The following is a 57,671-nucleotide window of genomic DNA, read 5'->3' as shown; positions in this document are numbered from 1 at the left end:
AAGGTCTGCCGGACGGACAAGGTCATCTCTTTCTTCTAAAACGGCCTGGTGAGAAGAACCTGAATCAAACCATACATCCATGATGTCCTGCTCTTTTGTGAATTCACCGTTCGGGCTTCCTGGATGTGTAAAGCCTTCTGGCAATAGTTCTTTCGCTTCTTTTTCAAACCAAATATTAGAGCCATGTTCTCTAAATAATTGAGAGACATGCTGAATCGTTTCATCTGTGATGATCGGCTCGCCATTTTCCGCATAAAAGACCGGAATTGGAACGCCCCATACACGCTGTCTTGAAATGCACCAGTCGCCTCTGTCTCGCACCATGTTGAATAGGCGTGTTTCGCCCCATGCTGGAACCCATTTCGTTTCTTTAATATTGTCTAATAGCGCTTCTCTGAAGTCTTTAATCGATGCAAACCACTGAGCTGTCGCACGATAAATGGTTGGTTTTTTCGTTCTCCAGTCATGCGGGTAAGAGTGCGTGATAAAGTCGAGCTTTTTCAGTGCGCCTTTTGCTTCAAGCTGTTCTGTGATCGCTTTATTGGCATCCTCGTAGAATAATCCTTCAAAACCAGGCGCTTCTTCTGTCATCACACCTTTTTCGTCTACTGGACATAGCACATCAAGACCGTATTTCATACTGACAATAAAGTCATCTTCCCCGTGACCTGGTGCTGTATGAACACAGCCTGTTCCTGCATCCGTTGTCACGTGGTCGCCAAGCATCACAAGAGAGTCTCTACCATAGATCGGATGCTCTGCAACGATGGTATCTAATTCTTTTCCTTTTAATGTTTTCACGACTTCATACTCTTCAAAGCCAAGTGTTTTTGCCACTTGTTCAACTAACTCAGATGCGACAACATATCGCTCAGCACCCACTTGAAGAACGCTGTACTCTAGGTTTGGATGAACACAAATCCCAAGGTTTGCAGGAAGTGTCCAAGGGGTTGTTGTCCAGATGATGAATTGTTCGCCGTTTTCAAGTACGCCTTTGCCATCTTTCACTTTAAATGAAACGTAAATGGATGGTGAACGTTTGTCCTTATATTCAATTTCCGCTTCAGCAAGTGCTGACTCACTTGAAGGAGACCAGTTAACAGGCTTTAGCCCTTTGTAAATATAGCCTCTCTTCGCCATTTCTCCAAAGACAAGAATTTGCTGCGCTTCGTACTCAGGCTTTAACGTGACATATGGATTGTCCCAGTCTGCTCTTACGCCTAATCGCTTAAATTGATTGCGCTGACCCTCGATTTGCTTCCAAGCATACTCTTCACATAATTTACGGAATTCAGCTGTCGACATTTCTTTACGTTTGACTTTTTTATTTTTAGTGAGTGCTGTTTCAATTGGCAAGCCGTGTGTATCCCAGCCCGGTACGTACGGTGCGTGGAACCCATTCATTGATTTAAAACGGACAATAAAATCTTTTAGGATTTTATTGAGTGCGTGCCCCATATGAATGTCACCATTCGCATATGGAGGTCCATCATGCAAAATAAAGGTCGGGCGTCCTTTTGTCCGCTCTAAAACCATTTGATAGATGTCTTTTTCTGCCCACTCCTCTTGGATTTCAGGCTCTTTGTTCGGCAAGTTCCCTCTCATTGGGAATTCTGTTTTCGGCATTAATAAGGTGTCTTTGTAGTTCATACCCATTCCTCCATATGCAAATTCTGATTAAAAAACAATAAAAAAAGCCCTCTCATCCCATAAGGGACGAGAAGGCTTGTCTCGCGGTACCACCCTTTTAGACAGCGCTATGAAACAGCCGCTTATCCACTCTAAAATCGTAACGTGATCAGACGCCTTTTCTTACTCATTCATTTCAGAAAAGGAACTAAAGGGGTGATCTCATTGCAGCGTCTCGTAATGTCAGGCTTCCACCATCCCTGATTCGCTTTATTACGCATATGACAACTGCGAGTGTCCCTTTCAAACGTTTATCTCTTGTTAATTTATGATGGTATTATATGCAACATGTGCACGTCATGTCAAGATGACGCGCTTATTCTTTTTCGTCAAAGACAGCGTCAACTTCATATTCCAGTAAATGATCCCAATCGTCATTTTTTAGAAGATCAAGCTGAGCTTCGATGAGCATTTGGAAACGAGTTCTAAAGACCTTCGACTGTTTCTTCAGCTCTTCGATTTCCATCGCAATCTTTCTTGATTTTGATAGCGCTTCGTTGATAATACGATCTGCATTTTTCTCTGCTTCACGAATAATCAATTTCGCTTCTTTATCAGAATGACGTTTGACGTCTTCTGCTGCTTCCTGCGCCACAAGTATTGATTTGTTTAATGTCTCTTCAATTGTCGCAAAATGACCTAGTCTTTCGTCAAGTTCGTTTACTTTTTCTTCAAGTTCGTTCTTTTTGCGAAGCACGATTTCGTAATCTTTACGTACTTGGCTTAAAAACTCGTTTACTTCATCTTCGTCATATCCGCGAAAGCTTTTTGTGAACGTTTTATTGTGAATATCATTAGGTGTTAATGGCAACCTCGCCACCTCCAGATTCAAGTTCGTTATGTCAGAAGCTCAAATGTTACTTTAAATTTATCTTTTTTGGTCTTCCCATCAATCGTTTTCAAGCTAAATCGGCCAAATCCCCGTACAGAGAGCTGATCGCCTTCGCCGATTGTAAAGGAAGGGTCCTCAGTGACTTTCCAATTAACTTTGACAAGCCCATTTTTGACCAAAAGCTGTGCCTTTTGCCGAGACTGACGGCTGATTGCAGCACATACCGCATCAAGCCGCAGTGAAGAAATAGTATCTTCTTTGATGTCAGTCTTGCTCATAACCGGTTTTAAATCTGCCTGCGTGATTTCCTCTAATGAAACGGAGGCTCTGCCAACATGCGTCAGCTGCGCCCGCACAAAATCAGCGACATCACTTGTACAAATAAACTGCACATCTTCCTCTGAAAATAACAGATCTCCGAATTTTTGACGCTTCAAGCCTGTCCCAATCAGTGAACCGAGAAGCTTCGGGTGTTCTAACGAAATAAACTTTTTCGCATAGTTCACCTGAAAATAAGACAGCTCAACATCCTGAGTAGCCGGTTCTAAATATTCAGGATAAATGAGAGCTCTTTTGCGCTCCGCTCCTTCATACCCGCCAAAAAACATGATCCCAAGCTCATCAGCATGCTGGATGACGGACTCGGTAATAAACTGCTCACGCGGATCAAGAAAGTCTGTTAATTTCATTCGATACTGGTCGAGTGCGATTTTTTTCCAGCCTAACACTTGGTCGACAAATGGCTGTTCGTCTTTTCTAAAATGTTGATAAATATCGCTCATTTTGTTCCCCTCTTATGTAAAAGAGCCTGGCAGCGCCAAGCCCGGCAGCCTGTCTACATGAAGCGTACAATCATATTGTAAAGACCAGTTAGTCCATATGATGATGCAAAACGAATCACAAGCAATGCCACAATTGGCGAGATGTCAATCATGCCAATTGGCGGAATAATTTTACGAAATGGTTCTAAATACGGTTCGCAAATATTTGTCAGAAAACGCCCAATCGATGTTTCTCTTGCAGATGGCACCCATGACATAAAGATGTAAATAATAATCGCGAATGAGTAAATCGTTAATACCGTTCCTAAAATATTAAAAATGAAATTTAGAATCACTATGATTTACCACCTCTGAGGTTCTTCCTCTGTCAAAAGTTCTGATATTGTGCCAGATACATCCACATTATCAGGTGTGCAGAGGAATATATTCGAGCCAATGCGCTGGATGTCTCCACCGATTGCATAAACAGTTCCGCTTAAGAAATCAATGATTCGCTTTGCTTGATCGTGCTGAATGCGCTGCAAATTCACGACGACTGCACGTCTGTTTTTAATATGGTCTGCAATCTCTTGCGCTTCTGCATAAACACGCGGCTCACTTAACACCACTTTAGAGGATTTCTGCAAGCTTTGCAAGCTGACGACATTTTGTTTTCCAGTCTGCGGACGCTCTTGAAATGCCGCTTTGTCCTTTGTTCCTTTTTCTTCTTGGACTGGTTCTCTTTCTTCATCAATATATTCGTACTCATACTCTTCATCGTCGAGAGTGAAAAAGCTTTTAAACTTATTTTTTATGCTCATGTCACGCACCTCCTGTTTCATTTCCAACAAGTGAAGAGCCAATCCGAACGAATGTCGCACCTTCTTCAATTGCGATTTCAAAATCATTTGACATGCCCATCGATAAATGCTGACAAGGTGCATTTACTTGGTTAAGATGTTTTACTTCTTCTTGAAGATTTTTTAATGTTTGAAAGCAGTTTCGTATCACAGTGTGATCATCTGTAAATGGAGCCATCGTCATCAGTCCAGCAATTTCAATCTTTTTGAAATCAGCGAGCTGCTTCACAAATGGAATCACGTCTTCACTTTGTAAGCCGTGTTTTGACTCCTCCAGCGATGTGTTTACCTGTACAAAACAGCGAACCGTGTGATCCGCTCTTTTTTCAATTTCATTCGCAAGAGACATCCTGTCGAGCGAATGTAAGTAGTCAATTGTTTGAATGACAGATTTTACTTTTCGTGTTTGTAAACTGCCGATGAAGTGCCAGCTAATGCTTTCATCGGTTATGGCCGCTTGTTTTTCAAGTAACCCTTGGTCACGATTTTCTCCAAAGTGCAAAATTCCTGCTTCCTTGGCTTCTTGTGCTCGCTCAATCGAGACATACTTTGTGACAGCGACGACCGATACATCCGCTGGGTTCCGGCCGGCTCTTTTACATGCTTCGTTTATTTGTTCATTTATTTGTCTGAGATTCTCTCGTACATTCAATTGCACTTATGCCTCCTTAAACCCGACAAAAGACATCATACGTCCTGTTTTCCCTTGATCACGGCGGTGTGAGAAGAAAAGCTGATCACTGCAGCTTGTGCACATCGAACTGACATGTATGTTTTCTTCTTTCATCCCTGCATGAAGCAATACGTTTTTGTTTAATGTTTTTAAGTCTAATTTATATTGTCCTTGTGAAATCTCGGAATACACATCCTCTGTTGAAAAAGGAAGCTGTTTCACTTGATCCATGACCACGTCATCGACTATGTAGCAGCAGCTGCCAATGGATGGTCCAATGACGACTTGTATTTGATCGGTCTTGGCACCTTCTTGGTTGACCCATAGATCTACCATCTTTGCACCAATTTGCTTGACGGTTCCTTTCCATCCGGCATGGGCTGTTCCGATGAGTCCATTTTGCGGAGCTAGAAAATAAAGCGGAACGCAATCGGCGAAACAAAGAGCGAGCATCATGTTCGGTTCAGACGTATATAAGCCGTCTGTTCCAGGCAGTGCCTCATGATAATGAAGACTTCCTCTTCCTCTTTGCTCCTTGGTGACTTTCTTGATGCGGTCATCGTGTGTTTGGTCTGCAAACACCCAATCAGAGAGCGGCACAGCAGTAGCATCTGCTATGACTTGACGATTCATTTGGACACTAGAAGCATCATCTCCTACATGGAGTCCAGTGTTCAATGATTGATATGGAGAAAGGCTGAAGCCGCCATTTTTTGTCGTAAATCCGGCCAATACCTCTTTACCAGAACATGTCATGTTCGTCCAATCATGAATGGTCATTGCATAAGGTGATTTCTGCTGAAAGGGGTCATATTTGTGTGTCAAAGCTGCCCTCCCACCTTTCATTCATCTCTCTTTATTTCGCTCCTATTTTACCACAAGACATGCGTAGACAGTTAGTGGGATTCATTAAATATTACACTCAAATGTGCCCTTTCTACAGGTTTTTTTTCAAATTGATATGAAAACGTAATCTTTTTACCCGAAAAAGACATTGTTTGCTAAGAATGGAGAGCTTATTTTAAGGATCATTGAATAATTCATTGAGGAGTTATACGAATTTTAAGAAGACAATCGGACAAGTATCACATCTTCGCCAATTTTTACTATATTTCGCCACGGCACAATCATTTCCTCTTCTTTTCCGAAAAATCCCATCATTTTACCTGTGCCGCCGATAATGATCGCTTGTATTTTACCGCTCGTGACATTAATATCAATGTCCCCAATGGTGCCTAGTTTTTTTCCGCTCGACACATCGACGACATCCTTGATTTGGAATTCAGAAATACTGATCATCTGTCCTTCCCCGCCTTTCGTTTTCTACTATAATATGTATGATGGAAAAGCAGGGATACAGACCAATAGTTTCTTTCATCTACAATTTACTTAAGTGAGGACGGCCATTTCTCCACATCACATCTACCGGACATTCAAAGAAGGAAGAAAGCAAATCGCTTGTCATCATCTCTTTTGTTTCTCCTTGATCAAAAACAGTCCCATCTTTTAATAATAAGGTGTGCTGAAAAACAGGCAAAATCTCTTCTGCATGATGGGTCGTATAAAGTAAAGTAGGCGCATCAGGCTTTGAAGCAATGAATGAGATGGTCTCCAGCACCTGTTCTCTTGCTAAAAAATCAAGACCCGTCACAGGCTCATCTAAAATCAAGAGCTTGGGATCATTCATTAAAGCCCTCGCAATCAGGACTTTTTGCTTTTCTCCTTGTGAGAGTGTTTCATATGTCCGGTTCGCATATTTGAATGAACCAAATGCTTTTAATAGATCAATGGCTTTCTCTCTTATCTCATCTGTCGGGGTTTCATAAAGCCCGATCGAAGCAAATGCTCCGCTGAGAACTATTTCAAATGCATTGTCGTCTCTGTGCAGTTTCTTTTCAAGTCCCGCAGAAATGAGGCCAATTTTCTTCCTGAGCTTTTCGCCAAGCGCCTCCTTGCCAAAGACATGTCCCAGCACGGTCATCTCACCTGATGTAGGGAAATAATATGAGCAGAGCATATTTAATAAAGCGGTTTTTCCCGCACCATTTAAACCGTAAAGCACCCAGTGCTCCTCTTTGTTCACCTGCCAGTCAACAGATTGCAGCAGCCATTTCCCATTTCGTTTTAAAGAAACATCCTTCAATTCAAGTGACACCATCATTTCCCCCTGAGTAAAAATTCTGAATAAACAAATAATGAATGTTTACAGCATATCGCAATTGCTCTTTCTGGTAAACCTCACATAAAAAAAGCTGCTCCTTTTACGGAACAGCTTTTCTTTATCGTTACGAAATTTCAATTCGTACGCCTTCTTTTATATCAGGAAACGTGTGCGGGAATGCAAAGACAGCTCCCGGTAATACATCATCAAACGGCTCTTGGAAGTAGATCGAAATATGGCCGAGCTCTTTAAAGTTGTCATTTGCTTTATTGCCGAGGGCTGTGATCGTGTACGTTTGATCGCCCACTTGAATGGTACCGCCCAGCTTCAGCGGCTGTTCTTCTAAATGTTCGAACTCATGAATGACGGACATATCTCTTAATTCCTGCGGCGCTGCGGGTCCAAATAAAACAATCAGCTTATCTTCTTTAAATTGCGGGACTAAGATCCCAATTTCTTTTACGACAGATTGTGTTACCATGTATCTCGATTCCTCCTTTAATACGTTTAATACATACCGAAGCTGGCAACGTATGCGATCACAACAGATAGAACCCCTGTAATGAGACGGCTATACAAAACAGCTGGTACCCCATATTGTACCGTTTCCGGCTTCGCTTCACCAAGTGACAGACCAACTGGAATGAAATCACACCCTACTTGACCGTTGATGGCAAATAGTGCAGGGAGTGCAAATTGAGGCGGGATATTCCCTAGTGCAATTTGACTACCAATGAGAACACCGATGACTTGTGCAATGACTGCTCCAGGTCCTAAGACAGGCGATAGGAACGGCAATGTACAGACCACGACGAGCAGTAAGAGCCCCCATATAGATCCTGCCAGTGGCGATAGAAAATGAGCAATCAAGTCACCGATTTTTGTATAATTGATAATTCCAATTAACATACTGACAAATGCCATGAATGGAATAATGTTTTTCAAAAGCATATCAACGGAATCACGGCCAGCCTGATAGAACGTACCGGTGACTTTCCCGATTCCTCTTGAGAATCTCATGAGGAAATTACCTTTTTCCTGACGCTCGATATTTTCCTCTTTCAGTTTTGAATAGGTTTCTTTGAAATTCTCCTTGTCAATTGGCTCACTGTTTTCCTGACCTTCTACTTTCGACTCACCATCAGATGCTTCCGCAAAGGAAATATCCTTTTCTGTTACGCCTGATACGAAGATATCCTCTGTAATATGTTTTGCAAGCGGTCCAGAAGGAGAGGATGCCAAAACGTCTACAGTTGGAATGCGCTTCATTGGATACAGTCCGATTCGCGCAGTTCCACCGCAGTCAATGACAACACACATCATTTCATCTTCTGGTATCGAGTTTTTAAAGCCGTCACATGCTTCTGTCCCTGTCATTTCTGCAATTTTACGTGCAACTGGGTGAATGCCTCCCCCTGTAATGGAAACAACCTTTCTTCTTTTACCAGTCGGTTCAAGCTCCAAGCCTTTTCCCCATCCGCCAGCACCTTTTGCAACAAATACTTTGTGGTTTGTCATGTCTAACCCTCCCCTATTGTGAATTCGCTTTCATTTTTCCTGCTAAGTATTTTGTAATCCATTCAGTAATAATACCGCGAAGTAAAATGACGACGATCCCGACTAAGAAGTAACGAACAGCAAGTTCTGACATTGAATATCCTGCTTCTTTAATCCCGTTTGCAATCCCTAAGTAGACAAACAGTTCTCCTGCGTTGGCATACGGGAACAGTGATGTCACCGGATGAACAAATGAAACAGCTGAATCATAGAATGCTGGTTTTTGTTTTTCAGGTAAGAAGCGGCCAAACGTATAAGCCATTGGGTTTGTCAAAATAAGAACAGATAAGATCGGCATTAACGTGTAGCGCAAAATCGTATATTTCGCTGCAAACTGGATCGCTCTATTCACTCGCTCTTCTCCAATAAACTTCATGACAGCATAAGTGAAAGTAAGTAACACAACAAGCGTTGGAACGATGCCTGTAACAAGACCCATGAATTGCTTTCCACCGGCTTCAAACATTCCGATAAAGTGCTCTCCAAACCATTGAATCCATTCCATGTTTCATCTCCCCTTTCTTTAGTTCACATTTGTTATATTTTTTTTCGAAATCGAGACAAGTGCTTGTTCAGCCGCCATGGAAAGTGCGTGCATGACAGCTGGCCCCTTTTTGCGTTTTTTCAATGTCTGCTTCATCATATGGTGCTCGTCTAGCACTGCACCAACATGCTTTCCTTCATATGAAGGAACTTCTTTAAATTTAGATAAGATCGACACACCGCCAAGCACATGGCATTTTTGAATGATATAAGATTCATCCACAATGATGAGCGCTATGGCTCCAGGGCCAACTTTGCGCCGTTCCATTCCCGAAAACAAGTGATAGCCTTGCTTCCCTTTGTAGTCATCAATAAGTGAATCCATGCTCTTGCGGTAGTACTTGATTTGAATAAAAGATAACCCATACTGCACAATGAGAATGATACAAAGTACGATTGCTAATTTTTCCATAGCTTCACGTCCTTATGATTGAAATAAATGATCTTGTAATGAACGCAGCTTCCAGACCGTTGTGTTTGAATCAAGTTCTACATCATCATGAGTCAGGAATTGTCCTAATTTGATGTCTTTTTTCGCTACGACTTTTCCGCTGATTAAGCCAATTGGAATGTGGCCGTTCGTTTTCATGTCTTGATGTGTTTCAAGTACACCTCTTACGGAGTACCCGCCAATTCCGTCAAGTGATTCCCCTGCTTTAATCTCTCTTTTCGCAACAGCTACTGTTTCTGACACTGGTACACCAATTGGGTGGATGGATGAATCATGCTGTAAGATCGCTTTTGCGATGGTGACAGGTGTTTCAAGACTCGCTAAATGGAAAGGACGGTAAAGTGTATAGTGCGGACCTTTTCCAACTTTTAAGTAGCGCAGTTCTTCATCCACTGGCTCAAGATCACTCTTGACGATGACAAATACGCCTGGTGCAAGTCCATTTACATATTCAACGACTCCGAAGTTATCCAGCACGCCGCCTTGCTGTTTTTGATTCAATTTATCTGCTACATTCTCTAAATTCGCTTCGACTCCGTGCATACCGACTTTATCAGGCAGAAGCCCTGTCGCATTACTTAATAAGTTCATTTCGGCCATTGTTTTTGTGCCGTCCTGGAATGCAGCCAGCATATGTGCACTCATATGTTTACTATCTGCTTCTGCTTTACACGTATCTGGATTTGCTTCTGGGAAGAATGGGTTGTTCTTTCCTTTCCCGGCAACGAGCACCTCAAGACCCATTGTTTTCGCAAATTCATATAATTCTAGTGTTGCTGCTGGTTCGTCTCCAGCTGATCCTGAGTAAACAAGCCCTGCATTTGTGAATAACTTATGCATGACCAAACCGATAGTAATATCAACTTCTACATTTAAAAGAACGAGATGTTTTTTCGAATTAAGCGCTTCCAAAGAAATGTTTGCTCCGACCTCTGGGACACCTGTTGCATCTACTACAACTTCCACGAAATCTGATTGAATCACTTCTCTGTAATCATTTGTGACAACCATTTGATGCGGCTTCGCATGCTGCTTGTAGAAATTTGCTGCCTTCTCTGCTGCACTAAGGTGAATATCACAAACACCAGCGACAATCATGCCTGGAATTTTAGAAATTTGTGAAATGAGTCCAAAGCCCATTTGGCCTGCTCCAATAATCCCTACTTTGATTGGATCTCCACTGCGTTCTCGAGCTAACAACTGTTGATAGATTGACATCTAAATCATCCTTTCAGGTTTTCTTGCTTCTCAATAGATTGCTAGAAATATAATCTGAAACTTTTAACAAATGTTATAAAAATTAACAAAGATCTGCTTATTGTAACATTTGTTATTTTATTTATCATTTGTTATGAACTTAGTTTATATGATGTGTCAACTTTGTGTCAAGCTAAAATCGATAAAATTTTCAATCTTTTTGAGTCTTTAGACTCAAAAAAAACTACCTAATGATATTAGGTAGTTACAGATTGTCGACAAAAGGCTAAAATGATCTTCATTTTAGCCTTTTGTCTTCTTTTCAGCGTGATAGAAAACCTTTGCAGTCTAGGAAGGACGAGTACCGGAGCGGAGCGAATTTGACATTCGTGAGCACCGGCACGCAGGACTGACACCGAATGCGAGGGTTTGTCTACACGCTGACTACCTAATGATATTAGGTAGTTACTTTAATAAGGCATCTCCTGTTCGTTCATCGGTAATTAATACATGAATTAATCCACCTGCTAATGCCGCCCGGATCGCTTCAATTTTTTCTTCGCCTCCGGCGACACCTATGACCAGCGGAATTTCTTTCAGCTTTTGCGGGCTTATGCCCATCACCCGGTCGTTCCATGGGTGGGGATATACTTCCCCTTGATGATCAATAAAGTTATAGCAAATGTCACCTGCTACACCCTTCGCTTGAAGGATGTCCTCTTCGCCGCTTGTCATATAAGATTTCACCATCGTTGAATGCTGCGGAACACCGCCAATTCCGACAACCGCGATATTTGATGATTCTCCTAGTTCAATCACTTTTTTGATCGACGGCTGTCTAATCAGTACTTCCTTCGCTTCTTTCGTATCAAGCATGACGGGAACATGTAAAAACTCACATTTAGATTTGAGTGCCTCTGTGCATCTCGCAATAATATAGTTGGCGTGGATATCGACGTCTTCATTTCCCACACCTCCGACAAGCGGAACAAATGTCACGGATGGATAGTACTGAACAGACGTAAGCGCTTTCGCCATTTCATGCAGCGTTGTCCCTGAGGAAAAGCCGATAACTTGTCCATCCTTCATCACTTTTAATAAAAAGCCCGCCGCCGCCGCACCGATTCGGCTTTTGGTTGTGTCTTTGCTAAGCGTTTCCACACAGACGACTTCTCGCAGCCCATATTTGCGTTCTATTTTTCTTTCTAACGATCCATACTGTTGATTGACTTCATCATGAATAATGATTTCCACGATTCCTGCTTCACGTGCTTTTGCCAAATATTTCGATATGAGCGAACGGCTAACCCCAACAGCTTCTGCAATGTTAGATTGAGTGGCGCCTTCTTCATAATACATATGCGCAACCTTAATGAGCAGCCTTCTTTCATCATGGAATGTCATAATAACCCTTCTTTCCGCTTAAGTGTTCCCTAACAAATGATATCTAAAATAACATTTGTTAAAAACAGATTAAATGAAAAAAATAACCGAGTCAATACTAGAGGCGTGTTCTCTAACAAGAATGAAAAAAGCCGCACATCAAGCGGCGGCTTTAAAAGATGTTTTTATTCATTTGTTTGATGGCTGCTTTTTCAAGCCTTGAGACTTGTGCTTGAGAAATCCCGATCTCTTCAGCGACTTCCATTTGCGTTTTGCCCTGGAAAAAGCGTTTACGAAGAATCATTTTTTCCCTGTCGTTCAATCTGCGCATGCCCTCTTTTAAGGCCAATTCTTCCACCCATTGTGTGTCTTTGTTCCGTTCATCACTAATTTGATCCATCACATAAATCGGATCTCCTCCGTCATTATAGATCGGTTCAAACAAAGATACAGGATCTTGAATCGCATCTAGGGCAAAGACAATTTCCTCATGAGGCACTTCCAGCACTTTGGCAATGTCTTCTGCTGTTGGCTCCTTGCTTGTCTCACTAATCAGCCTCTCACGGACCTGAAGTGCCTTATAGGCAATATCTCTTAGTGAACGAGACACCCGAATCGGGTTGTTATCACGCAAGTATCGACGGATTTCTCCTATGATCATAGGAACCGCATAAGTTGAAAATCTGACATTGTGGCTTAAATCAAAATTATCAATTGATTTCATTAATCCGATACAGCCTACTTGGAAGAGATCATCGACATACTCGCCTCTGTTGTTAAAACGCTGAATCACACTTAAAACCAACCGTAAATTGCCATTGACTAGCTTTTCTCTTGCTGTATCGTCACCCTCATCTTGCAGCTGTCTGAACAATTTTCTCATCTCGTCGTTTTTCAGAACAGGCAGTTTGGAGGTGTCGACTCCGCAGATTTCCACTTTATTTCTGGACACTTTTTTCCCTCCCTACAGGAGCTGTTGTACAAAGTTCAGTATCTCCTTGGGATGGAAAAATATGCACGAGCGATGACGAGAATCATGTGAAAAAATGGTTATCCCTTTGATAGTAAAGGGATCGAGCTTTCAAAAAATTTTTTTAGACCATTTTATTAAATTCTTTTTGTAATCGTTTAATGATTCTTTTTTCAAGCCTCGAAATATACGACTGGGAAATCCCAAGCATGTCAGCGACATCTTTTTGGGTTTTTTCCTCACCGCCGACCAAGCCAAATCTTAGTTCCATGATCTGCTTTTCGCGGTCATTTAATTGCTCCAGCGCTTTTTTCAGCAGTTTTTTATCTACATTTGCTTCAATATCCCGCGTGATAATATCATCATCTGTTCCAAGTACGTCTGATAAAAGCAGTTCATTTCCGTCCCAATCAATGTTGAGCGGTTCATCAAACGAGACTTCTGAACGGATTTTATTATTTCGCCTCAAGTACATCAGAATCTCATTTTCAATACATCTCGAAGCATATGTTGCCAGCTTGATCTTTTTTTCAGGGTTAAATGTATTGACTGCTTTGATCAGGCCAATGGTTCCGATACTAATTAAATCCTCAATATTAATACCTGTGTTTTCAAATTTCCTTGCGATATAAACGACTAAACGCAAATTTCTTTCGATCAGAATCGCCCTTGCGGTTTGATCACCTTTTGGTAATTTGACAAGCAGTTCCTGCTCTTCATCCTTTGATAATGGAGGCGGCAGCGCTTCACTTCCACCAATATAATAAATTTCATCACTCTTTAGACCTAGCTTCATGAGGAGTTTATACCAGTAGTAAGTGAGTTTAAATTTTAATTTTTTCATCTTCTTCTCCCTTCTAAATGTCAAGTTGACCTCGTAAGATAAAAGACATCACAAAAAACTACGACACCCCCTGGATGATTTTCCCGTCTAACATATCTGGATGAATGATGGATTGAAATTCCTGATCTGCTGATAAACCGCTCAGACTCAACCCTACAAAACACTTGGCCGGCTGAATCATAAGCGTCTTTGAATAAATGAAGACTGTATCTGGTTTTAGGCATAGTAGAAAACCGTGATCATGACCCACTGCTCGATATGGAACAAGTCTTAATCGATCAAGAAGGGGAAATTGATCATCGATCTTTTGCATCACTTCAACAGGATGAGACTGTTTCATGAGCTCTATAAATGGCTCTCCGCAAATGGCCGTTAGCTGATCGGCCTGGACGATCATGACAGGTGTTTTTGTCATAGGATCATACAGCTGATTGCCAGAATCGACGAGTCCATTTAAGCGGATGGTCTCCCCGTGAATGTGTATCTCTACAAGCACTTGTTCATCATATTGTCTTTTTTTCGCACCAACCTCTCCTAATCTTTTCTTTGAAAACAGCCATATCGCAGGAAAGCCGGTTAAAACAAAAAGCCAGCTAATGGGATCACCAAAGCCATCATTTTGTGAAATGAGCAGGCCATCTTGGATCACTGTGTTGGTTTGCAAAAACGAATGAACCCCGATCATGCCTCCTCCCATCAAAAATGTTACAAAGTAAAAAGCAAACAGATTTTGAAAAAAGGAACGAAATCTTTGAAAACCAAAGGTTGCAAGAACGATGAAGACAGAAAAAAATAGTTTGCCTAAAGGGTGTGACACAACCATTGCAAATGGTGTAAAGAGCAAGAGAACAATGCTCGATCCAATGAGAGCTCCTAACATATATCGCCTTTTTTTTACTTGTCGTTTGAGAATAAATGCAGTGAGTAAGAGAAGCAATAGATCAAAACAAAAGTTTAACAGCCAGATCACATCTAAATAAATGACCACCTTCTGCTCCTTTCATCTGAAACAAAGAATCAAAAGCAGTACTTGCACTTGTTTGTACCAGTATAAAACAGTCAAGAGATGGAAGTCTGTCAATTCTTGTTGGGGATGATAGAGAACTTTTGGTGGATTGTTATTGTTTTTGTCGAGGAATGAGAGCGCGGAGCAAGAGAGTGTTCTTCTGGACAAGCTTTCAAACAATTGCTCGAAAAAAAAAGACACGCTCCTGGAAATCGTGTCTTTTGTTTAAGTTACTTTTCATTGATGTTTAATGTGCCTGAAGCCTTTTGTCTTGTGACATTTCCATAATCATCTCGCACAATTACTTCAATGACCGCACCTTTTGCTTTGGCGGTAGAAGTAGCTGTCCAGTAGCCTTCATATGTTCCGCTAGATACTTCGCGAATCGGCAGCTCTGTTGTATTTTGAAGCTTTGATCTCGCGTTTGTCAGCGGCATGTGAATAACAAACGTTGCGTCTAGCTTTTCCCTGCTGTTAAATGAAATTTTAACAGACTCTCCTGATGATAGATGGACATTCTCTGCTGGAGTCAGCTTAGAAATTTCAGGTGCCTCGTATTGGACATCGATATTGACTTTTTTAGTCGTTTTGTTTCCTGCTGCATCTTTCGCTGTTACTTTTATTGTATTTTTCCCGTTCTCAAGCAGTATTCTTGCGGAATATTTTCCATCTTTTACGGTTGCCTTTTTTCCATTTACAGTGACTTGATCAAGATGATCATCTGTGACCTTTCCTTCTACAGTGAGTGATTCTTTATTAGACTTTCCCCCTTTTTTAGGTGTATCTATGGTGAGTGCTGGAGCTGTTTGATCAATGATGACCTTTACTGGTTTTGATCGTTTCGTTGCGCCTTTATCCGTAACAGTCGCAGCTGTGAATACATGCTCTCCACTTGAAGCTGTGACCTTTTCTTTGAAAGCGCCTGACTGATCTGCTTTCACTTTGGCAATCTCTTCATCGTTTTGATAAATCGCTACATCAAGCCCAGGGGAGGCTTTGCCTTCAATCTCCAGTTCACCTTTGTTCGAAATGGTTCCGGCCTTCGGAGATATAATCTCTGGCACATCTGCTTCATAGTCAACAAGCGCCCGAATCATATAATTCCCTTCTTCTTTTGGAGAAGGAGAAAAAGCACCGCTTGTCAGCTGCCAGCTTCTTTCAGCATTTGGACCATCTTCGTCCGTTGCAAGTCCTGGAGACTCCGTATTCTTTTTCGTTTGAATATAGACAAGATAGAAATCTCCATCCACCGTAATGGCTTGATCTTCTAAATCTACTTTTGTCCATTCACCATTACGCAGCGCATTCGCTTTTAGAGGTCCTGCAATTTTCTCCCCTGGAGCTCCATTCTTCCCAGAAGCATCATACACCTCAACCGCAAATTCATTCCCGCCAGGAGCTGGCCACTCTGATGACCAGAAACGGAAAAGCCCCCCTGTGAGTTGCGCTTGTTTCTTCCCCTTTTCTAATGAAAACTTCACAGCCCAGCCATTGCCAGGATCATAGAAGGCTCGCGCATTTTCAGCTGTTCCGTCATCGTAGCCAATTTCACCAGCAAAGCCGATGAATGGCTCCAGCTGAATGGATTTTCCAACCGGCTTTTCTGTCACATCTGCTGTAAAAGAATAACCTTTAAACCCTTTCGCAAATACTTTGACGGTATAGACACCGCTCAATGCCTCTAGAGAAAATTCGCCAGCTTCATCTGTTTTCACCGGCTTAATTTTCGCATCCTCTACAAGATAAACCGTGGCATCCTTTACTTTTTCACCCGTTGCTTCATTGACAATTGTACCGGATATCGTTCGTTTCTTAAGTGGCTGTAAGGCGAAATTTGCCTCAGCCGTTTCATTTGAAGAAATATTGACTGTTTGTTTGCGTGATTCAAACCCGTAAGCTTCCGCTTTCACTGTGAATTCCCCTGCACTGTGAGTAAGCTGATATCTCCCTGTCGCTTCATCTGTGTACGTTGATTTTCCGCTTTCAAGAACACTAATTTCCGCTTTCATAGGAAGAGCTTTGAAGGACGGAGCATCAAGATTTTTTTCCTTTTTCAATTCTTTTGTTTTTGCAGGCTTCTTATGTGGATGTACAGCCTTTTCTTTTTGAGGCAGGGCTTGATCTGTTATTTTCATATCACCTGAATTAACATCTTCGTTTGTCACCTGTCCTTCAATCGTGCCAATTCCATCTGTTAATGCCGTAATCGCCTCTTTTGCATCAACTAAACCTGCCCCATAGCCATTGTTAGGGGATTCCGGGAATTGCTGATCAGTCAACGGCTTCGCTGTATCAATGAGAATTTGTTCAATCTCTTCAACAGAAAGATCTGACTGTACTTGGCGAAGAAGAGCCACAACAGCTGAAACATGCGGACCAGCCATCGACGTCCCATTCCAGCCATCTTCATACCCTTTCCCTGGAATGGATGAACGAATGTTTACCCCTGGGGCCGCAATATCTGGTTTCATGACGCCATATGGAGACGGACCTTGCAGCGAGAAAGACCCCAATTTGTTGTCTTGATCCGTTGCACCCGTTGCAAAGGCCTCCTGATAGTTCGCAGGATTTGCAATTGATCCCTCACCACCAGGGTTAAATAAATCGGTATTGCCAGCTGAAAACTCTGGGAAGATGTCCGCCGCTCTCCAAGCATTGACCACATCTTTATACCAATCATCAAGACCAGGCCCACCGCCCCAAGAATTATTGACGACATCTGGTGCCTTTTCTGGATGTGGGTTTCCGTCCTCATCTTTTGGTGCTAAAATCCACTCTCCTGCGTCAAGCAGATCAGCATCTGAACCACCATCTTCTGAGAAAGCTTTCACCGCAATCCATTTTGCGCCTGGTGCGACTCCGATTTGATTCTTTCCATCTGGCTCAGAGCCAACCATCGTTCCCGTCACATGTGTACCATGCTCTAAATCGTCGTATGGCGCTTCAGATCCTGTTGTAGCATCGTACCAATTGAATTCATGAGATGGATCATTCGGGTGTGCTGGATCAAATCCGCGGTATTTTTCCTTTAAAGCAGGATGATCCCATTCCACTCCTGTATCAATACTTGCCACAACAGTACCAGTACCGTCATAGCCTAAAGCCCACGCTTCTGGAGCATGAATCTGAGAAATGTTCCACTCGACTCCATCTACTGCTTTCATTTGTTTTTTCTGCTTAGACGTCTTCAAATCAACGGGGCGATGAATTTGACGGGTTTCATTCGGCAGCACTTGATCTACTTCTGGGAAGGAAGCCACCTTTTCCATGACTTCTTTCGTTCCCGTCACCGCTAGACCATTCACAATATAGTACGAATGAATCTCCTTCACTTGCTTTTTCTTTTGTTCCTTTTGTAAATACGTAAGCAGCGCTTGCTGCGTCTCCTCAGACGTTGCTCTTAATTCTGATACGACGGCTGATCTTTTTGTGTACTGCGTTTTAGCCGCTGTTAATTTCTGTTTTTTGGCTCTGGACACAGCTTCCTTCGCCACTTTTTGCGTATTTGTTTGCTCCTTCATTTTGATTAAAAAGGTCACCTTGTCATCCTGTTGAAACTGTTTCATTAATCTAGATGAGATCTTTGCTTTTGTTGTCTTAGAGGAAACAGCTTCCTCCTGATATGAGGTAGAAGTCGATTTTGCTTGAACCATCCCAAAGCTTGTCATCGTTAAAGTACCTATCACCAAAAGACTCATCAAACGATAGCCGGCGGTTTTGCGAAACTTCAATTTCAATCAAATCCCTCCTCCTCAAATGGCCAAACAGAGTATATGTCTCACTCCTTTCCTTCTTTTGTTCATGACAAGATTCATGGTGTTCTTTTTAATGTAGTCAAATAAAGGTCATCATCTTGTCGTTTTTTGTAAGAGGGATTAAAAATGATTCTTTTTTCTTAAGCACCTTAAGTCAAATTACATATGAAAGATGAAGTGGCTCTCACACATTTAAGACTTTTTGATTAGAGTCCCCTTATACGTTGAGACATGAAAAAACCCCTTCCAATGGAAGGGGTTAAGCTATACTCGATTAGCGTTTATTGCGGTTGCGTAAGAACGTTGGAATGTCCAGCGTATCATCACTTGATTGTGTATTTTGTCTCGGCTGAGATGATGGCTGCTGATGTTCCTCACGTTTTACTTCACGTTTTTGAGGAATGGATTGATTTTGCTTTAATCCTTGTCCTAGTGGATTTCTTTGTGGTTTTGTCACTTCTGGCTCTTGCTCAATAAATCCAGTTGCGATCACAGTCACCACAATTTCATCCTTCAAGTTATCATTGATGACAGACCCGAAAATCATGTTTACATCTTCGTCAGATGCAGAAGCCACAATATCCGCTGCTTCTTGCACTTCATAAAGACTTAGGTTTGTGCCACCCGTAATGTTCATGATGACGCCTTGAGCACCATCGATCGCTGTTTCTAGAAGTGGTGAAGAAATGGCTTTCTTCGCTGCTTCAGCAGCACGGTTTTCACCTGTTGCGACACCAATACCCATAAGAGCCGAACCTTTATTGGACATGATTGTTTTCACGTCAGCAAAGTCAAGGTTAATCAGACCTGGTGTTGCAATTAAATCGGAAATCCCTTGAACACCTTGTCTAAGCACGTTATCTGCCGCGCGGAATGCTTCCAGCATTGGCGTGTTTTTATCAACAATTTCAAGCAAGCGATCGTTTGGAATCACGATTAATGTGTCCACTGCTTCTTTCATAGAAGCAATTCCTTCAACTGCTTGAAGCTGACGCTTTCTTCCTTCAAATGTGAAAGGACGAGTCACGACTCCAACTGTCAATGCACCAGAATCTTTTGCGATTTTTGCAATGACAGGTGCAGCACCCGTACCAGTTCCACCGCCCATACCAGCTGTAACGAAGACCATGTCTGCACCTTTTAGTACTTCTTCAATCTGCTCTTTGCTTTCCTCAGCAGCCTTCTTACCGACCTCAGGATTCGCACCTGCTCCAAGCCCTCTTGTCAGCTTAGCACCGATTTGCATTTTAGTTTCTGCTTTTGATAGATTTAACGCCTGTGCATCTGTATTGACTGCAATAAAATCGACACCTTGTACGTCATTTTCGATCATTCGGTTGACAGCGTTATTCCCGCCGCCACCTACTCCGATTACTTTAATTGATGCTAGGCCGTCTATATTTGTTTCAAACTCCAACATGCTGAATCCTCCTAATCCGTCGAAAATCTAATTCTATTCCCAGAACATATTAAATAGTTTTTTCATTTTGCCCGGTTTTTTATTTGTCTCTTGTTGTGCTTTTTGTTTTACTTTCGGTCTTGGCTGCGCTTCTTTCACTTGTGGTGCAGAAGAAACCGGCTCCATGGATGCGCCTACTTCATGAAACGCCTCATCTGGCATTTGGAATCCAACCTGTCTGCCCTGAATCTTTGCATTGCGATAAGCAAAGTGGATCAGACCCACTCCTGTCATATATTGAGGCTCTCTCACCCCGATATAATTCGGACTTGCAATCCTGACATTGTTTTGCAAGACCGTTTGTGCAAGAGAAAGGATACCTGGTATGGCTGCCTGTCCACCTGTTAGAACGAATCCACCAGGCAAATCATGGACACCCATATTTCTTAATTCCTCTGCCACAAAGAGCAGGATTTCCTCCAGCCGCGCTTCAATAATGTTAGCCGCATCAAGTTGTGTATACGTTTGTTTTTGATCGGTACCGATCACAGAAACTTCAAATGTCTCCTCAGTCGATGCCTCATCATAAAACGCATGCCCAAATTGTTTTTTGATTCGTTCAGCTTCTTCAGTGGAAGTTCTAAGTCCTATAGACAAATCTTTTGTAATGTTCTCTCCGCCCAAAGGGATACTGTGAGTAGAATAGAGATGCCCGTTTTCAAATACGGAAATCGTTGTAGATCCGCCGCCAATATCGACAAGAGCTACCCCGAGATTTTTTTCATCTTTCGATAATGCTGCTGAGCCCGATGCGATTGGCTGCAAGCAAATATCCATAATTTCAATTCCAGCTCTTTCTACACATCGGAGCCAGTTATGTAGAATCGTTTTAGAACCTGTAATTAACGATCCTTCCACCTCTAGCCGAACACCAAGCATTTTTTTCGGATCTGTGATCTCATCTCTTCCGTCGACGATAAATTGTCTCGGAATCACGTCTACGACGAGATGTTCTTGAGGAATAGATACTACTTGTGCTGCATCTAAGACACGTCTCACATCTTCAGCATGTATTTCTTTGTTTTCACTAGATACTGCGACCACGCCGCTCGTATTCTGAATATGAATGTGGTTTCCGTTAATTCCGACAATCGCCTTTTGTAAAGGAAATCCTACCATTCTCTCAGCCTGTTCAAATGCTTGTCTAATAGAATGAACTGTCTCATCTATATCAACAATCGATCCTTTTTTTAACCCCTCTGAAGGGACATTTCCAACACCTATAATGTTAAGCGAATCATCCGCCATTTCTCCGACGATGACTTTTATATTGGATGTACCGATGTCAAGGCTGACGTAAATTTCATTGTTGTTCATTCTATGGCACCTCCTCACATATCAATACTTTCTATTCTATTATTTGCTGAACAACAATACAATGAATGTGTTTTTACAAGTGTGTAACAAAACTTAAAAAATCAACATTTTTTATTAGGATTACTGAAAATATTCGTTACATCATATGTATATCCTTTTTTATGACTCACTTTTTTTCTTTTTTTCTCTTGAAATTGTCCATTTTGTTAGTAGAATTCTTCTGATAACTGCTATATTTTGAAACAATCTAACGCCGAATGCAAACATTCCGACTAAGTACAAGTCTACACCAAGATGGACGCCCAGAAAAGCTAAACTTATTGCGAGTATAATATTAAAGAAGAAGCCTGATACAAACACTAGTTCATCGTATGCCCCTTGCAGATGTGCTCGGATTCCACCAATCAATGTATCAAGCGCAGCAAGTACAGCGAGGGAAAGATAGTTAGAATACTCATTCGGTATCGTAAAATTTGTTAAGAAACCGATCGCAACTCCTATGATTAAGCCAAGTACAGGAAGCCACATTAAGATTTTCCCTCCTTTACATCTTCAAGAGGCTTCAATTCGTTTACTTGAATTGCACCGTCATATGCTTTTAAATGGATTTTTTTCTTCGGCTGGCTCATACTCAAGCTGAAGTTTTCCTGAGCAAACAAATCACCAATATCTGATACATTTAAACGGCTGTATAATTTGTCGGCCTGCTCACTAATCATTTTAATGTTGACTTCATCACTATCTAAGCTGTAACCATCTATTTTTGTCGTGCCATTAATATCTCGAATCACACTTGTATTAATTACACGGCGATCATTGATGGAAATATGTTTTGCCCCAAACATATTGGCTTCATTAATTAACTTTTTCAGAAGATCAGGCGGGATATTTTTCACTTCTTCTCCGGTAAGGTCCTTTGAAAAAAGCTGAGAAATTTCAATTTCAATCCCCTCCCCTTCCACTTCTGTAAAACCAGCCTTTTCTTTTAAATCTTTTAACGTTTTTGTTAATTGTGCTTCTTTTGATTGATCTCCTTGATGACCATATTTTTTTAGCATCTCGTCGTATTTATCAATTTCTTTGAGCAAATCCAATTCCTTACTTTTAGATGCAGATAAATCCTCTCTCAGTTCCCAAACATCACGAGTATCACGAACTTTGGGCTTTTGTAAAGAATTAAACTGGATGGAGACCATGATGCCAAATATGATCATTAAAGCTGTTAAACTAAGTAAAGGCTTCTTTTTCCTCAACACCACTCACCTTTTCACTTTTAATCTTTGTTTCTTAAAAGAGGGTTCATACGAATATCCGTTTTCTCAATCGTCATTGAAATGTGATCACTTGTCAGCTGATCGACCACTCCTCCTGCAATATTTAAAGCAGGTATTAACACAGCCGGATCTCCAATACCAGAAATGACAAATGGTGCTGGATGCTGAACACCATCAACAGTGACAACTGGACCATTACAATGTATGTATGATTGGTGTGTGATTCTTTGCCCATTAATAGATACAGCAGAAGCCCCTGATATAAATAGTTCGTTTATCACATGAAAAATGTGGCTCTCATGCACAATGTAATTATTGACATTTTGTCCACTCGGGATATAAGATGCATCTTCAAGAGATACATTGACCCCTTTTCCTTTTACACCAATCTCTCCTGTAAACATTCTGTATTTCTCAACATCTTCCAGTACATTAAAATACTGCTCTTTTTCATTTTTCAAATTGGACTCTGTCGCTTGAACCTTTGATTGAAGACTATATAATTCTTTTTCGAGTTTCTGATTCGCCTTTTCTTGCTTTGTGAGCTGACTTTTCAGAGAGTATTCTTTTTTCCATTGCTCTGTTCGAATGACATCTGCCTGATGCTGCTTTGTATATTGGTATGAAAAAGAAATCAGAAAACCAAGAACAAGCATGACAATTGAGAATATAACTGTTTTGCCTCTCAACGCTCATCTTCCTTTTTCTTAGATTTAAACGCTTCAAAATACGTAGCGACTTCCATATGGATTGTGCCTTTTTCAGAAGACGAAAGTTCTTTTACAATGGCTGGATAGGTTTTCATTTTATCACCGAATGTTTTAATTGATGCAATCACAGTGTTTCCGTCATTCATATAAAATTTAACTAGCCACTGGTTTGAATTTGTCGGCACATAATATACTTCTGAGATGAGTTCCTGAATAGAGGCTGGCAGCTGATTTAAAGATCTAACGGTTTGCTTCAGCTTCTCCTTGTTGTCCCAATCGACAAAAATAGGTCCTGCATGACTCGGTGTAACTTCTTCTGGTAAAGCGGTCCCATTTTCAAGAAGCTCATAATATAGATTTCCCTTTTGAAGATACGCAATATTTGCATATTCTTTGACAGCAATACTGACCTTATTTGGGAAATGCTTTTTGATCCTAACGCTTTTAATCAGTTTATTTTGTTTAATATGATCTGCTGTTATATCTTTATTTAAATTCCAAAACTCTGTTTCGCCTTCTTTAATTTGTGAAAGTTTAACAAGCTGTTTTGTAGAGACATGCTCGTTACCTGTGATGGTTAAAGAAGAAATTTTGCTGATTGGTGTTTGCAAATAAATAATAATTAAAACCATGATAAAAAACAGTAGTATAAAAGAGATCAGTCTACGATTCGCTTTTTGCTTCCTTTGTTCTTTAATTTTAGGAATTCGCTCTTCTATATTGACGATCTTTTCATTTTCATGATCAGGCCGCATATATACTCTTCACCTCATTCAAAGCTGCTTGTCCACATCTTTGGGTCATCATTTTGATGAGAAAACAAACGGCATTCTTTCATGCCGTTTGTTTTCCTGTGATGCCATCATTCATAAAAACTAGCTGTTAATTTTCTTCACCGATAATTTCTACCTCTGTATGCATATCTACGTTGTAGTCTTCTTTAATTTTCTTTTGGATGTACTGAATTAGGTCCAGCACGTCTTGAGCAGTAGCTCCACCAGCGTTGACTATAAAGTTGCCGTGCATATCGGAAATTCTAGCTCCGCCGATTTGGTATCCTTTTAAATTCGCTTTTTCTACAAGCTGTCCTGCATATTCAGGCAGCGGATTTCGAAAAATACTGCCAGCACATGGCCGGTTATAAGGCTGGGTTTCTTTACGATAATCTTTATTTTGCTGCATTTTCTTTGTGATTTTTTCGCGATCATCCTGTTTGAGCTTAAACACGGCTTCGAGAACAATGCCAGGTCGTTCTTTTTGAAGGACTGATGTTCGATAGCTGAAATTCATCTGTTCATTTGTGAGCCACTCGATGCTTCCATCTTCAAATAAGATTCTAGCTTTCACAAGAATCTTACTGATATCAGATCCATGTGCACCTGCGTTCATATAAACAGCGCCTCCAATAGACCCTGGAATACCAGCTGCGAATTCCAACCCTGAAAGACCCTGCTTACTAAGAGATGTCGCGAGCCTTACGACAGAATAGCCGCCGCCAACTGTAATTTCTTCATCATTTACAGTTAGGTGATCCAGTCCAGCACCTAGCTTGAGAACAACTCCACGAATTCCCTTATCAAGTACAAGTAAATTCGATCCTCTTCCAATGACCGTCCAATTCGTATGGTGTTTTTTCACCTGATCCATGATCGTTTTAACTGCATCGATATCTTTTGGGATGATCAAAAGATCTGCTGGTCCGCCTATTTTCATTGTTGTATGATTAGCAAGCGGCTCATTTTCAAGTACTTTACCAACTTGCGCTTCTAATAATTCATTCTTCAAGTTCTCCATATTACCCTCCGCCTTACCTAATATCATTCCATCATGTAGTCGTAATATCTTTTAACACATTATATAAACGTGCAGCCGCATCTGGTACTCCGAGTTCTTTCGTTAAACGGCTCATTTGGTTGAGTTTTTCTTCATTACCGGCAATTTCATCAATTGCATGCAGCAGACGATCCCCTGAAAGCTCTGATTCTCTTAAAACAATCGCAGCATCATGTTTTTCAAGTGATCTTGCATTGATTTCCTGATGATTTGCCGTCACGTATGGGCTCGGAATAAAAATGGTTGGGATTCCAAGAGCCGTTACTTCAGCAATTGTTGTAGCTCCCGCTCTTGCAACAATCACATCGATCGATTTCAGGTACTCCGGCATTTGATGTAAGAAAGGTTTTGTGATCATATTAGGTGCTGCACCTTTTTCCTTTAGCTCATTCAACACTTTTTCATAATGAACCTCACCTGTGATATATAAAAGCTGGTAGTTTTTAGCCTTTAAATCATCTTGCATTTCGATCACTGCTCTATTGATAGGAGCAGCACCTCGGCTCCCGCCGAAAATAAGAACCGTTTTTTTCTGTTCATCGAGCCCAAATTCTTTAAGAGATTTCCCCTCTTTTATAGAGACGACTTCAGAGGCTCTAGGGTTTCCCGTAAATACAACCTTTTCAGAAGGAAAATGTGCCTTTGCTTCGTCAAAGCAGATGGCTACTTTATTAACATATCTCGCTAGGAACTTATTTGTAATACCAGGCAGGCTGTTTTGTTCGTGTATAATAGTCGGGATCTTCAGCTTAGAAGCCGCATAAACCACAGGCCCACACACATAACCGCCTGTTCCAATGACCGCATCAGGTTTGAATTCTTTTAAGTAAGATTTGCTTTTTTGAACGCCTTTCAAAAATCTCATCACCGTTTTGACGTTATCAAAGGAAAGCTTTCGTTTAAAACCTGAAATTTCTATCGCCTTGAAAGGGATATTTTCTCTTTCTACAATTTTCTTTTCAAGTCCATTTTCAGTACCGATATATAAAAATTCCACATCAGGATGCAGTCTTTTCACTTCTTTAATAAAGGCTAAGGCCGGATAAATATGTCCGCCTGTTCCGCCTCCACTGATTACTATACGCATTATACCATTTCCCCTCAATTTTTTTCTGCTCTGAACAAAGTATAAACCCTGTTTTAAACAACAGGGCTCCGTTAAAACCTGTAAAGAAGAGTCAAAAAACACGTTTTCGAAACAAAAACTGTCATTTTCACTCTTCAAATCATTTTTTTGTACTTTTGCAAAATAAACGTCAACATGGTTTCATGAGCTTCAGCACGTTAATATCTTGCGTACCTGCTTACATTCAAAAGTACGCCAATCGCCATCAGCATTAATGTCAGTGATGAGCCGCCATAACTAAGGAATGGGAGCGTGATACCTGTCACAGGAATAAGTCCAGTGACAACTGCGATGTTAATCATTACTTGAATGGCCACCATTGAAATAATACCAACTGCCAGGAAACTTCCATATAAATCTGGGGCTCCAAGTGCTATTCGTATGCCTCTCCATAATAGAACACTAAAGAGGAGTAAAATGAGTGATCCCCCTATAAAGCCAAGCTCTTCAGACAATATCGCAAAGATGAAGTCCGTTTGGGGCTCAGGTAAATAGAAGAATTTTTGTCTACTTTGACCAAGTCCCATTCCGAAAAGACCACCTGGACCAACAGCGTATAAGGATTGAATAATTTGAAACCCACTGCCTAGCGGATCTTCCCAAGGATTTAAGTACGATGTAATTCGTTTTATTCGGTAGGGTGCTGATAAGACAAGTGCAGCAAACCCGCTGAGTCCTATAAGACCGAGAAATATAAAGTGAGCAATTCTCGCACCTGAAACAAATATCATAATAATACAGGTTCCAACCATCACCGTTCCTGTTCCCAGATCCGGCTGAAGCATAATGATGGCAAATGCAGAAAATACAATGCCTAAAGCTGGGGCAAAACCTTTGCGAAAGGATGTGATATTTTTTTGTTTTTCAGATAAGAATTTTGCAAGAAACGCAATCATCGCAAGCTTCATAAATTCAGAGGGCTGAATACTAAACGCACCGACACCGATCCAGCTTCTTGATCCATTTCTCTCCATACCGATACCAGGAATGAGTACAAGCAGCAAAAGGAGAAAACAAACAGCAATCAATATCTTTGACCAAGTCCGCCACGTCCAATAATCGACTCGCATAATGAAAAACATTGCGATAACTCCGATTCCGGCAAACAAAAGCTGTCTTTTTGCAAAATAAAACGAATCATCAAATTTATACGATGCCCACACAGCACTAGCGCTGTACACCATAATTAAACCAATCGTCAATAAAAGTAACGTAATGACAACAAGCAAAAAATCCGGAGAAGTTTTCTTATTCGTCAAGAGACCGACACCCCAAGCATAATTTCATTTGGGCTGTCAGTCATATGAGAGACAAGCCCTTATTTAAGCATATGCACGGCGTTTACAAACATGTCTCCACGTTCTTCAAATGTTTTATGTTGATCCCAGCTTGCACAAGCCGGAGATAATAAAATCACGTCTTCTTCTTCAGATATGTTAAACGCCGCAGGTACTGCTTGTTCAACATTATCGACATGTTTTACGTGATGTATTCCAAGCTCTTCACCAAGCTTCACAAACTTAGGTGCAGTCTCACCAAATGTGATAATTCCTTTTACATTTTTCATGAAAGGTTTCAATTCATCAAATTCATTGCCGCGATCAAGTCCACCTGCTAATAAAATGGTCGGTTGTTCGAAGGCTGACAATGCTTTACTTGTTGCCAAAATATTGGTTGCTTTACTATCGTTATAAAATTTCCGACTTTGAATTGTATCTACAAACTGCAGACGATGCTTCACTCCACTAAATGTCGTGAGAACGTGTACGATTGCTTCATTTGAGCAGCCTGCATTTTTCACAACACAAATAGCTGCCAGAATGTTTTCTTGGTTATGCTCACCAGGAAGGACAACATCCTTTACATCAATGATATGTTCATTCATGTAATAAATTGCACCATGTTGAATAAACGCACCATGTTCTACTGGCTCTTTCACTGAGAAAAACACTTTTTTTGCTTTTGAACCTTCTGCCAGTTTTACGACCGATGGATCATCTAGGTTAATTACAGCGATATCATCTTCATGTTGATGTGCGAATACTTTCTGCTTTGCTTTTTCATACTCATCACGAGTGTGGTGATAGTCTAAATGTGCATCAAAAATATTTAATATTAAGCTGATTTTAGGTCTAAACTCAACTGTTCCCATTAACTGAAAAGAAGAGAGTTCCGTTACGATCCACTCATCGCCAGCTGCATTTGCAGCGACTTCGCTGGCAACTGTTCCAATATTACCCGCCACTAATGTTTTTTGGCTGTCTTTTTTCAGCATTTCATAAATCAAAGTCGTGGTAGTGGTTTTTCCATTCGATCCAGTAATCCCAATAAAAGAGGATGAGGTTAAATGATACGCTAATTCTATTTCCGTCCAAACTGGAATTTGGCGGCGAAGCGCTTCTTGAACCATCACATTTTCATATGGAATTCCTGGATTTTTAATTAAAATCGTAATTTCTTTATCTTCGAATATACGAAGAGGATGACTGCCACAAACGACATCAATCCCCTTTTCAGAAAGTAGCTGAGCAGGTTCGTTTTCTTCAAACGGTTTTTGATCATTTACCGTCACATTTACTCCATGTTCATGAAGAATTGAAGCTGCCGCATATCCGCTTTTTGCAAGACCTAATACTAGTACATGTTCGTTTTTTAACATTTGCATCTTATTCAATTATAACCACACCTCGATGTAAATTCCTAAAACAGCAAGTAATAAACCAGCTGTCCAGAAGGTGACAACTACTCTCCACTCTGACCAGCCAACTAACTCATAGTGGTGGTGAAGCGGACTCATCTTAAAGATTCTTTTGCCGGTTGTTTTAAAGGAGATCACTTGAAGAATAACGGATAGCGTCTCAACAACAAATACTCCACCAATAATGACAAGTAAAATTTCAAGCTTCGTTAAAATCGCAATTGCTACAATGGCTCCGCCTAATGCTAGAGAACCTGTATCACCCATAAATACTTTTGCAGGATGTGCGTTAAACACAAGGAAACCAAGGACGGCTCCTGCAACAGCTACTGAAAAGATCGCTACATCATACTGGGATTGATTCCAAGCCAGTATGGCAAAAGCTCCGAAAGCAATAGCAGCGGTTCCAGATAAGAGACCATCCAGTCCATCCGTTAAGTTCACGGCATTAGAACCTCCGACAAGCATGAAAACGACAAGGATAAAGTAAGCCCATCCTAAATCAAAGCTGACGTCTGTTCCTGGAATGCGAATCGTCGTTGCAAACTGATAATAATGGAAAACTGCATAAAAGATCACTGCGATCACAATTTGACCGATTAATTTCTGTTTCGATGTTAATCCAAGATTTCGTTTCATCGCTACTTTAATATAATCATCTAAAAATCCTAATAGGCCGTAACCAAGTGTGACAAATAACAGTAAAAACATTTCTGGACTAATCTCAGAGAATTTGTTGATCATCACAATCGTTGTAATGGTGATAGAAAAGATAATCATAATTCCGCCCATTGTCGGAGTACCAGATTTCTTTTGGTGAGACTGCGGGCCTTCTTCTCTAATACTTTGACCAAATTTAAGTCTTCTTAAAAACGGTATAAAAATCGGGGATAAAAGAACACTGATTAAAAATCCCATTATGATTGTAAACAATATCACCTGTTCAAGCATCGTTCTTTACTCCTTCCGAATTTCCAAAGCCGTTTTCCATCAGAAAATTGCATTCATTATTATGGTATTCATTCGCGTTCTTCGTATGTTGTTTTTGTACAAAATGCTTCATTTCATTACACTCTTTTCATCATTTTAAGATTTGTTTAGATCTAAAATAGCGTCAACTGCAACCTTTGCATCATCAAAGTCATAGACTTGATCGCCAATGATTTGATATGTCTCATGGCCTTTACCCGCTATTAAGACTGTATCGCCTTTTTTCGCATTGGCAATGGCAAAGAAGATGGCTTGTTTCCGATTCACAAAGCTATGATAATACGCGTCTGGCACCCCATTTTCCATATCTTTTAAAATGGCTGAAGGATCTTCGCTTCTTGGGTTGTCTGATGTAAATACAGGTTCATCTGCATATTTCACAGCGATTTGGGCCATTTGAGGACGCTTTGTTTTATCACGGTCGCCGCCGCAGCCAATCACACAGAAAATTTTGCCCTCTGTTAATTCTCTACACGTTGTGAGGACATTTTCTAAACTGTCAGGTGTATGCGCGTAATCGACAATGACAGGGAAATCTTGATCGCAGTTTACAAGTTCAAATCTGCCTTTGACTCCCTCCAACTCTTCAATCGCACTAACGATCGACTCAAACGTTAAGCCAGATACGATCCCGACTGATACAGCTGCCAGGATATTATACACATTGAACTTTCCGACGAGGGCAACCGTCACATTCTTGGTGCCAATTGGAGTGACCAAATCAAATTGAGTTCCTTTTGGCATAATTTGAATATTCTTTGCCATGACATCTGCTTTTTGCTCTAAGGCATACGTCATGACTTCAGCAGCTGTGACTTTTTCAAAATAACTCGAAGCCTCATCATCTGCATTTAAAATCGCATGCTTGGGTTTATTGTGATGAAAGGCGCTTCCGAGCTGAGAAAATAGCAAGCTTTTCGCGTGTTTATATTCTTCCATTGTGTTGTGGTAGTCAAGATGATCCTGTGTAAGGTTTGTGAAAACAGCAATATCATAATCACATCCATGCACCCTGCCAAGATGGAGTGCATGTGATGATACTTCCATAATGGCTGTATCTACATCTTGATCAAGCATCTGTTTAAACGTTTTCTGAAGTGTGACACTTTCAGGTGTGGTGTTTTTCACGTCGAGAATGTCATCATTCACCTTCATATACATTGTACCGATTAAGCCTGTTTTCTTTTCGGCTTTTCTCATCATTTGTTCGATCATGTGTGTTGTTGAGGTTTTTCCGTTTGTACCTGTGATCCCGATGAGATTCAGCTTATGAGTTGGCTGTCCATAAAACGCATCAGCTATTCTTGCAAGTGCTCTTTGAGAGTGTTTCACAATAATGACTGGTACATCTGTTATGTTAAGAGGGTGTTCCGCTACAATTGCTGCAGCCCCGCTTTTCACCGCTTTTTCAGCATAATCGTGTCCATCTACTGTATAGCCTTTTATACAGACAAAAAGGCTTCCCTTTTTCACCTCTCTTGAATCCATTTCAATGGAAGTGATATCAGGATTTTCGTTTATCAATTCGTTGTTTTCACTTTTAAAGTATGTAAGCAGTTCTTGTAATTTCATTTTCATATCAAACCTCTCAAATTCGTTCACGTGCATGTCTTGTGAAAAAAACACACAGTCTATATTTTATCGTAAAAAAAAGGATACATCCAGCGTATTCCTTAAGTTTCTGTTGGAAAAAACACACTTTGGACTCTTTTTTTCAAACGGTTCTTCTCTTTCAACAAAAAGAGGCAGCCGAATGAGTGCGGCTACCCTCTGTTCATTCTTTATTATTCATCGTTTAAGTATAATCTGATCGTGGAGCCTTCTTTGACCTTTGTCCCAGCAGCAGGTGATTGCTTCACTACTTTACTGCCAGTTCCTGAGGCATCGATCTTTAGGTTGATCAAGAGGGTTTCAAGATCTGAAACAGATCCTCCTACAAGATTCGGTACTTCAATGGTTTTTGTGTCCAGCCACTGGTACTTCTTTTCAATTTGCCCTTTTCTTTTTTTCACACCCATCTCTGGCAGGCTGTCCCGCATAATATGACCAACAATTGGTGCGGCCACGGTACCACCAAATTGAATGGTGCCTTTTGGGTTATCCACAGCCACATAGACTACAATACTTGGGTCATCTGCAGGCGCAAATCCGATAAACGACACAATATGGTTATTCTCCATATACTTTCCGTCCTTTACCTTCTGTGCTGTTCCTGTTTTTCCGCCGACCCGATACCCTTCAACAAATGCATTTCGGCCAGTTCCTTGGGCGACTACACTTTCAAGTGCAAACCTGATTTCTTTAGATGTCTCTGCTGAAATCACTTTCTTTTTGGCAATCGGTGATTGCTTTTTCACGACCTCTTTTGTGATTGGATCTATCCATTCTTTTGCAATATAAGGCGTGTAAAGTGTCCCGCCATTTACCGCAGCTGCTACTGCAGCTACTTGCTGAATCGGCGTAACAGATACACCTTGCCCAAAGGCCGTGGTCGCCTGCTCTACAGGACCTACACGATCAAGCGGGAACAAAATCCCCCGCCCTTCCCCTTGAAGGTCGATTCCTGTTTTTTGGCCAAATCCGAAATTTTTAATATAGGAAAATAATTTATCTTTCCCAAGACGGTCTCCTAGCTCTACAAAGCCGGGGTTACAGGAATTTTGAACCACTTCCAAGAATGACTGTGATCCGTGCCCGCCTTTTTTCCAGCACCTAAGTCTTGCACCATCAACTGTCACAGATCCGCTGTCAAAAAATGAATCGCGCTTTAAATTTACTTTCTTTTCTTCTAATGCTGCTGCAAGTGTAATAATTTTAAACGTCGAACCCGGCTCATATGTGCTCCACACCGGAAGATTTCGGTTAAACACTTTTGGGTCAACTGATTGATAGTCAGCTGGATCAAAATCTGGTCTGCTTGACATTCCCAGCACTTCACCATTTTTCGGATTCATCGCAATCGCAATCATACCATCTGGATTATACTTTGCCTGCGCGTTGTCTAATTCTCGTTCTATGATGGTTTGTACTTTTGAATCGACTGTTAATTTCATATCAAGACCATCTTTAGGCGGTGTATAATCGTCTGCTTCATCTGGCATTTTCTGCCCTTTTGCATCGGAATAAAACTTCACAGAACCTTTTTCGCCTTTTAGATCATCGTCATAGTAGGCTTCCAGTCCAAGTAAACCTTGATTATCGATTCCAGCAAAGCCCAGTACATGTGAAAGAAAGCTGCCAAACGGATAATGTCTGATGCTGTCTTCTGCTACATACACGCCTTCTAAATCAAGCTCTCTTACTTCTTTTGCTTTTTCATGAGATACCTTTCTGCCCTCAGGAGAAATTCGTTCAATTGATGTTTTCTTCGTGACATGCTTGTACGCTTTCTCTTCAGACATATTCAGTACTGCTGCCAATTTCTTGCTTGTTTCTGCGGGATCTTTAATTTGCCGAGGGACGACCAATATAGATGGGGCACTTTTGTTCGTCGCAAGCTCTACCCCATTCCGGTCCAAAATATCTCCCCGTTCCGGTTCGAATGGAAGGTTTCGGCTCCATGAATCTTTTGCTAAGCTTGTCAGCTTCTCGCCCATTATAAACTGTACATATCCTAATCTAGTATCTATGATGAAAAAAATGATCACCCCAAACAGCAGCACGAAAAGCAATCGTTTTCTCACTGTTACACTTGACACTCGCACGCCCGGTTCACTCCTTACATATGGCTTGTTTTCATCATATGCAGGCCCGTCCTTTTGTAGAACGCTACGTGATATTCAGCTGGAGCAAAAGAAAAAACCTAGCAAGCGGTTTGCTAGGTTTAAAGTTAATTTGGGCTTTTAAATGTCACAGTGACGACTTTGTCTGAAATCTCCGCTCCACTTTTGACACTTTGTTTTACAGCATATCCTTGTCCATTTGTTTCTATATGCACACCGGAAATCGAAGCATATTGAAGGACTTCCCTTCTGGACCAGCCTGTCATATCAGGCATCTTAATGGTTTTCCCTGCTGTTTTCAAGAAGACTTTCTGGCTTTCAGAGAATTCAGAGCCCGCACTCGGCCACTGGCGTTTAATGGAGAGGCCGTCTCCAATGACAACAGGCGCTAAGTGTTTATTTTTGGCTTCTGTTTCCGCCTGCTTCACTTCTAAATCCAGGAATGAAGGCATCGTTTCTTGTTTCACTTTTTCTGCGCCTGATTTTTTATCGTCTGTTTTTGTTGGTGCAATATTTAAATATAGCAGACTATTTTTCATCACAGGGTTAAAGATTTGAGAAACCGGGGCAGACCCTGTTTCTGTTTCAGACAGCTGCGGCTGCTGTACAGCTACATAAACAAGCAGCTTCGGATCATCTTTTGGCGCCATTCCCATAAATGAAAAGACGTAATCGTTTCTTCCTTGGAGGTAACCGCCGGCACCGCCAATTTGCCCCGTTCCTGTTTTTCCAGCAACGTCGAAGCCTTTGATTTGGTAAGGCTGACCTGTTCCAATTTTTGAGGAAACAACCTCACCTAATATGTCGCGAACTTGCTTCGCTGTATCAGATGAAATCGGTTTTCCTGCTGCTGTTGGTTCGTGCTGCAAAATCGTTTTGTTTGTATTCGGGTCTGTAATATGGTCAATGACATATGGCTTCATCATTGTTCCGCCGTTTGCTATCGCTGTGGCTGCTTCGATTTGTTGAATCGGTGTGATGGCTGACGCTTGACCATAAGCCGTCGATGCTTTGTCATATTCGTATCTATAATTGATTTTGCTAGACGCTTCGTTCGGCAAGTCAATCCCCGTTTTGTCATAGAAATGGAACTTCTGCAAATATTGTTCGTATCGTGTGAAGCCTAGTTTTTCTTTCGCCAGCTTTGCAAAGGCCACGTTTGATGAGCGAAGAACCCCTTGATGAAAGTCAATTTTCCCCCAGCCATTTCCATTGTTGTGGTCTCTCACAAGGCCGCCGCCTACTTTATAAGTACCAGATTGATATTTGTCACTGCCTTGGTAGACCCCTTCTTGGATCGCCGCAGCGAGGGTAAAGATCTTCATCGTTGAACCTGGTTCAAACGCATATGAAATGACATCATTGTTATAATTCGTAATGTCTAGTTCATTTAAATTAAAGCTTGGCCGCTGCCCCATCGCGAGAACCTTTCCAGTTTTCGGATCAACGACTGTGGCAATGATTTTCTTCGGCTTATACTTTTTGGCAACCTGCGTCATACTTTCTTCAAGAAACGCTTGAATTTTCTGATCGATGGTCAGCGTGACGTTTTTCCCGTCTTTCGGGGCAACAATGTCTTCTTTACTATTCGGCAAGGCCCATCCGCTTCTGTCACTGTTATATGTCACATAGCCGTCTTTCTCTTTTAAATATTTGTTCAGTGCCTTCTCAAGTCCCATTGCACCTGACATGTCCTTTGTCGCCTCATCTAATCTGGCATAACCGATCAGGTTAGAAGCAAACATGCCGTTTGGATAATATCGCTTCGTGTCTTTTTCAAATGCGACCCCTGGAAGCTTTAGCTTTTCAATTTTTTCCTTCGTTGAAAAACTAATATCTTTCCCCGCTTTACCAAACTCAACTTGGAATGCATCTTTTGTATTGAGACGCTTTAAAATTTCATTTTCACTCATGTCGATGACTTTTGAGAGCTCTTTTGCCGTCTTTTCTTTATCGACGACATGCATTGGATGCTTAGGGTCCACTGTCATTTTCTTGCTCATGACCGCAATGAGCTTATACACAGATGTATCCTCAGCAATCACATTTCCATTCCGGTCTAAAATAGACCCTCTTTTGGCTTCAAGTGTTTTCTTCGATTGATATTGTTCATTAGCCTTGGCGGCTAACACTTGTCCATCAACCGTTCCTGTAATCTGAATATAGATAAAACGTGCTAGGATGATAAAGAAAAACAGGGCGAAGCAAATACTTGCAATTGCCGCGCCTCTGTTCATCATTTTATTCTTTTTAGGCATCGCCATGTTAATCGACCTTCTTAACATCTTTCGATATGCTTAAGCCTGCTTTTTTCGCGGCTTCGATGATTCTTTCTGGTTCACTCAGCAAGTCTTTTTCCTTTTGAAGCTCAGTGATCTTCTTCGATTCTAAAGATACTTGCTGTTCTAATTTCTGCACTTCAATATTGGCGTGATAGACAGCAAAGGCTTTAGAAATGATGAGAATGGAGCTGCACATAAGAGCCATGACAAACATGACAAGTAAGATTTTTTCACCAAGTGTGATAGAACCTCTTCTTTTAATGACAACCGATTGGCCTTGCTGCTCTGTTTGATGTTGCTTCACTTCTCTTTGATAAGCCAAATTACTCATAAGAAACCTCCTTTTTATCATCATCTATGGTGTCGTTTTACTTTTTTTCTGCAATTCGGAGCTTCGCTGAACGGGCACGGTTGTTATGTTCCAGCTCTTGTTCTGATGCAACGATCGGTTTTCTCGTGATCAGCTTCAGCTTTGGTTCAAGTCCTTCTGGAATCACTGGTAGTCCGTGCGGAAGTTCTGGAAGAGAAGACATTTCTCTAAATGTACTTTTACAAATCCGGTCTTCAAGTGAATGGAATGTAATGACAGAAATTCTCCCCTTCGGATTGAGTAACTCTATTGCTTGTTCTAGTGCTTCTTCAAATACTTTCAATTCATCATTTACGGCAATTCGAATCGCTTGAAACACTCTTTTCGCTGGATGTCCGCCAGTTCGTCTTGCAGGTGCCGGAATTCCTTCTTTGATAATGTCGACAAGCTCACCCGTTGTTTCAATTGGCGCTTTTTTTCTTGCTTCTTCAATTTTGCGTGCGATTTGCTTGCTGAATTTTTCTTCCCCATATTTGTAGAAAATCCGAACTAGATCTTCAAATGGCCATTCATTCACCACTTTTTTTGCCGACAATGCGGCTGATTGATCCATTCGCATGTCAAGAGGTGCATCATGGTGATAACTAAAGCCTCTCTCTGGTGTGTCGAGCTGAGGAGATGAAACCCCAAGATCAAAAATCACACCGTCTACGCTTGTAATACCTTGTTCATTCAGACGTTCTTTTAAATATCGGAAGTTGCTTTTTATGAAAAGAATGTTCGCTTTAGCATCCGCGAGCTTCTCTCGTGCATGATCCAGTGCAGCATCGTCTTGGTCAAATCCAATCAATGTTCCTTTTTCTGATAATTGAGATAGTAAATATGAGCTATGACCTGCTCCGCCCAGCGTGCAGTCCACATATGTACCGTCTTCTTTTACGTTTAAACCGTCAACTGTTTCTTTTAATAATACTGTCTCATGTTGAAACATGATGTTATGGTCCCACCTTTTTCAAATAGAAATGAATGTGTAGAAAGCTTGCTGCACAAGGGATTATTATATATCAAATCCAATCATGTTTTCAGCAATTTCAGCAAAAGAATCTTCTTGCTCTTCTGTATATTGTTCCCAGATCGACTTACTCCACAACTCAATTCGATTTGAAACGCCGATGACCACACATTCTTTTTCGAGTTTTGCATATTGGAGTAGGTTTGATGCGATGTTTATACGCCCCTGCTTGTCCAGATCGCATTCGACTGCGCCAGAGAAGAAGAACCGGGTAAACGCACGTGCATCTTTTTTCGTTAGCGGTAGTGCTTTGAGTTTCTCTTCGATTAGTTTCCACTCACTCATAGGGTAGCCAAATAAACATTGATCAAGCCCTCTCGTCAGCACAAACTGTTCTCCGAGACCGTCTCTAAATTTAGCAGGGATGATCATGCGCCCTTTTGTATCAATCGTATGCTGGTATTCACCCATGAACATGATAATCAGAGCCCCACTTTCTCACCCTTACTCTCCACTATCCACCACTTCTCTCCACAAAACTTATTCTACACTGTTTCTACATAAAAAAAAACCCTGAACTAGTCAGGGTTCATTAAAACTTTATTTCAAAGTTTGACAATTTGTTGCTTGTTTTGAAATGAAAATGGCAGATTTTTGAACGTTTTGAAGAATTCTGGTCCATATTTGTTTAAAAAATACATGATATTCCAAATTCTTTCTTGCGGGGCGTCCAGTGGTTTTAAACTATTTTCAATCCGTTCAAAGTCCCGAAGGATATATCCTTCCTTCTCTTCCACACGCTGCGCCACCTTTTGATAAACAAATTGAAGCTGGTCTTCGATAAATTTGGCATTTTTATCTAGCAGCTGCTCGAAGTTTGGTTCAATCTCCAGTGCTTCTTGTCTCATCACACCATGAGCATTCGCTAATTCACGTTTGGCCTGTTGAACTGCTTGAACAAAGCTGTCTGGAAGACTTTGTTCAAAGTGCGATTCTTTCTTTTCATTCACTCCGCTTGTCAGCACTTCTTCTACCGACAGTTCTCTAACCGGCAGTTTCTTGTCGATGTGCCTTTCAAGAATGGTCACATGCAGTCTTGGAAGAACAGGCGCCATCTTTAATTTAAAATGCTCAAAGATTCCTTTCAGTTCTCCCCAATAGTTAACCTCACCGTGTCCTGCCATAAAAGCAAGTGTTGGGAGAAGGCTTTCCTGCATCAAGGGACGCGTCACCACATTGTTGCTAAACCGTTCTGGGTGCTCCTCAACTTCCTGCAGAAGCTCTTCCTTTGTCCATGTAAGCCCCACTTCTGATATAGAAAACCGGCCGTTCTCTTTCTCAATTAGGAAACGTTCCTCATCATATTCGTAAAATAGGTTTGCCTGACTGTCACCAGCTTCAATGATCGGCTGATATCCTGCTCGTTTCATGGCGGCCTGCGTGTCTTTTAAGCGAGCAGTGACTGCATCATTTGTCTCAACAATGTGCTTGAATAACGCACGCTCAAGTGGTTTTACACCTAAGTCACCTGAATTAAATAAAAGCAGTCCATCTTCTTCAAAGAGGTCACTTACAATCCATTCAAAGAAATCAGTAAAGGTTTGTGATTTGCGTAAACATCGAAGAAGCTGATCGAGCAAGTCATTGGTGTACGCAGATTCTTCATATGTTGAAAACACATCACGGAGCCATTTCTCGGTTTTTTCTTGATCAAGCGGGATTCTTTTCGCAGCCGCTTTTTTGACGTTATTTAATGGCAGCTTTTGTTTCACTGGTTCTTTTTCGCCAGACGTGTACACAAAATTAATTTCATCTACGTCATGATCCTCACCGGCTACCCAAAAGACCGGAATCACTGGGACTCCAAGCTCTGTTTCTTTTTCTTTTGCAAACTGAATGATGGATATGATTTTATGTATGGTATAAAGCGGTCCTGTTAATAGACCAGCCTGCTGTCCTCCAACCACCATGACACTCCGTTCATCACGGATCTTTTCAATGTTCTGACGCATCGCTGCCGATTCAAACTTTGCATGGTATGCGCTCATATAATCCGCTAAAGCCTCGCGCGGGAAGCTCATTTCCATGAGATCGTCGTATCTCTTTTTCCATGTGTGCTCAGAATGTATATCATAATCAAAAAAAGTCGTCATCTCTTTTTTTTCTTCTATATAATCACGTATGAATAAATTCTGACTTCGGATGGAAAGTTCAGTCAATTGCATGTTTAGAACTTCCTTTCTTCAATAAATAGTTAGTTTCCCGAAAAAAGTATAGCATGTAAATGATCTCACTCAAAAGATTTTGTTTGCTTTTTTTCCAATACTTCCAAGCTTCGATAAAAGAAAGTGAGATGTGGCGCCGCAACACCTTGAACTTGAGCCTTTTTTAAAAGATAGCCAACGATGGCTTTTCTTTCGGTTTGGCGGCCTTTCACAATATCTTGAAGCATAGACGACTGATTCGCAGCCGTTTTCTCACAAACAGAGATGACATAAGGCCAGAGCCGCTCTTTTTCAGACAATCCCAAGATGGATACCGCTTCATCAAATGCACATTTCATCATGTATTCATATGAGGGGTTTGCGATCAATTTCCCGTTTCTCACATGCAGCAAAGCCGTCAGCGGATTAATACAGACATTGACAAGCAGTTTTTCCTCCAGCACCTTTTTCCATTCATCCGTATAGATCATCTGAAAATGAGATGATGTCTCATTCAATGCATTTTTTATATCAGCTGCTTCCTCATGCTGAAATGCCCCCCACTTGATGACACCAATACCTGTATGGTTCACTGCATGATCTGACATCTTCATAGCCCCGTGTTCTACCACACCTATATATAATGAATGTGCCGTTTTCCAATTCTCCAAATCTAATAAGTGAGCCATTCCGTTCTGTAAAAATAAGATACGCTGACGAGGTAATGTCGATAATTCATCGAGCACATCTTGCAAATGATGATATTTCACTGTCACGATGAGCAAATCAAATACTCCTGTTATTCCTGTCTGTGCATGAACAGCCGCCTGACATGTTTCTCCTTTTACTGTTCGCTGAATGCCTGATGCTCGAATCTCTTCTGCCTGCTCTTTTCTTCTTGTAAAGACCGTGATGTCATGATGCTGTGATAAATAACTAGCACAAAGCAGACCAATCGCACCGCCGCCAATGATTCCAATGTTCAACTGCCGCACTTCCCTTTTTCTGTTTACTTCATTATATCAATTATTGTAACAGGTTCATGTCGTGATGCAAAAAGCAGATGGCGCGCTATGATTGAATTTTTTTAATTTAAAAACTATAATAATAAGTGTAAAAACTTTTCGAGGCGGATGGGATGAAAATGCCTTCAATGACATCACTGTCGACATTATGTGTGTAAGGGGGAAGATCATATGGCACAAGTAAAACGACTTCTAATTAATTACAAAACTTTAGAGGAATTTAAACAATTTAAGGAATACGGCATACAAGAGCTATCCATGCTTGAAGACCTTGAAAGCAATATGATTGAAAATGACAGCAACTCTCCATTTTACGGGATTTATTTTGGAGATAAGCTAGTGGCACGTATGAGCCTTTATCAAGTGGACGGCTCAACGACAACGTATTTTAACCACAATCATGATTATTTAGAGCTGTGGAAGCTGGAAGTGCTTCCTGGGTATCAGCGCAAAGGGTACGGCGAAGCACTTGTTGAATTCGCCAAATCGTTCGGATTGCCAATTCGGACCAATCCGCGCGTCAAATCAGCCGGTTTTTGGGATAAAATGGGCTTTGAAGCAGTAAAATATGATATGGAGCGCGATAAGGGTGAAAATCCACTCATCTGGGAGCCCGCTCATATTCAAAAAAATACAGGTGAATCCGCTTAAAGACTGATCACAAAACGCCCCTCCTTTCTCTGTGAGGGGCGTCTCTTTATTTAGCATATTCTTTTAAGCTGATATTCTGTTTGACTCTTTCAACAATACCAATGAGTGCCCGGTAATCTTCTTCTGTCATTTTTAATTGCCGCTTTAAGTGTTCATTTTCTTCTGTAAGTGACTTCAATTGATGCTGTGCATCTGCCAGTTCCTCGCGTAAATGAGCAGGTCCATCAGGTTCTTTTTCAAGCTGCTCTAAAAACTGAATCACTTCTCGAAGGGTCAATTCAGCCTGAATTGAAGATGTCTTCTCTTCTATGGTTAACGCATGCTGTGGTAAACCAGAGGAATGAATACCGATTTTTTTACGCAGTTCTTTCCGCTGTTTTTTCGCCAGCTCTATGCCTGCCTGATATTGTTTTCTAACGTATGAGTTCCACCTGAAACCACATGCTGCAGCTGTTCTTGACAATGCTTTCCCGACTTCCTCAAATGCGGAAAGCTGCGTTCCTCCATCTCGAATGTGCCTTAAGACGACTTCTGCTAAAAGTAAATCTTCATCTTGTGTCCATGCGTCCTGCCTTGTAATCGTCAATTGATCATCCCCCCTGAATCTGAATACCACATCATATGCGCCTACTAGAGTAGATAGACTATTTGCAGGAGAGAAACCTAAAAAATAGACAAATAAAAAAACGCAAGGGAAGATTCCCTCACGTTTTTTTATCAAGCATTAGTTACTTTTTACGTCTTTGCCTTTGTATGTTCCGCAAGATTTGCAGACACGATGAGAAATTTTCATTTCACCGCATTCTGGGCAAGCTACCATACCAGGTACTTGTAGTTTGAAATGCGTACGACGCAATCTTTTTTTCATTTTAGAAGTTCTTCTAAAAGGTACAGCCATTATTCCCACCTCCTTAAAGAGTTAAGTTAAGATTCATTATTTTCTTCTAAGAGCTTCTTCAAGCCTTCCAGACGCGGATCAATTCGGTTTTGATGTGCATCTTCCGAAATGACCGCCCAGTCATTCCCTTCTTGTGGTGCAGCACCTTTTACATCCGTTTGGTCGCAAAAGATTTGCATCGGCACTTCAAGAAGAATTTCTTCCTTGACTATAGGCGTTAAGTCGATGATGTCGTCTTCTACAATAGAAACGTCTTCATCTTCTATATCGTCTGTCTTATGAAGTACAAATAGTTCTTTCGTTGAAATCGCAAATGGATAATTTACATCAACAAGCGTTCTTGAACAAGGCAATGTCATTTCACCTGTGATGGTTAAATCAAATGCGACTTGCTTTGATTCGATCACTCCAGTCCCTTTCACCTCTACCGGTGAAATGCGACGTATATCTGAATGAAGGCTAGTAAGTTCATTTAAGTCAACCGTCTCATGAAAATCGAAGCTGTTTTTAGCTTTTTGATGTAACTGATAAACTGTCCATTTCAATTGTATCACCTCTAAGAGCAACAAACATGATTATAGCTTTCATCATGTTATTTGTCAATATTTTTTCTTTACAGTCCTTTGTGATGTCAGAGGGTTGTTTGACATCAGTTCGCGGAATGCCTACACTGAAAAAAATGGGCTTCATTTTTCCCTTATGCTACTTTAGCATAGACCATTTAACCATAGCAAGAAAGGCGGAACATCTATTGAAAGCAACAGGAGTCGTTGTCGAGTATAATCCATTTCATTATGGACATGCCTATCATGTTCGTCAGGCGAAAACACATACCTCCTCAGATGTTGCCATTGCCGTCATGAGCGGTTCCTTCCTCCAGCGTGGTGAGCCTGCCATCGTCTCAAAATGGGCGCGGACAAAAATGGCGCTGCAAAACGGTGTAGACATTGTGTGTGAGCTTCCATACATATACGCAGTGCAAAAGGCAGAAACCTTTGCAAACGGTGCTGTGGCGATTCTAGATGCTTTAAAATGCCGCTCCCTTTTTTTCGGCAGCGAGGATGGTGACATTAAAGCATTTGAGCGAACGGCTCATGCTTGGCTTGAGAAAAAAGGAGAAATTGACCTTTTCACAAAAGAAAAGGTGAAAGAAGGCCTTAGTTATCCAGCAGCTGCAGCAGCTGCGTTTCAAGAGGTGATTGATCCTAAGCACTTACTGGATCTGTCCAAGCCAAATAACATTTTAGGTTTCCATTATGTCAAAGCCATCTTGGAGAGATCCCCTCACATGCAGCCCTTTACCTCTCAAAGGATTTCATCTGGTTATCATGATGAAGAACTTCCTAAAAATCAGAAAATCGCAAGCGCAACAAGTATACGAAAAGCCTTAAAAGATCACGGCACATTTGAAACAGTCGCCCCATATCTCCCAGAAGCTACGCTCAAGCAATTACATGACTATCATTCTTCTTATGGTCTTTTACATACGCAAGAAGCCTACTTTAGCTTCTTAAAACAAGTCTTTCACACAATGGATACAGCAGAACTAGAAGGCATCTATGAAATCGAAGAAGGCATCGAACACCGCATGCAAAAGGCGATTTCACATGCGTCCTCCTACGAGGAATATCTATCTCTTGTGAAAACAAAACGATATACGTGGACAAGGCTGCAGCGGATGAATACACATCTCTTAATGAGGGTGAAAAAGAGTGCCATGCATGAGCTGCTGAAAGAGAGAGAAGCGCCTTACATTCGTTTACTTGGTATGTCAAAGAAAGGGCAGCAATACTTATCTCTTGTGAAAAAAGAATTGGACGTGCCGCTCATAAGCAAGCTGTCTGCCTTTTCACATCCCGCACTTGATCTTGATATTCGCGCGTCCCGCGTCTTCAGCCTGCCCGTTAGTGAGCCAATGCAAACGGACTTAACGGAAGCGGAGTTTAAAACCTCACCGATCCGATATGATGAAGAGACTGGTCTCTTCCAGTCTTAACAAAAAGAGCAGCCTTGATGAAGGCTGCTCTTCTTTGATTAAGATGCTTTCTCTTTTAATTTGTTTAAATAGTTCAGGGCATCTTGCATCGTATCTACAGGCACAATTTTCATATCACTTTTAATATCTTTCGCTGTTTTGACAGCATTTCGGTAGTCTGAATTTGAATCACCTTTATCGTTTGGTGCAAAGAATATATCTTTTCCGGCTTTATCTGCCGCCACGACCTTTTGATCGATTCCGCCAATTGGACCGACCGTTCCATCGGCGTCAATCGTCCCCGTTCCCGCAATCGCATAGCCATGTGTTTCGTCTTCTTTTGTGAGCTGGTTATAAATTTCAAGTGACATCATGAGACCTGCTGATGGGCCGCCGATATTTTCAATATCCACCTTAATGGAAGGCGAGACTTTCACATTTCGATCTGTAAATAATGATACACCGATTCCAACTCGATTCGGCTCTTCTTTAAATGGTTTTAACGTCACTTTCTCCGTGATGTCTTTGCCATTTCGTTCAAGGACAAAACGGACAGATGTACCTGCTTTTTTGCTGCTGATATACGAAACCATTTTATCAGCAGAATCATAGGTCTTGCCATCAACGCTTTTGATTCGGTCGCCCACTTCAATTTTGCCGTAAGCAGGCATTCCTTTCATCACGTAGCTAGCATATACCCCGTTAAACGTATAATCTACTTTTTTGCCTGCTTTTGTATACGCTGCAATCATGGCATTTTCTTGAGAGCTTTTCATCAGCTGAAGCTGCCTTTTCATATAATCTTCATCCGACTCCCCGTCCGCTTTAATATTTTCTTCCGGGACGATCTCGTCATATTTATTCATTTTCGCAAGCAAATACGTATACGGATTGGCTGGACCTACTTTTATCGTCATAAGTGAGAAGCTGCCCTTCTCGTCATATCCGCCGTCTACTTGAATGTGGGGAGCAATCTCGGTTGCATCACCCGGCTTTGTCACGTAATATGGCAGTTTGACAAAGGTTAAGCCAAATAATACAAGGATAACGACAAAAAAGCTGAGCCAGCGAATATTCAATTTTTTCATTCGATTAACACTCCCATTTATCAATGACATCTTTCAGTTTACCTGTTAGTTGATCTGCGGCGAGCTCACCTGCTTCAATCATCTCCTGCACCTGTGTAAATGCACTCGAGCTAAATGTTTCAAGCCTCGGCCGGATCATGACATCAGCGTGAATGGTTTGATGACGGACCAATTCATTTTGAAGGATGTCCAAACTCTGCATAATCACATCCGATAATCTCGTCGCCTTTTCTGTTTTTTTCACCCTTGATACATCAGAGGCGATAATGAGGTCCGCGCCCATTTTTTTTAAAACAGACACAGGAATGCGGTCAACAACCGCTCCATCGACTAGCTGTCTGCCTCCCATTTCATGAGGAACAAACACGCCCGGAATGCTGATGCTTGCTCTGACTGCTTGTGAAACAGACCCTTTTTTAAACACGACCTTCTCCCCTGTCTCGAGGTCACAGGCAACCACCGCAAGGGGCATTCTTAATTCTTCAAATTTCTTCCCATATGTAAACGTGTGAATCAGCTGCAACATTCGATTCCCTTTTAAAAGACCGATTTTTGGCAGTGTATAGTCAGCATAATACTTTCTTCTGAAGACAAGTGCAAGTTTTTTCATTTTTTCTACGTCTTGTCCTGCCGCATAAAAGCTCCCAACAAGTGCGCCAATACTGCTGCCAGCGATCATATCTACCTGAATTCCTTGTTTTTCAAGACTAGATAAAACTCCGATATGCGCCATTCCCCTCGCACCCCCGGAGCCTAACGCAAGTCCAATGACTGGTCGCCTCATGAAAATCCACCCTCCTCTTTTCTATGCATATATACGAATCTATTGGTCTAAACATGCCCCTTCTGCTCGTATAGTAATAGAAGACAGGCTCGGCTAGTGTCTTTCTTTTTTGATCACGAGCTCGCCAATAGATCATAACGGCAAGGGGCGAAATCTCCATGAAAAAATGGAACACTCTGTTCATCGCTGCTTTTTTTATCTTTTTAACAGCCACTGTGATTACACATCCACAAGCCTCTTTGCAAGCGTCTAAAAATGGACTTGCAATGTGGTGGGAGGTTGTATTTCCATCATTGCTTCCTTTTTTTATTTTGTCCGAGCTATTAATTAGTTTCGGGATTGTCAGATTTGTCGGGGTATTATTAGAGCCATTTATGCGCCCCATCTTTCGAGTGCCTGGTGTAGGGGGATTTGTCCTAGCAATGGGAATGGCATCAGGCTTCCCTTCTGGTGCGAAATTAACCACAAGACTCAGGCAGGAAGGACAACTGACACAAATCGAAGCAGAGCGCCTCGTTTCTTTTACAAATTCATCGAATCCATTGTTTATTTTCGGTGCGGTGGCTGTTGGTTTTTTTCATCATCCAGCTTTAGGGATTGTTTTGGCATGCGCACATTATTTAGGGAATCTCGCTGTTGGTGTGACGATGCGGGGATATAAAGCGCGGCATGATGCACATCTGAGAAGCCGTAAGCGATTTTTATTCCCACCGTTTCAAGAGGCATTCAGCGCTCTTCATACAGCAAGACTCGCAGAGAAAAGACCGCTCGGCCAAATTTTAAGTGATGCGGTGATGTCATCAGTCCAAACTCTCTTTATGATTGGCGGCTTTATTATCTTATTTTCTGTATTTAGTAAAATGCTGTCAGTTGTTCATGTGACGGACCTCTTATCCATAGGGATCGGATATATGCTGCAAACGATGCATCTTCCGCCAGAATTAGATCTTGCGATGATTGCCGGTTTATTTGAAATCACATTAGGAAGTCAGCTGACAGGGTCACAGGAAGTCACCCTTCTTGCTAAAACGATTGTCGTCAGCTTTATATTAGGATTCAGCGGGTTTTCTGTTCAAGCTCAGGTCGCCGGCATTCTGGCGGCAACAGATATACGCTTTAAACCGTTTTTCTTCGCTCGTTTGCTTCACGGAATTTATGCAGCTGTTTTTGCCTTTTTATTGTTCAAGCCTCTTTATGTCTCTCGATCTGACATGGCTCTCCCAGCAGGTGCCTTTGAAGCAAGCCAGCAGATCGTCGTGTACAGCAGTGTGCTTTGGAATCAGCTTGTGACAGCTGGCCCATTGATCACGCTATGCAGCTTGATCTTGTATATCGCGCTATACTATCAGAAATTAAAAAAAGGATGAGTGCACGGTGCGGTGCACTCATCCTTTAAATTTTCCTTTCAGCGCTGCTTCTACCTCTTTTGGGACAAGATCTTTGACTGATCCATGATATTTCGCTACTTCTTTGACAATGCTGGAACTTAAGAAGGAATATTGATTGTTGGTCATCATGAAAAACGTTTCAATTTCATCGTTTAACACTTTATTCATTGATGTGCCTTGCATTTCATATTCAAAGTCCGTCACAGCTCTTAATCCGCGTAAAATAACTTTGGCTTCTTTTTGTTTCGCATAATCAATAAGCAGACCGTGAAAGGATTCAACTTTGATATTTGGCAGATCCTTCGTCGCCTGGCGAATGAGCTCACACCGTTCTTCAACAGTAAATAACGGTTGTTTGGATGAGTTATTTAGTACACATACATACACTTCATCAAAGATCTTTGCACCTCTTTTGATGATATCCAAATGGCCCAATGTGACTGGATCAAAGCTACCCGGACAAACGGCTATGTTTCCCATGCTTTAATTTCCCCGCTTTCTATAGATCGTAATACCAGTCAACCCGTACAGTTCCTGTCTTGATATGTAAAGCTGTCCAGCTTCCTCTGGCAGTGTGACGTCCTTATCATGCTCACACACGATCACGCCGTCATCTGTTAATAAGGCATGCTCGTCAATCATTTCAAGAAGTGCTTTCAGCTGTTGATCTTTATAAGGCGGATCAAGAAAGATCGCTTGAAAGGATTCCTCTCGTTTCACAACGGCTGAGAGTGCACGCTTTGCCTCGTTTCGAAACACTTCACTTTGATCGAGCAGCGACAATTGGTTGAGGTTTCCTTTAATCGTCTGAATTGCCTTCATATCTCGATCAACGAAAATGCAATGATCGAATCCTCTGGAAAGCGCTTCAATTCCTAAACCACCGCTTCCCGCAAATAAATCAAGGGCCCATCCGCCATCAAAATACGGGCCGATCATATTAAATATAGATTCTTTTACTTTATCTGTCGTCGGTCTTGTTGATTGACCTGGTACCGCTTTAAGTGTGCGGCCTTTTCTCGTTCCAGAGATGACTCTCATTTTCCCACCACTTTTTCTGCTTGCTTCTATTGGTTATTGTTTATGACAAAAAATTCAACATTATCTTACCACAACACTCCGCAGGGGACAATGCAAGGATTTTCATTCATTTTCTATGTATAGATCAAGGAATGCGGGGTCATACTATTTATAACAGCATCTGATGTGGTGCTGTTGCCAACCGCGGAGAAGACTTACGTTTCCCCATAAGTTCTTCCTCCGGTTTCTCCTCTCCCTTTGCCTTCTCCTTAATGAATCATTAAGAATAGAAGGACCCCGCGGGTGATGCCGCGGGGATTTTTTTGTGTCTTTAAAAGCCCACTTTATAATCATACTCTTTTGCTTTGTCCAATTTGGATTCGTACTCTAATTTAATAAAAGGTTTATATGAAGGCTCAACACGCTTCACAAATGGCAATGAGCTGAGCTTAGCCATATGACGCTCGAGATCATTCATATCACAATAGATCACTGCATACTTCATTTTCCTTGAAATATAGTGAACATTTCCAAATTTTCTTAGCGCCTTTGACTGCTTTAACGAATGCAGCCAAACGACCATCCCTTGACGTTTGGTTTCCATCTTTTCACCTGCCGCTTTTTCAATTCTTTTCAGTCATTATGTAAAAGACGAGACATTCAAGTCTCGTCAAGATACTTTACAGCCACAGCTGCCACCTGATCCACAGCCACCGCCGCATGATGATAGACCATCAAAATATGGGTTCCCTGTTGGAACTTTGATATATGCTGATACAGCTTGACCGATTTCAATACTAATCTCATCTAAGATGGATTGAATCGCTGTTTCTGCTTTTTTGAAATCAACCACTGTATCGTGAAGATCTAACTTTCTTTTGACCTCACGCATTTCCTTTGAGATCGTTCTATAGTCCGGATGGTATTTGCCGAACCGCTGCACATCCTCATATTGCTCTTTTACTTTTGTAAAATGGGCAATAATTTGTTGGGCTTCTTCGTCTTGCTGGAGACGCTTAAAGCAGTTGCGGTAATGTTCAGCCTCCTCCGACTGAAGAATCATGGCAGCCAATTGATTCGCTTCCTCTTGGAGCTCCACAGATTCGATTGTCGCATACATAAATGTTGCACCTCCAATTCATAGTTTACCACGAAACCTATGGATCAGAAAATGCTTTTACGTGACAAATACATCCCATGTTTCTCTTTTCTGCTTATATTCTGGATGACGAGAATTGAGCACAACGGTCATTTTATGCTTTCCTTTTGAAAGATGCTTGACCACAAATGCAGCAGTATACTCGTTGCCTGCACGTTTTCCGTCTACATACACTGTAAAATATCCCGTCTTCTCATTCTTTTTTAGACGCGAAGGTTCAAGATGAAAATCTTGTAGTGTACTTTCTATATAGACAGAAGACCCCTGCACTTTGTATTTTAAAAAGCCTTGCTGCTTCATTTCGCTTTCGGCTTGCTGCATCACTGGTACAGCTGGATCTTGCTTCATGACTTGCTTCTCTCCATGTTGACTTTGACACCCGGTGACAAGAAAAAGCAATGCGCATATTGACAGCATCCATTTCATCTTCTGATTCTCCTTTCATCTACTTTTATAGGATGCTCAGGAAATAGACATCTTAATCAACTCAAAAAAGCCTCACCCGGCTCCATTTTGATTGCGCATTGCTTGGAACATTTGAATCATCATTTCAGCCATTTGAACACTGTTGCTCAACTGACTCACACGATGAGGAATGGTTTTTTCGTAAAAATTCATTTTATCTAATTCAAAGGACGATAGCTTTTCAGGATGTCGAGTCAGCTGTCTGTACCAGAGAGGACGCTGTCTGATGAATTTGATTCGATCCTCTTCGGCCATGACAAACTCCTGTACTTCTTTCCGCACCAAAAGCATCCCCTTTCAATTAATCTTTCCTGAAGGAGAATGGGTGCTGACTGCCTCCAGATGAACCTTTCTTTGAGCCATTTGATGAAAATTGTCCGAGTAAGCTTTGTAAAGAGGAAATAGACTGGCTCATTTTGTTGATTTGTTCATTCATTTGATCAGCGTCCATTTTTTTCACGGCAGAAACCATTTTAGACATAAAATCTGCTTTTCCCAATTCACTTGGCTTAGAGGCTTTTTCTTCTTTACCGCCTTCAGATTGCGTTTGCCGGTAAGGAGACCACATCTCGTCTTCTTCACCAAACATGATCCAATTTTCGTATACACTTTGCCAGCTTTTTTCTTGCGTTTGCACTTCTTGAATTAACTTCGGATGGCGTCTGACGAATTGTTTAAATTCATCAATGGATGTTTGTTTTTGTTTGTTTGTCATATCCTCACCCCCCATACAAATGCCTACTATACTATATACACCAGCAGCTATTTTGGTGAGCCTCTTTTTCAATCAAAAAAACAGCTGCGATTGTGCAGCTGCTTTCGTTTAAGATGTTTTCTTGATGAAGTTTTGAGTGTAGTATTTTTCTTTCACACCTACGCCAAGGTGTGTGTAATCTTTATTTAATAACGCCTTCCTATGACCTTCACTATTGAGCCAGCCTTCTACCGCTGCAGGTCCATCTACATAATTATAGGCAATGTTTTCACCTGCGAGCTGAAATGCCACCTCGCCTCTTTCTAACCGATCTTTCAGCGTACCGTATTTTTTTGATTCATGGGAGAAATAATGATTCTCTTTCATGTCCTCACTATGCATGAATGCCACTTCAGAGGTTTCATCATCCCACCTTAAGGTCGGCAGTTTGTACTTATGACGGATAATATTGGTCATATCAAAAATTTGTTTTTGACTGGAAGCTTCGATCTCTTTCCATTTTTCACCTGATATTGCCTCAGGTTCTATCAATTGACCACGATAGACGACCTCATATGGCTTTTGTTTCACAAATGTATCTGCGTTAAACGCCCTGATACTTGAAAGAGTGCTTTCAAACTTATCCATGTAAAGCTGAACATACACATCATCTCCCACTTTCACAGTGGGTCTTGTATTCATATCATCTTCTGAGAATTCAAAGCGGTATGAATTTTGTTCATCCTCTACATGAATGTAAGGTGCAATTTGTGTTTTTTTAAATACTTCACTTGTGGCTTGACCGATTTTAAACGGTTCGACATTGAGCCCGTCTCCTGTTGCAAACAGGGTCACCACTTTACTATCCTTTACCCCTACTTGAATATAGTGCTTCTTCGATTGGTTGTATATCCACCAGTCATAATCATATGCGGAAGGATCAATGCGATCTGGTTCTCCCAGCTGTTTAAGCACTTCGTTTGAAGATTTCCCCATAAAGGACATGAGCCCCTTTTTCGGGATGTTGATCGGCTTATCGCTAGATGTTTCTTCATTAGACACCTTCGGTTCATTGCTGTTTTCTTTTTCTGGTGAAGATCCATATTGAATAAACAGAACGTACGTTCCAGATATAATCAGGAGGATGAGGAGTGTTTTGAGCACAGTTTTCAAATAAACACCTCCGTTAAATTGGCAAGGTACAAAAAGTACCTTCTACTGTCATTTAAACAAAACTCGCTTCATTTATCAACGACAATACAGCCTATTTAACACGAATTTAAAATATGCCCCTCTTAATGAAGAAATCCTTGCCCGTGATCTTGATCCTGTTGAGAGATTTCTGTCAGTGCATCTCCCGCACGATCATTTGATAAATCTTCGACTGATAAATCTCCAAGAGCGACAATCCCTGTTAATGCGCCATTTTTCACAACAGGAATGCGGCGGAGCTGGTGCTCTGACATCAGCCGGACAATTTCTTCAAGCGTTGCATCTTCTTCAGCTGTCAGTACTTCCTTCGTCATCAGCGAGCCCACTTCCTGTGAGTTTGGCTTTTTTTCTGCAATGCCTCTGAGTACAAGGTCACGGTCTGTCACTATGCCAACGAGCTGATCTCCGTCAACCACCGGAATGGCCCCAATGTCCGCGTCTCTCATTTTGACTGCCGCTTCATACGTATTGTCGTCTTGCTGACATGTCACTACTTTTTTTGTCATAATTTCTTTGATTTTTTTCGTTTTCACATCGATTCCTCCATCTATTATTTTCTTTATTACTGTAACCAGGTTATAAAAGAACATACCTTTCACAGTTGAAAGTTTAACGCTTTCATACTATGATTGTCAGTAAAGGGAATTTTTATAAGGAGGGGTTTTGGGTGAAGTTTGAAGGTACGGGGATTGAAAAGGTAGCAGCTGACTTAAATAAATTAGATTTCATCATGGAAAGTGAAGGATTTGTACGAGCCGATCAATGGGATTATGAGCGTGTGACGTACGACAGAAAGTATAACATGGTAGAGGGAACCTTTTATTTACGGATTTCCGGCTACGCCACCGAAGGAGATGTTGGTTCCAAAAGAGCACACATACAGCTTCTAACACCTTTACTTGGAAAACATTATTATCCGCACGGTGTTGAATACGGCGAAGGCGAAGATTTCCCTAAATCTCTCATCCAATCAAGCAAGAAAACGCTTGAACAGCTGAAAGATAAACTAGAAGCAATGACTGCTGAAGCATAAAAGAAGACAAAGGGCTAAAATCAAGATCATTTTAGCCCTTTGTCAACAATCTGAGCACAGCCATACGGCTGTGCTTTTTTCATTCATATTTCGGAATCAGCGCATCTGGTACGGCATCTTTCGCTCTTTCTTTTCTTGCCCAGTCAAAGAACACAACAGCAAGGATCGAGCCGTACACAATCTCCTGAATAATTTTCATCAAAATCGCGCCTAGCTGCTGGTCCTCTAGCAGAGGCAAGGTATGGAACATTTCAGGACCTGTAAGCGCAAGGCCTGCCAGCATATCACTTGGCACGCATAAGTGCAGTGCCTGTATCCAAGCGCCAGCATCAGAATAGGTTGCATAGATCGGTGCCTCACTAAACATGATGAGAGCACACGCAGGAGTCATCAATATTCCGTCTGCCATGATATAACCAAGCTTTAAAATGCCTGTAATCTGCGGCTGACTTTGGACTTTATGAACGAGCGGCCACCACATGAAAAAGGCAGCGATAAAAATGACCACCGTCATCAACGCATGATAAAACGGATCTGTTTTCACAAAATCAAACACAAGCGGAATGTGATACATCGAAAACAATCCGTTAAATCCAAGCAATGCAATTAAAGGCTTGGAAAACAAACGAAAAATTTGCTGAATGCCTGGTGTTTGTATGATCCGCTCCCAAATGGCCGCAGGTAATCCTGTAATAAGGAGAGGCGGAATGACTAAATAGAGCACCGCCATTTGCGCCATATGTGCACTAAACATAATATGCCCCATTAAATCAATTGGGCTTCCTTTCACGGCGTATAACAGGACAAGCCCCGTCAGAAACAACGTTTTCTCTTTCACCGTCGCACGGTGCTTTCCCTTTGTCACAAGAAGCAAATAAAGAGCAGCTGCTATGACAATACTAGTCAAATAGTAAGGGCTCCATAATGCCCGAAATCCGAATATTTCTAAGTTCTCCATTGCTGCGCCTCCTTCAAGGGCAAAGCGGGCTTACCACCAAATAATGGTCAAAAAGGCTAATACGGTAATAAACGCGACAAACACACCTGAGTAAAGAAACAATGCGGGTGTTTCATGCCCTTTTTGGTTCATGTGCATAAAATAATAAAGCTGAAAAGCCACCTGAATAACTGCAAGCAATAAAATAAATGGTACTGCGAACCAGTTCCCAACGTCTTCTGAAGCAATTGTTAAAAAGGCAACAAAGGTTAATCCAATCATCAAGCCGAAAGAAATGAGCTGATGCTTCATTTCTTCGGCATTTTTCTTTTTACGGTATACAAGATCGACTTTAGACTGATTTGTGTTTTTATTTCCCATTCTTATCCCACCATTCCCATTAAATATACAACGGTAAAGATGAAGACCCACACAACATCAATGAAGTGCCAATACAGACTTGCCACATAATATTTCGGCGCATTGTATAAATCGAGTCCGCGTCTCATATTTCGAATCATAAGAGCGGTAATCCAGCAAAGTCCGAAGGCGACGTGAGCCCCGTGAGTTCCGACAAGTGTATAGAAGGAAGAACCAAGAGCTGAGCTGGTAATTGTAAATTCATACGCATGCACATAATGATAGAACTCATAAATCTCAACCCCTAGAAATGAAGCACCTAATAGCACAGTCACGCCAAGCCAAAGCTGCATCTTTTTAAAGGCAAAGTTTTTCATATGATACATTGCATACACACTCGTTAAACTGCTCGTCAGCAGAAGCATCGTGGCAATAAAGACAAGTGTGAGATCAAACATATCAGTTGTTTTTGCTCCGCCTGCATTAGAGTTTTTCAGCGCCAAATACGTGGCAAAGAGCGATGCAAACAGAACGGTTTCTCCCCCAAGAAACAACCAGAACCCGACGAACTTATTCTTTCCTTCTAACGTGGCTTTCTCAGGAGAAGCCGGAAAGGTTTCTGCTGTCATTTTTTGTGGTTCCATTATGCTTTCACCCCTTTATCATCGTCATCGGTCAAATCTTCTTTGTGAATATGGTACCCATGATCATCTTTAAGAGAGCGAACCAGCATGGTCGCAAATGTAATGCCAAGACCAATGAAAATCACTGGAAGTCCCCAGCTGTGCTCTTGACGATACATGAAGCCAAACGCTGAAACAAATAGACCGAATGAGATAATGACAGGTAAGATGGAATTATTCGGCATGTGAATATCATCAAGCGGTTCAGATGCTGTCATTCCTGTTTTACCATCCATTTTTTCAATCCATAATGGATCTAGTCCTCTGACAAGCGGAAGCTGTTTAAAGTTGTATTCTGGCGGAGGTGAAGACACTGCCCATTCAAGCGTTCTTCCGTCTCCCCAAGGATCGCTTGATACACGCTCTCCTTTTGCTGTAGTCCAGATGATGTTAATCAGCATGATGACAACAGCTACAAACATAAACAGTGCCCCAATCGTACTGATCAAGTTCCCAAGGTCTAGCCCCTGACCTGGCAGGAATGTAAAGACTCGGCGCGGCATGCCCCAAAGCCCGAGAAAATGCTGGATAAAGAAGGTTAAATGGAAACCGATGAAAAACAGCACAAAGCCAATTTTCCCAAGCTTCTCATTCAGTATTTTTCCAAACATCTTCGGCCACCAGTAATGCACACCAGCTAAAATACCGAATACGACCCCGCCAATAATGACGTAGTGGAAATGCGCCACGACAAAGTACGTATCATGGAACTGATAATCTGCTGCAGCTGCTGCAAGCATGACTCCCGTTACCCCGCCAAGCAAAAACGACGGTATAAAGGCAACGGAATACAGCATCGGCGTTGTAAACTTCACATTACCGCCCCATATGGTGAGCAGCCAGTTGAATACTTTAATTCCTGTAGGCACCGCAATCGCCATTGTGGCTACAGCAAAGATCGCATTGGCAATCGGACCAAGTCCTGTTGTGAACATGTGATGCGCCCATACCATGAATCCAAGGAAACCAATCAATACAGTAGCGAACACCATGGACGAATAGCCAAACAACCTTTTTCTTGCAAACACTGGAATGATTTCAGAGAATATTCCGAATGCTGGCAGGATTAAGATATATACTTCTGGGTGTCCGAAAATCCAGAACAAATGCTCCCAGATGATTGTATTTCCGCCGAGCTCTGGATTGAAAAAGCTCGTATCAAACATTCTATCAAGCATCAGCATCGCAAGCCCTGCTGTAAGTGGCGGGAATGCGAATAAAATCAGTGCTGAGGCGACAAATGTCGTCCATGTAAAGAGCGGCATTCTCATATACGTCATACCAGGCGTTCTCATATTAATAATCGTTGCAAGAAAGTTGATCCCGGCAATCAGCGTACCAATACCCGCTATCTGCAAACCTAAAATATAGAAATCCATGCCGTGCCCTTCTGAATTCAGCGTGAGCGAGGCGTATGCAGTCCAGCCTGCATCAGGTGATCCACCCATAAACCATCCAAGGTTTAAGAAAATTCCTCCGAAAAAGAACAGCCAAAAACCAAGTGAATTCACAAACGGAAACGCTACGTCACGTGCACCAATTTGAATGGGTACAACCGCATTCATTAATGCAAATAAAAGCGGCATTGCTGCAAGGAAAATCATCGTTGTTCCATGCATCGTCATGACTTCATTGTAAAACCCTGCACTTACAAAATCATTTTCAGGGATGGCTAGCTGAATACGGATAATCATCGCTTCCAGGCCGCCAATTAAAAAGAAAAATCCCCCTGCCACTAAATATAGTACGGCAATTTTTTTGTGGTCAACCGTCGTCAAGTAATCCCATAAGACAGCGCCAAACCCCCGCTTTTTAGCTATTGTACTCACCATGAAATCCCCCTCTTATCTCCCATTTGCCCCTTTTCATATAGATGTCTATCTTAACTTTACACAGACTGTGTCTGACAGATGGCTACTTCTCGGTTGTAGAGACATATTCGGGAGCTCTTAACAAAAACTTCACATCGATCACATACCCTCTTGCACATTCGCATTAGAAATTACTCGATTTTAAGTCCTTTTAAATACTCATAAAGTGCATCTGCTTCTGAGTCATTTAATTTAGGGTACGTCCCTGTCATTTTATTCCCTGGTTTAAAGCTCTCTGGATCTTTCAGCCATGCTTTCACATTTTCTTTGTTCATATCTTTGATTCCTGCTACTTTCGTTCGGTCTCCGAAGGTCGCAAGGTTTGGTGCCGTCCTTGCCGCTTCCGGCCGTTCGTCACCAGGCTCTACTGCATGACAGCTCAAGCAGTTTTTCTCTTTAAATAATTTTTCACCTTCAAGTGCGAGATCTTTTGTGGATGTAGGCTTCTTGTAATCAGCCATTTTTTTCGTCCATCCCAAAAACTCATCTTGAGAAAGCGTTTTAACTTTAAAGTCCATTAAAGCATGCGAGGGACCGCAAAGCTCTGCACATTTCCCGTAGAAATATTCTCCTGCATCTTTCGTTCGTTTTGAATCAAAGGTTAAATAAAACTTGTTTTCATTTTCTGTGTTTGTATCAATTTTACCGCCAGCCGATGGAACCCAGAAAGAGTGTTTCACATCGGATGCTTTCAGCTTAAAGTACACCTTTTGATCTGTCGGTACAATCAATTCCTGACTTGTGACAATCCCATAATCAGGGTATTCGAATTCCCACCAATATAAACTGGCTCTTACATTGACAACAAG

The 57,671-nt window shown here is 41.4% G+C and carries 61 protein-coding genes (2 of these 61 running past the window's edge); 4 read left to right on the top strand and 57 right to left on the bottom strand.

From position 1 onward, the window contains the following. The 38 genes from ileS to C6344_RS02885 all read right to left on the bottom strand — a co-directional run. Positions 1-1,650: the 5' portion of an isoleucine--tRNA ligase gene (ileS, locus tag C6344_RS03075; protein WP_060596200.1), read on the bottom strand. Its footprint begins 1,116 nt before the window's first position; only the first 1,650 of its 2,766 coding nucleotides appear in the window; its start codon is at positions 1,648-1,650; its stop codon lies off the left edge, out of view. Positions 1,651-2,005: 355 nt separating this feature from the next. Continuing rightward, on the bottom strand, positions 2,006-2,500 hold the full coding sequence (locus C6344_RS03070; RefSeq protein ID WP_003211323.1) for a DivIVA domain-containing protein: 495 nt from the start codon (positions 2,498-2,500) through the stop codon (positions 2,006-2,008). 26 nt (positions 2,501-2,526) lie between these two features. After that, positions 2,527-3,303, bottom strand: a complete 777-nt coding sequence (locus tag C6344_RS03065) for a YlmH family RNA-binding protein (protein ID WP_034662515.1) — start codon at positions 3,301-3,303, stop codon at positions 2,527-2,529. 53 nt (positions 3,304-3,356) lie between these two features. Continuing rightward, complete coding sequence (locus C6344_RS03060) at positions 3,357-3,638, bottom strand: YggT family protein (protein ID WP_060596198.1); 282 nt, start codon at positions 3,636-3,638, stop codon at positions 3,357-3,359. A 6-nt stretch (positions 3,639-3,644) separates the two neighbouring features. Continuing rightward, positions 3,645-4,103: a cell division protein SepF gene (locus tag C6344_RS03055; RefSeq protein WP_034662521.1), complete on the bottom strand. Its 459-nt coding sequence runs from the start codon at positions 4,101-4,103 to the stop codon at positions 3,645-3,647. Between the two features lies 1 nt (position 4,104). Then, the gene (locus C6344_RS03050) at positions 4,105-4,794 is read right to left on the bottom strand and encodes a YggS family pyridoxal phosphate-dependent enzyme (protein ID WP_066031761.1); all 690 of its coding nucleotides are present in this window, start codon (positions 4,792-4,794) and stop codon (positions 4,105-4,107) included. Between the two features lie 6 nt (positions 4,795-4,800). Further along, on the bottom strand, positions 4,801-5,640 hold the full coding sequence (gene pgeF / locus C6344_RS03045; protein WP_080869533.1) for a peptidoglycan editing factor PgeF: 840 nt from the start codon (positions 5,638-5,640) through the stop codon (positions 4,801-4,803). A gap of 237 nt (positions 5,641-5,877) precedes the next feature. After that, positions 5,878-6,114 (bottom strand): YlmC/YmxH family sporulation protein, encoded by a 237-nt coding sequence (locus C6344_RS03040; RefSeq protein WP_008344958.1) that lies wholly within the window; start codon positions 6,112-6,114, stop codon positions 5,878-5,880. Positions 6,115-6,193: 79 nt separating this feature from the next. Next, a complete protein-coding gene (locus C6344_RS03035) occupies positions 6,194-6,973 on the bottom strand; it encodes an ABC transporter ATP-binding protein (protein ID WP_106036777.1) in 780 nt (259 codons plus the stop codon). A gap of 127 nt (positions 6,974-7,100) precedes the next feature. Next, positions 7,101-7,457 carry a PTS glucitol/sorbitol transporter subunit IIA gene (locus tag C6344_RS03030; RefSeq protein WP_060596197.1) on the bottom strand — a complete coding sequence of 119 codons (357 nt, stop codon included), beginning with the start codon at positions 7,455-7,457 and terminating at the stop codon, positions 7,101-7,103. Positions 7,458-7,483: 26 nt separating this feature from the next. Continuing rightward, a complete protein-coding gene (gene srlE / locus C6344_RS03025; RefSeq protein ID WP_060596196.1) occupies positions 7,484-8,494 on the bottom strand; it encodes a PTS glucitol/sorbitol transporter subunit IIB in 1,011 nt (336 codons plus the stop codon). A 13-nt stretch (positions 8,495-8,507) separates the two neighbouring features. Then, complete coding sequence (srlA, locus tag C6344_RS03020; protein WP_003210918.1) at positions 8,508-9,038, bottom strand: PTS glucitol/sorbitol transporter subunit IIC; 531 nt, start codon at positions 9,036-9,038, stop codon at positions 8,508-8,510. Between the two features lie 18 nt (positions 9,039-9,056). Continuing rightward, on the bottom strand, positions 9,057-9,488 hold the full coding sequence (locus tag C6344_RS03015; RefSeq protein WP_034662530.1) for a transcriptional regulator GutM: 432 nt from the start codon (positions 9,486-9,488) through the stop codon (positions 9,057-9,059). 12 nt (positions 9,489-9,500) lie between these two features. Then, positions 9,501-10,745: an NAD(P)H-dependent oxidoreductase gene (locus C6344_RS03010; protein ID WP_066030942.1), complete on the bottom strand. Its 1,245-nt coding sequence runs from the start codon at positions 10,743-10,745 to the stop codon at positions 9,501-9,503. A 444-nt stretch (positions 10,746-11,189) separates the two neighbouring features. Then, positions 11,190-12,128, bottom strand: a complete 939-nt coding sequence (locus tag C6344_RS03005) for a sugar-binding transcriptional regulator (protein ID WP_066030943.1) — start codon at positions 12,126-12,128, stop codon at positions 11,190-11,192. Positions 12,129-12,279: 151 nt separating this feature from the next. Further along, positions 12,280-13,059: an RNA polymerase sporulation sigma factor SigG gene (sigG, locus tag C6344_RS03000; RefSeq protein ID WP_003211879.1), complete on the bottom strand. Its 780-nt coding sequence runs from the start codon at positions 13,057-13,059 to the stop codon at positions 12,280-12,282. Positions 13,060-13,201: 142 nt separating this feature from the next. Further along, positions 13,202-13,921: an RNA polymerase sporulation sigma factor SigE gene (gene sigE / locus C6344_RS02995; RefSeq protein WP_007499746.1), complete on the bottom strand. Its 720-nt coding sequence runs from the start codon at positions 13,919-13,921 to the stop codon at positions 13,202-13,204. Positions 13,922-13,979: 58 nt separating this feature from the next. Beyond that, on the bottom strand, positions 13,980-14,909 hold the full coding sequence (gene spoIIGA, locus C6344_RS02990; protein WP_060596194.1) for a sigma-E processing peptidase SpoIIGA: 930 nt from the start codon (positions 14,907-14,909) through the stop codon (positions 13,980-13,982). Positions 14,910-15,157: 248 nt separating this feature from the next. Beyond that, a complete protein-coding gene (locus C6344_RS02985) occupies positions 15,158-18,664 on the bottom strand; it encodes a S8 family peptidase (RefSeq protein ID WP_106072702.1) in 3,507 nt (1,168 codons plus the stop codon). 292 nt (positions 18,665-18,956) lie between these two features. Beyond that, entirely contained in the window at positions 18,957-20,102 is a 1,146-nt protein-coding gene (ftsZ, locus tag C6344_RS02980; RefSeq protein ID WP_024424252.1) for a cell division protein FtsZ, read from the bottom strand. A gap of 33 nt (positions 20,103-20,135) precedes the next feature. Beyond that, positions 20,136-21,458 (bottom strand): cell division protein FtsA, encoded by a 1,323-nt coding sequence (gene ftsA, locus C6344_RS02975; protein WP_034662541.1) that lies wholly within the window; start codon positions 21,456-21,458, stop codon positions 20,136-20,138. Positions 21,459-21,617: 159 nt separating this feature from the next. Beyond that, complete coding sequence (locus tag C6344_RS02970; protein ID WP_003210988.1) at positions 21,618-21,986, bottom strand: small basic family protein; 369 nt, start codon at positions 21,984-21,986, stop codon at positions 21,618-21,620. Then, the gene (locus C6344_RS02965) at positions 21,986-22,711 is read right to left on the bottom strand and encodes a DUF881 domain-containing protein (RefSeq protein WP_066030945.1); all 726 of its coding nucleotides are present in this window, start codon (positions 22,709-22,711) and stop codon (positions 21,986-21,988) included. The genes C6344_RS02970 and C6344_RS02965 overlap by 1 nt, the downstream gene beginning before the upstream one ends. A 20-nt stretch (positions 22,712-22,731) precedes the next feature. Continuing rightward, a complete protein-coding gene (locus C6344_RS02960; protein ID WP_106036774.1) occupies positions 22,732-23,421 on the bottom strand; it encodes a DUF881 domain-containing protein in 690 nt (229 codons plus the stop codon). After that, complete coding sequence (locus C6344_RS02955; protein ID WP_060596191.1) at positions 23,418-24,197, bottom strand: cell division protein FtsQ/DivIB; 780 nt, start codon at positions 24,195-24,197, stop codon at positions 23,418-23,420. The genes C6344_RS02960 and C6344_RS02955 overlap by 4 nt, the downstream gene beginning before the upstream one ends. A gap of 127 nt (positions 24,198-24,324) precedes the next feature. Further along, on the bottom strand, positions 24,325-25,236 hold the full coding sequence (murB, locus tag C6344_RS02950; RefSeq protein WP_034662552.1) for a UDP-N-acetylmuramate dehydrogenase: 912 nt from the start codon (positions 25,234-25,236) through the stop codon (positions 24,325-24,327). 31 nt (positions 25,237-25,267) lie between these two features. Continuing rightward, entirely contained in the window at positions 25,268-26,362 is a 1,095-nt protein-coding gene (gene murG / locus C6344_RS02945; protein WP_066030946.1) for an undecaprenyldiphospho-muramoylpentapeptide beta-N-acetylglucosaminyltransferase, read from the bottom strand. Positions 26,363-26,559: 197 nt separating this feature from the next. Then, positions 26,560-27,660, bottom strand: coding sequence for a stage V sporulation protein E (gene spoVE / locus C6344_RS02940; protein ID WP_003212197.1), 1,101 nt, complete (start codon positions 27,658-27,660; stop codon positions 26,560-26,562). Between the two features lie 59 nt (positions 27,661-27,719). After that, positions 27,720-29,066 carry a UDP-N-acetylmuramoyl-L-alanine--D-glutamate ligase gene (gene murD, locus C6344_RS02935; protein ID WP_374955731.1) on the bottom strand — a complete coding sequence of 449 codons (1,347 nt, stop codon included), beginning with the start codon at positions 29,064-29,066 and terminating at the stop codon, positions 27,720-27,722. 9 nt (positions 29,067-29,075) lie between these two features. After that, positions 29,076-30,050 carry a phospho-N-acetylmuramoyl-pentapeptide-transferase gene (mraY, locus tag C6344_RS02930; protein ID WP_003211854.1) on the bottom strand — a complete coding sequence of 325 codons (975 nt, stop codon included), beginning with the start codon at positions 30,048-30,050 and terminating at the stop codon, positions 29,076-29,078. Positions 30,051-30,185: 135 nt separating this feature from the next. After that, positions 30,186-31,661 carry a UDP-N-acetylmuramoyl-L-alanyl-D-glutamate--2,6-diaminopimelate ligase gene (locus C6344_RS02925; RefSeq protein ID WP_066031763.1) on the bottom strand — a complete coding sequence of 492 codons (1,476 nt, stop codon included), beginning with the start codon at positions 31,659-31,661 and terminating at the stop codon, positions 30,186-30,188. A gap of 212 nt (positions 31,662-31,873) precedes the next feature. Further along, positions 31,874-33,793 (bottom strand): stage V sporulation protein D, encoded by a 1,920-nt coding sequence (locus C6344_RS02920; RefSeq protein ID WP_060596190.1) that lies wholly within the window; start codon positions 33,791-33,793, stop codon positions 31,874-31,876. 125 nt (positions 33,794-33,918) lie between these two features. Continuing rightward, on the bottom strand, positions 33,919-36,069 hold the full coding sequence (locus tag C6344_RS02910) for a penicillin-binding protein (protein ID WP_060596402.1): 2,151 nt from the start codon (positions 36,067-36,069) through the stop codon (positions 33,919-33,921). A gap of 7 nt (positions 36,070-36,076) precedes the next feature. Further along, a complete protein-coding gene (ftsL, locus tag C6344_RS02905; protein WP_012009864.1) occupies positions 36,077-36,424 on the bottom strand; it encodes a cell division protein FtsL in 348 nt (115 codons plus the stop codon). Positions 36,425-36,461: 37 nt separating this feature from the next. Continuing rightward, the gene (gene rsmH / locus C6344_RS02900; protein ID WP_034662564.1) at positions 36,462-37,394 is read right to left on the bottom strand and encodes a 16S rRNA (cytosine(1402)-N(4))-methyltransferase RsmH; all 933 of its coding nucleotides are present in this window, start codon (positions 37,392-37,394) and stop codon (positions 36,462-36,464) included. A 66-nt stretch (positions 37,395-37,460) separates the two neighbouring features. Next, positions 37,461-37,892, bottom strand: coding sequence for a division/cell wall cluster transcriptional repressor MraZ (gene mraZ / locus C6344_RS02895; RefSeq protein WP_003211163.1), 432 nt, complete (start codon positions 37,890-37,892; stop codon positions 37,461-37,463). A 128-nt stretch (positions 37,893-38,020) separates the two neighbouring features. Then, complete coding sequence (bshC, locus tag C6344_RS02890) at positions 38,021-39,640, bottom strand: bacillithiol biosynthesis cysteine-adding enzyme BshC (RefSeq protein ID WP_106072701.1); 1,620 nt, start codon at positions 39,638-39,640, stop codon at positions 38,021-38,023. A 65-nt stretch (positions 39,641-39,705) separates the two neighbouring features. Beyond that, complete coding sequence (locus tag C6344_RS02885; RefSeq protein ID WP_106036769.1) at positions 39,706-40,605, bottom strand: 2-dehydropantoate 2-reductase; 900 nt, start codon at positions 40,603-40,605, stop codon at positions 39,706-39,708. Between the two features lie 210 nt (positions 40,606-40,815). On the opposite strand from C6344_RS02885, the gene C6344_RS02880 reads away from it, so the two are divergent. Then, positions 40,816-41,295: an N-acetyltransferase gene (locus tag C6344_RS02880; RefSeq protein WP_003211702.1), complete on the top strand. Its 480-nt coding sequence runs from the start codon at positions 40,816-40,818 to the stop codon at positions 41,293-41,295. A 46-nt stretch (positions 41,296-41,341) separates the two neighbouring features. Here the strand turns inward: C6344_RS02880 and gerR are convergent, their stop codons facing one another. The 3 genes from gerR to C6344_RS02865 form a co-directional block, all read right to left on the bottom strand. Further along, positions 41,342-41,881, bottom strand: a complete 540-nt coding sequence (gene gerR / locus C6344_RS02875; RefSeq protein WP_060596186.1) for a sporulation-specific transcriptional regulator GerR — start codon at positions 41,879-41,881, stop codon at positions 41,342-41,344. Between the two features lie 138 nt (positions 41,882-42,019). Beyond that, a complete protein-coding gene (rpmF, locus tag C6344_RS02870) occupies positions 42,020-42,193 on the bottom strand; it encodes a 50S ribosomal protein L32 (RefSeq protein WP_008354700.1) in 174 nt (57 codons plus the stop codon). A 26-nt stretch (positions 42,194-42,219) separates the two neighbouring features. Further along, positions 42,220-42,738 (bottom strand): YceD family protein, encoded by a 519-nt coding sequence (locus C6344_RS02865; RefSeq protein ID WP_034662575.1) that lies wholly within the window; start codon positions 42,736-42,738, stop codon positions 42,220-42,222. A gap of 206 nt (positions 42,739-42,944) precedes the next feature. Between C6344_RS02865 and C6344_RS02860 the strand changes: the two genes are divergently transcribed. Then, on the top strand, positions 42,945-44,189 hold the full coding sequence (locus C6344_RS02860; RefSeq protein ID WP_060596400.1) for a nucleotidyltransferase: 1,245 nt from the start codon (positions 42,945-42,947) through the stop codon (positions 44,187-44,189). A 38-nt stretch (positions 44,190-44,227) separates the two neighbouring features. On the opposite strand, the gene C6344_RS02855 is transcribed toward C6344_RS02860, so the two are convergent. Both C6344_RS02855 and C6344_RS02850 read right to left on the bottom strand, forming a co-directional pair. Further along, positions 44,228-45,256 carry a SepM family pheromone-processing serine protease gene (locus tag C6344_RS02855; RefSeq protein ID WP_060596185.1) on the bottom strand — a complete coding sequence of 343 codons (1,029 nt, stop codon included), beginning with the start codon at positions 45,254-45,256 and terminating at the stop codon, positions 44,228-44,230. Between the two features lie 4 nt (positions 45,257-45,260). Continuing rightward, positions 45,261-46,040 carry a patatin-like phospholipase family protein gene (locus C6344_RS02850; RefSeq protein ID WP_106072249.1) on the bottom strand — a complete coding sequence of 260 codons (780 nt, stop codon included), beginning with the start codon at positions 46,038-46,040 and terminating at the stop codon, positions 45,261-45,263. A gap of 158 nt (positions 46,041-46,198) precedes the next feature. Here C6344_RS02850 and ylbJ point away from each other — a divergent pair, with 158 nt between their 5' ends. Continuing rightward, positions 46,199-47,407 (top strand): sporulation integral membrane protein YlbJ, encoded by a 1,209-nt coding sequence (ylbJ, locus tag C6344_RS02845; protein WP_106047761.1) that lies wholly within the window; start codon positions 46,199-46,201, stop codon positions 47,405-47,407. An 18-nt stretch (positions 47,408-47,425) separates the two neighbouring features. Here ylbJ and coaD read toward each other — a convergent pair whose 3' ends face one another. The 9 genes from coaD to C6344_RS02800 form a co-directional block, all read right to left on the bottom strand. Continuing rightward, a complete protein-coding gene (gene coaD, locus C6344_RS02840) occupies positions 47,426-47,908 on the bottom strand; it encodes a pantetheine-phosphate adenylyltransferase (RefSeq protein WP_106047758.1) in 483 nt (160 codons plus the stop codon). A 3-nt stretch (positions 47,909-47,911) separates the two neighbouring features. Continuing rightward, positions 47,912-48,499, bottom strand: coding sequence for a 16S rRNA (guanine(966)-N(2))-methyltransferase RsmD (rsmD, locus tag C6344_RS02835; protein ID WP_258182064.1), 588 nt, complete (start codon positions 48,497-48,499; stop codon positions 47,912-47,914). 280 nt (positions 48,500-48,779) lie between these two features. Further along, positions 48,780-49,052 carry a YlbG family protein gene (locus C6344_RS02830; RefSeq protein ID WP_003212137.1) on the bottom strand — a complete coding sequence of 91 codons (273 nt, stop codon included), beginning with the start codon at positions 49,050-49,052 and terminating at the stop codon, positions 48,780-48,782. A 66-nt stretch (positions 49,053-49,118) separates the two neighbouring features. Further along, positions 49,119-49,568 carry a regulatory iron-sulfur-containing complex subunit RicF gene (gene ricF / locus C6344_RS02825; protein ID WP_007499807.1) on the bottom strand — a complete coding sequence of 150 codons (450 nt, stop codon included), beginning with the start codon at positions 49,566-49,568 and terminating at the stop codon, positions 49,119-49,121. Between the two features lie 57 nt (positions 49,569-49,625). After that, the gene (locus C6344_RS02820) at positions 49,626-50,033 is read right to left on the bottom strand and encodes a hypothetical protein (RefSeq protein ID WP_060596181.1); all 408 of its coding nucleotides are present in this window, start codon (positions 50,031-50,033) and stop codon (positions 49,626-49,628) included. Between the two features lie 72 nt (positions 50,034-50,105). Then, the gene (locus tag C6344_RS02815) at positions 50,106-50,354 is read right to left on the bottom strand and encodes a YlbE-like family protein (protein WP_034318044.1); all 249 of its coding nucleotides are present in this window, start codon (positions 50,352-50,354) and stop codon (positions 50,106-50,108) included. A gap of 19 nt (positions 50,355-50,373) precedes the next feature. Continuing rightward, complete coding sequence (locus tag C6344_RS02810) at positions 50,374-50,787, bottom strand: YlbD family protein (protein WP_034662600.1); 414 nt, start codon at positions 50,785-50,787, stop codon at positions 50,374-50,376. A gap of 108 nt (positions 50,788-50,895) precedes the next feature. Beyond that, a complete protein-coding gene (locus tag C6344_RS02805) occupies positions 50,896-51,939 on the bottom strand; it encodes a CAP domain-containing protein (RefSeq protein ID WP_060596180.1) in 1,044 nt (347 codons plus the stop codon). A 122-nt stretch (positions 51,940-52,061) separates the two neighbouring features. Then, the gene (locus C6344_RS02800; protein ID WP_034663862.1) at positions 52,062-52,484 is read right to left on the bottom strand and encodes a CBS domain-containing protein; all 423 of its coding nucleotides are present in this window, start codon (positions 52,482-52,484) and stop codon (positions 52,062-52,064) included. A 161-nt stretch (positions 52,485-52,645) separates the two neighbouring features. Here C6344_RS02800 and C6344_RS02795 point away from each other — a divergent pair, with 161 nt between their 5' ends. After that, positions 52,646-53,011 carry a YugN family protein gene (locus tag C6344_RS02795; RefSeq protein ID WP_060596179.1) on the top strand — a complete coding sequence of 122 codons (366 nt, stop codon included), beginning with the start codon at positions 52,646-52,648 and terminating at the stop codon, positions 53,009-53,011. Between the two features lie 79 nt (positions 53,012-53,090). Here the strand turns inward: C6344_RS02795 and ctaG are convergent, their stop codons facing one another. The 5 genes from ctaG to coxB all read right to left on the bottom strand — a co-directional run. Further along, a complete protein-coding gene (gene ctaG / locus C6344_RS02790) occupies positions 53,091-53,969 on the bottom strand; it encodes a cytochrome c oxidase assembly factor CtaG (RefSeq protein ID WP_060596178.1) in 879 nt (292 codons plus the stop codon). Between the two features lie 30 nt (positions 53,970-53,999). Further along, positions 54,000-54,329 carry a cytochrome c oxidase subunit IVB gene (ctaF, locus tag C6344_RS02785; RefSeq protein WP_003211520.1) on the bottom strand — a complete coding sequence of 110 codons (330 nt, stop codon included), beginning with the start codon at positions 54,327-54,329 and terminating at the stop codon, positions 54,000-54,002. A gap of 2 nt (positions 54,330-54,331) precedes the next feature. Further along, positions 54,332-54,952 (bottom strand): cytochrome c oxidase subunit III, encoded by a 621-nt coding sequence (ctaE, locus tag C6344_RS02780; protein ID WP_034662610.1) that lies wholly within the window; start codon positions 54,950-54,952, stop codon positions 54,332-54,334. Further along, complete coding sequence (gene ctaD, locus C6344_RS02775; RefSeq protein WP_034662613.1) at positions 54,952-56,823, bottom strand: cytochrome c oxidase subunit I; 1,872 nt, start codon at positions 56,821-56,823, stop codon at positions 54,952-54,954. The genes ctaE and ctaD overlap by 1 nt, the downstream gene beginning before the upstream one ends. Positions 56,824-56,993: 170 nt before the next feature. Beyond that, on the bottom strand, positions 56,994-57,671 hold the 3' portion of the coding sequence (gene coxB, locus C6344_RS02770; protein WP_034662616.1) for a cytochrome c oxidase subunit II. Its footprint extends 390 nt past the window's final position; 678 of the gene's 1,068 nt are visible here — the last part of the coding sequence; its start codon lies off the right edge, out of view; the stop codon is at positions 56,994-56,996.

The sequence above is a fragment of the Bacillus sp. GBSW19 genome (assembly GCF_002998655.1).
GTDB lineage: Bacteria > Bacillota > Bacilli > Bacillales > Bacillaceae > Bacillus.
The sequence above is the reverse complement of the archived record's forward strand: the minus strand, read 5'-3'. Positions and strand labels throughout refer to the sequence as shown.

Bases quoted from the DNA above. Each gene is read 5' to 3' on its own strand.
- rsmH (WP_034662564.1), bottom strand. From the start codon at position 37,394: ATGTTTCAACATGAGACAGTATTATTAAAAGAAACAGTTGACGGTTTA.
- coaD (WP_106047758.1), bottom strand. From the start codon at position 47,908: ATGGGAAACATAGCCGTTTGTCCGGGTAGCTTTGATCCAGTCACATTG.
- C6344_RS02925 (WP_066031763.1), bottom strand. From the start codon at position 31,661: ATGAAATTACAAGAACTGCTTACATACTTTAAAAGTGAAAACAACGAA.
- C6344_RS02855 (WP_060596185.1), bottom strand. From the start codon at position 45,256: ATGAAAAAATTGAATATTCGCTGGCTCAGCTTTTTTGTCGTTATCCTT.
- C6344_RS03010 (WP_066030942.1), bottom strand. From the start codon at position 10,745: ATGTCAATCTATCAACAGTTGTTAGCTCGAGAACGCAGTGGAGATCCA.
- ctaD (WP_034662613.1), bottom strand. From the start codon at position 56,823: ATGGTGAGTACAATAGCTAAAAAGCGGGGGTTTGGCGCTGTCTTATGG.
- C6344_RS02820 (WP_060596181.1), bottom strand. From the start codon at position 50,033: ATGAAATGGATGCTGTCAATATGCGCATTGCTTTTTCTTGTCACCGGG.
- srlA (WP_003210918.1), bottom strand. From the start codon at position 9,038: ATGGAATGGATTCAATGGTTTGGAGAGCACTTTATCGGAATGTTTGAA.
- murG (WP_066030946.1), bottom strand. From the start codon at position 26,362: ATGCGTATAGTAATCAGTGGAGGCGGAACAGGCGGACATATTTATCCG.
- C6344_RS02910 (WP_060596402.1), bottom strand. From the start codon at position 36,069: ATGCCTAAAAAGAATAAAATGATGAACAGAGGCGCGGCAATTGCAAGT.
- ftsL (WP_012009864.1), bottom strand. From the start codon at position 36,424: ATGAGTAATTTGGCTTATCAAAGAGAAGTGAAGCAACATCAAACAGAG.
- C6344_RS03005 (WP_066030943.1), bottom strand. From the start codon at position 12,128: ATGACATTCCATGATGAAAGAAGGCTGCTCATTAAGGTTGCGCATATG.
- mraZ (WP_003211163.1), bottom strand. From the start codon at position 37,892: ATGTTCATGGGTGAATACCAGCATACGATTGATACAAAAGGGCGCATG.
- ctaE (WP_034662610.1), bottom strand. From the start codon at position 54,952: ATGGAACCACAAAAAATGACAGCAGAAACCTTTCCGGCTTCTCCTGAG.
- ftsA (WP_034662541.1), bottom strand. From the start codon at position 21,458: ATGAACAACAATGAAATTTACGTCAGCCTTGACATCGGTACATCCAAT.
- ricF (WP_007499807.1), bottom strand. From the start codon at position 49,568: ATGTATGCGACAATCGAATCTGTGGAGCTCCAAGAGGAAGCGAATCAA.
- C6344_RS03040 (WP_008344958.1), bottom strand. From the start codon at position 6,114: ATGATCAGTATTTCTGAATTCCAAATCAAGGATGTCGTCGATGTGTCG.
- ctaG (WP_060596178.1), bottom strand. From the start codon at position 53,969: ATGGAGAACTTAGAAATATTCGGATTTCGGGCATTATGGAGCCCTTAC.
- ylbJ (WP_106047761.1), top strand. From the start codon at position 46,199: ATGAAAAAATGGAACACTCTGTTCATCGCTGCTTTTTTTATCTTTTTA.
- C6344_RS02810 (WP_034662600.1), bottom strand. From the start codon at position 50,787: ATGACAAACAAACAAAAACAAACATCCATTGATGAATTTAAACAATTC.
- C6344_RS03055 (WP_034662521.1), bottom strand. From the start codon at position 4,103: ATGAGCATAAAAAATAAGTTTAAAAGCTTTTTCACTCTCGACGATGAA.
- ftsZ (WP_024424252.1), bottom strand. From the start codon at position 20,102: ATGTTGGAGTTTGAAACAAATATAGACGGCCTAGCATCAATTAAAGTA.
- C6344_RS02880 (WP_003211702.1), top strand. From the start codon at position 40,816: ATGGCACAAGTAAAACGACTTCTAATTAATTACAAAACTTTAGAGGAA.
- C6344_RS03030 (WP_060596197.1), bottom strand. From the start codon at position 7,457: ATGGTAACACAATCTGTCGTAAAAGAAATTGGGATCTTAGTCCCGCAA.
- murB (WP_034662552.1), bottom strand. From the start codon at position 25,236: ATGGAGAACTTGAAGAATGAATTATTAGAAGCGCAAGTTGGTAAAGTA.
- C6344_RS03065 (WP_034662515.1), bottom strand. From the start codon at position 3,303: ATGAGCGATATTTATCAACATTTTAGAAAAGACGAACAGCCATTTGTC.
- C6344_RS02970 (WP_003210988.1), bottom strand. From the start codon at position 21,986: ATGTGGCTTCCTGTACTTGGCTTAATCATAGGAGTTGCGATCGGTTTC.
- sigE (WP_007499746.1), bottom strand. From the start codon at position 13,921: ATGAAAAAATTAAAATTTAAACTCACTTACTACTGGTATAAACTCCTC.
- mraY (WP_003211854.1), bottom strand. From the start codon at position 30,050: ATGCTTGAACAGGTGATATTGTTTACAATCATAATGGGATTTTTAATC.
- C6344_RS03035 (WP_106036777.1), bottom strand. From the start codon at position 6,973: ATGGTGTCACTTGAATTGAAGGATGTTTCTTTAAAACGAAATGGGAAA.
- rpmF (WP_008354700.1), bottom strand. From the start codon at position 42,193: ATGGCTGTACCTTTTAGAAGAACTTCTAAAATGAAAAAAAGATTGCGT.
- C6344_RS02800 (WP_034663862.1), bottom strand. From the start codon at position 52,484: ATGACAAAAAAAGTAGTGACATGTCAGCAAGACGACAATACGTATGAA.
- murD (WP_374955731.1), bottom strand. From the start codon at position 29,066: ATGCAAATGTTAAAAAACGAACATGTACTAGTATTAGGTCTTGCAAAA.
- C6344_RS02850 (WP_106072249.1), bottom strand. From the start codon at position 46,040: ATGAGGCGACCAGTCATTGGACTTGCGTTAGGCTCCGGGGGTGCGAGG.
- bshC (WP_106072701.1), bottom strand. From the start codon at position 39,640: ATGCAATTGACTGAACTTTCCATCCGAAGTCAGAATTTATTCATACGT.
- C6344_RS03015 (WP_034662530.1), bottom strand. From the start codon at position 9,488: ATGGAAAAATTAGCAATCGTACTTTGTATCATTCTCATTGTGCAGTAT.
- ctaF (WP_003211520.1), bottom strand. From the start codon at position 54,329: ATGGGAAATAAAAACACAAATCAGTCTAAAGTCGATCTTGTATACCGT.
- srlE (WP_060596196.1), bottom strand. From the start codon at position 8,494: ATGACAAACCACAAAGTATTTGTTGCAAAAGGTGCTGGCGGATGGGGA.
- C6344_RS02830 (WP_003212137.1), bottom strand. From the start codon at position 49,052: ATGGAAACCAAACGTCAAGGGATGGTCGTTTGGCTGCATTCGTTAAAG.
- C6344_RS02955 (WP_060596191.1), bottom strand. From the start codon at position 24,197: ATGCGGCCTGATCATGAAAATGAAAAGATCGTCAATATAGAAGAGCGA.